Annotated in this window: 59 protein-coding genes (2 of these 59 running past the window's edge); 22 read left to right on the plus strand and 37 right to left on the minus strand. The window is 64.9% G+C overall.

The annotated features are described in order from the left end of the window. The 3 genes from MF610_RS06655 to purC all read left to right on the plus strand — a co-directional run. Window positions 1-858, plus strand: the 3' portion of a protein-coding gene (locus MF610_RS06655) for an alpha/beta hydrolase (protein WP_242194131.1). Its footprint begins 3 nt before the window's first position; only the last 858 of its 861 coding nucleotides appear in the window; its start codon lies beyond the left edge, outside the window; its stop codon occupies window positions 856-858. A gap of 66 nt (window positions 859-924) precedes the next feature. Beyond that, window positions 925-1,731, plus strand: coding sequence for a hypothetical protein (locus MF610_RS06660; RefSeq protein WP_242194133.1), 807 nt, complete (start codon window positions 925-927; stop codon window positions 1,729-1,731). A gap of 91 nt (window positions 1,732-1,822) precedes the next feature. Then, the gene (gene purC, locus MF610_RS06665) at window positions 1,823-2,602 is read left to right on the plus strand and encodes a phosphoribosylaminoimidazolesuccinocarboxamide synthase (protein WP_242194136.1); all 780 of its coding nucleotides are present in this window, start codon (window positions 1,823-1,825) and stop codon (window positions 2,600-2,602) included. A 309-nt stretch (window positions 2,603-2,911) separates the two neighbouring features. Here purC and MF610_RS06670 read toward each other — a convergent pair whose 3' ends face one another. Genes MF610_RS06670 through MF610_RS06685 form a run of 4 tightly spaced genes read right to left on the minus strand, consistent with a single transcriptional unit; the run spans window position 2,912 to window position 6,342 of the window. Continuing rightward, entirely contained in the window at window positions 2,912-4,714 is a 1,803-nt protein-coding gene (locus MF610_RS06670; RefSeq protein ID WP_242194138.1) for an acyl-CoA dehydrogenase C-terminal domain-containing protein, read from the minus strand. Between the two features lie 4 nt (window positions 4,715-4,718). Beyond that, window positions 4,719-5,162 (minus strand): MerR family transcriptional regulator, encoded by a 444-nt coding sequence (locus tag MF610_RS06675; RefSeq protein WP_242194141.1) that lies wholly within the window; start codon window positions 5,160-5,162, stop codon window positions 4,719-4,721. A gap of 32 nt (window positions 5,163-5,194) precedes the next feature. Next, window positions 5,195-5,659, minus strand: a complete 465-nt coding sequence (locus MF610_RS06680) for an EF-hand domain-containing protein (RefSeq protein WP_242194144.1) — start codon at window positions 5,657-5,659, stop codon at window positions 5,195-5,197. Window positions 5,660-5,703: 44 nt separating this feature from the next. Continuing rightward, window positions 5,704-6,342, minus strand: coding sequence for a squalene/phytoene synthase family protein (locus MF610_RS06685; RefSeq protein WP_242194146.1), 639 nt, complete (start codon window positions 6,340-6,342; stop codon window positions 5,704-5,706). 98 nt (window positions 6,343-6,440) lie between these two features. On the opposite strand from MF610_RS06685, the gene MF610_RS06690 reads away from it, so the two are divergent. The 3 genes from MF610_RS06690 to MF610_RS06700 are packed head-to-tail and all read left to right on the plus strand — an operon-like array spanning window position 6,441 to window position 9,651. Continuing rightward, window positions 6,441-8,405 (plus strand): pilus assembly protein, encoded by a 1,965-nt coding sequence (locus MF610_RS06690; RefSeq protein WP_242194148.1) that lies wholly within the window; start codon window positions 6,441-6,443, stop codon window positions 8,403-8,405. Then, on the plus strand, window positions 8,402-8,986 hold the full coding sequence (locus tag MF610_RS06695) for a TadE/TadG family type IV pilus assembly protein (RefSeq protein WP_242194150.1): 585 nt from the start codon (window positions 8,402-8,404) through the stop codon (window positions 8,984-8,986). Before MF610_RS06690 ends, MF610_RS06695 begins: the two co-directional genes overlap by 4 nt. Beyond that, window positions 8,977-9,651, plus strand: coding sequence for a TadE family protein (locus tag MF610_RS06700; RefSeq protein ID WP_242194152.1), 675 nt, complete (start codon window positions 8,977-8,979; stop codon window positions 9,649-9,651). The genes MF610_RS06695 and MF610_RS06700 overlap by 10 nt, the downstream gene beginning before the upstream one ends. Before the next feature lie 89 nt (window positions 9,652-9,740). Here MF610_RS06700 and MF610_RS06705 read toward each other — a convergent pair whose 3' ends face one another. From MF610_RS06705 to MF610_RS06715, 3 genes are all read right to left on the minus strand, one after another. Then, on the minus strand, window positions 9,741-11,180 hold the full coding sequence (locus MF610_RS06705; protein WP_242194154.1) for a pyruvate dehydrogenase complex E1 component subunit beta: 1,440 nt from the start codon (window positions 11,178-11,180) through the stop codon (window positions 9,741-9,743). Between the two features lies 1 nt (window position 11,181). Further along, window positions 11,182-12,231 (minus strand): pyruvate dehydrogenase (acetyl-transferring) E1 component subunit alpha, encoded by a 1,050-nt coding sequence (gene pdhA / locus MF610_RS06710; protein WP_242194156.1) that lies wholly within the window; start codon window positions 12,229-12,231, stop codon window positions 11,182-11,184. A 100-nt stretch (window positions 12,232-12,331) separates the two neighbouring features. Continuing rightward, window positions 12,332-12,688, minus strand: coding sequence for an FtsB family cell division protein (locus MF610_RS06715; protein ID WP_242194158.1), 357 nt, complete (start codon window positions 12,686-12,688; stop codon window positions 12,332-12,334). A gap of 63 nt (window positions 12,689-12,751) precedes the next feature. Between MF610_RS06715 and MF610_RS06720 the strand changes: the two genes are divergently transcribed. Beyond that, window positions 12,752-13,120 (plus strand): tRNA-binding protein, encoded by a 369-nt coding sequence (locus MF610_RS06720; RefSeq protein ID WP_242194160.1) that lies wholly within the window; start codon window positions 12,752-12,754, stop codon window positions 13,118-13,120. Between the two features lie 62 nt (window positions 13,121-13,182). Here the strand turns inward: MF610_RS06720 and MF610_RS06725 are convergent, their stop codons facing one another. Together MF610_RS06725 and eno are read right to left on the minus strand one after the other, a co-directional pair. Further along, complete coding sequence (locus tag MF610_RS06725) at window positions 13,183-14,004, minus strand: P-loop NTPase family protein (protein ID WP_242194162.1); 822 nt, start codon at window positions 14,002-14,004, stop codon at window positions 13,183-13,185. A 10-nt stretch (window positions 14,005-14,014) separates the two neighbouring features. After that, window positions 14,015-15,289 carry a phosphopyruvate hydratase gene (eno, locus tag MF610_RS06730; protein WP_242194164.1) on the minus strand — a complete coding sequence of 425 codons (1,275 nt, stop codon included), beginning with the start codon at window positions 15,287-15,289 and terminating at the stop codon, window positions 14,015-14,017. A gap of 144 nt (window positions 15,290-15,433) precedes the next feature. Between eno and MF610_RS06735 the strand changes: the two genes are divergently transcribed. From MF610_RS06735 to MF610_RS06755, 5 genes are all read left to right on the plus strand, one after another. Next, window positions 15,434-15,940, plus strand: a complete 507-nt coding sequence (locus MF610_RS06735; RefSeq protein WP_242194166.1) for a hypothetical protein — start codon at window positions 15,434-15,436, stop codon at window positions 15,938-15,940. 8 nt (window positions 15,941-15,948) lie between these two features. Then, complete coding sequence (locus MF610_RS06740; protein WP_242194168.1) at window positions 15,949-16,281, plus strand: phage holin family protein; 333 nt, start codon at window positions 15,949-15,951, stop codon at window positions 16,279-16,281. Continuing rightward, complete coding sequence (locus MF610_RS06745; RefSeq protein WP_242194170.1) at window positions 16,281-16,592, plus strand: hypothetical protein; 312 nt, start codon at window positions 16,281-16,283, stop codon at window positions 16,590-16,592. Before MF610_RS06740 ends, MF610_RS06745 begins: the two co-directional genes overlap by 1 nt. Beyond that, window positions 16,589-17,035, plus strand: a complete 447-nt coding sequence (locus MF610_RS06750) for a hypothetical protein (RefSeq protein WP_242194172.1) — start codon at window positions 16,589-16,591, stop codon at window positions 17,033-17,035. Before MF610_RS06745 ends, MF610_RS06750 begins: the two co-directional genes overlap by 4 nt. 91 nt (window positions 17,036-17,126) lie before the next feature. Beyond that, window positions 17,127-17,348, plus strand: a complete 222-nt coding sequence (locus tag MF610_RS06755) for a DUF4170 domain-containing protein (RefSeq protein ID WP_125660786.1) — start codon at window positions 17,127-17,129, stop codon at window positions 17,346-17,348. Between the two features lie 450 nt (window positions 17,349-17,798). On the opposite strand, the gene MF610_RS06760 is transcribed toward MF610_RS06755, so the two are convergent. The 5 genes from MF610_RS06760 to carA all read right to left on the minus strand — a co-directional run bounded on the left by MF610_RS06760 (window position 17,799) and on the right by carA (window position 23,768). Then, window positions 17,799-18,455, minus strand: a complete 657-nt coding sequence (locus tag MF610_RS06760; protein WP_242194173.1) for a rhomboid family intramembrane serine protease — start codon at window positions 18,453-18,455, stop codon at window positions 17,799-17,801. A gap of 6 nt (window positions 18,456-18,461) precedes the next feature. Continuing rightward, complete coding sequence (greA, locus tag MF610_RS06765; protein WP_056004117.1) at window positions 18,462-18,938, minus strand: transcription elongation factor GreA; 477 nt, start codon at window positions 18,936-18,938, stop codon at window positions 18,462-18,464. 84 nt (window positions 18,939-19,022) lie between these two features. Beyond that, window positions 19,023-22,355, minus strand: coding sequence for a carbamoyl-phosphate synthase large subunit (gene carB / locus MF610_RS06770; RefSeq protein WP_242194177.1), 3,333 nt, complete (start codon window positions 22,353-22,355; stop codon window positions 19,023-19,025). Between the two features lie 10 nt (window positions 22,356-22,365). Then, a complete protein-coding gene (locus tag MF610_RS06775; protein ID WP_242194180.1) occupies window positions 22,366-22,572 on the minus strand; it encodes a DUF4177 domain-containing protein in 207 nt (68 codons plus the stop codon). Then, entirely contained in the window at window positions 22,569-23,768 is a 1,200-nt protein-coding gene (gene carA / locus MF610_RS06780) for a glutamine-hydrolyzing carbamoyl-phosphate synthase small subunit (RefSeq protein WP_242194183.1), read from the minus strand. Before carA ends, MF610_RS06775 begins: the two co-directional genes overlap by 4 nt. 145 nt (window positions 23,769-23,913) lie before the next feature. Here carA and MF610_RS06785 point away from each other — a divergent pair, with 145 nt between their 5' ends. The 8 genes from MF610_RS06785 (at window position 23,914) to MF610_RS06820 (ending at window position 33,611) form a co-directional block, all read left to right on the plus strand. Beyond that, entirely contained in the window at window positions 23,914-24,366 is a 453-nt protein-coding gene (locus tag MF610_RS06785; RefSeq protein WP_242194186.1) for a GatB/YqeY domain-containing protein, read from the plus strand. A 63-nt stretch (window positions 24,367-24,429) separates the two neighbouring features. Continuing rightward, complete coding sequence (dnaG, locus tag MF610_RS06790) at window positions 24,430-26,235, plus strand: DNA primase (protein ID WP_242194188.1); 1,806 nt, start codon at window positions 24,430-24,432, stop codon at window positions 26,233-26,235. A gap of 164 nt (window positions 26,236-26,399) precedes the next feature. Continuing rightward, the gene (rpoD, locus tag MF610_RS06795) at window positions 26,400-28,442 is read left to right on the plus strand and encodes an RNA polymerase sigma factor RpoD (protein WP_242194189.1); all 2,043 of its coding nucleotides are present in this window, start codon (window positions 26,400-26,402) and stop codon (window positions 28,440-28,442) included. Window positions 28,443-28,634: 192 nt separating this feature from the next. After that, a complete protein-coding gene (locus tag MF610_RS06800) occupies window positions 28,635-29,285 on the plus strand; it encodes a DUF6975 family protein (RefSeq protein WP_339328518.1) in 651 nt (216 codons plus the stop codon). Between the two features lie 237 nt (window positions 29,286-29,522). Beyond that, complete coding sequence (locus tag MF610_RS06805) at window positions 29,523-30,365, plus strand: AAA family ATPase (protein ID WP_242195298.1); 843 nt, start codon at window positions 29,523-29,525, stop codon at window positions 30,363-30,365. A gap of 103 nt (window positions 30,366-30,468) precedes the next feature. After that, the gene (locus tag MF610_RS06810; protein ID WP_242194193.1) at window positions 30,469-31,011 is read left to right on the plus strand and encodes a CHAP domain-containing protein; all 543 of its coding nucleotides are present in this window, start codon (window positions 30,469-30,471) and stop codon (window positions 31,009-31,011) included. Window positions 31,012-31,051: 40 nt separating this feature from the next. Continuing rightward, a complete protein-coding gene (locus MF610_RS06815) occupies window positions 31,052-32,422 on the plus strand; it encodes a hypothetical protein (RefSeq protein ID WP_242194195.1) in 1,371 nt (456 codons plus the stop codon). A 10-nt stretch (window positions 32,423-32,432) separates the two neighbouring features. After that, window positions 32,433-33,611 carry a vWA domain-containing protein gene (locus MF610_RS06820; protein ID WP_242194198.1) on the plus strand — a complete coding sequence of 393 codons (1,179 nt, stop codon included), beginning with the start codon at window positions 32,433-32,435 and terminating at the stop codon, window positions 33,609-33,611. A gap of 1 nt (window position 33,612) precedes the next feature. Here MF610_RS06820 and MF610_RS06825 read toward each other — a convergent pair whose 3' ends face one another. Continuing rightward, window positions 33,613-33,903 (minus strand): Hpt domain-containing protein, encoded by a 291-nt coding sequence (locus tag MF610_RS06825; protein ID WP_242194200.1) that lies wholly within the window; start codon window positions 33,901-33,903, stop codon window positions 33,613-33,615. Window positions 33,904-33,982: 79 nt separating this feature from the next. Here MF610_RS06825 and MF610_RS06830 point away from each other — a divergent pair, with 79 nt between their 5' ends. Beyond that, the gene (locus MF610_RS06830) at window positions 33,983-36,265 is read left to right on the plus strand and encodes a coiled-coil domain-containing protein (RefSeq protein WP_242194202.1); all 2,283 of its coding nucleotides are present in this window, start codon (window positions 33,983-33,985) and stop codon (window positions 36,263-36,265) included. Between the two features lie 230 nt (window positions 36,266-36,495). On the opposite strand, the gene MF610_RS06835 is transcribed toward MF610_RS06830, so the two are convergent. The 21 genes from MF610_RS06835 to MF610_RS06935 all read right to left on the minus strand — a co-directional run bounded on the left by MF610_RS06835 (window position 36,496) and on the right by MF610_RS06935 (window position 56,019). Further along, window positions 36,496-36,756: a DUF1467 family protein gene (locus MF610_RS06835; protein ID WP_242194205.1), complete on the minus strand. Its 261-nt coding sequence runs from the start codon at window positions 36,754-36,756 to the stop codon at window positions 36,496-36,498. An 8-nt stretch (window positions 36,757-36,764) separates the two neighbouring features. After that, window positions 36,765-38,405 (minus strand): ribonuclease J, encoded by a 1,641-nt coding sequence (locus tag MF610_RS06840; protein ID WP_242194207.1) that lies wholly within the window; start codon window positions 38,403-38,405, stop codon window positions 36,765-36,767. 48 nt (window positions 38,406-38,453) lie between these two features. Further along, window positions 38,454-39,242, minus strand: a complete 789-nt coding sequence (locus MF610_RS06845) for a type III pantothenate kinase (protein ID WP_242194210.1) — start codon at window positions 39,240-39,242, stop codon at window positions 38,454-38,456. Between the two features lie 108 nt (window positions 39,243-39,350). After that, window positions 39,351-40,082, minus strand: coding sequence for a biotin--[acetyl-CoA-carboxylase] ligase (locus MF610_RS06850; RefSeq protein ID WP_242194211.1), 732 nt, complete (start codon window positions 40,080-40,082; stop codon window positions 39,351-39,353). Next, window positions 40,049-41,494 (minus strand): NADH-quinone oxidoreductase subunit NuoN, encoded by a 1,446-nt coding sequence (nuoN, locus tag MF610_RS06855; protein WP_242194214.1) that lies wholly within the window; start codon window positions 41,492-41,494, stop codon window positions 40,049-40,051. Before nuoN ends, MF610_RS06850 begins: the two co-directional genes overlap by 34 nt. Further along, window positions 41,494-43,059, minus strand: coding sequence for an NADH-quinone oxidoreductase subunit M (locus MF610_RS06860; RefSeq protein ID WP_242194216.1), 1,566 nt, complete (start codon window positions 43,057-43,059; stop codon window positions 41,494-41,496). Before MF610_RS06860 ends, nuoN begins: the two co-directional genes overlap by 1 nt. A gap of 37 nt (window positions 43,060-43,096) precedes the next feature. Beyond that, window positions 43,097-45,199 carry an NADH-quinone oxidoreductase subunit L gene (gene nuoL, locus MF610_RS06865; RefSeq protein ID WP_242194218.1) on the minus strand — a complete coding sequence of 701 codons (2,103 nt, stop codon included), beginning with the start codon at window positions 45,197-45,199 and terminating at the stop codon, window positions 43,097-43,099. Between the two features lie 34 nt (window positions 45,200-45,233). After that, a complete protein-coding gene (gene nuoK / locus MF610_RS06870; RefSeq protein WP_055755914.1) occupies window positions 45,234-45,539 on the minus strand; it encodes an NADH-quinone oxidoreductase subunit NuoK in 306 nt (101 codons plus the stop codon). Then, window positions 45,536-46,147 carry an NADH-quinone oxidoreductase subunit J gene (locus MF610_RS06875; protein ID WP_242194220.1) on the minus strand — a complete coding sequence of 204 codons (612 nt, stop codon included), beginning with the start codon at window positions 46,145-46,147 and terminating at the stop codon, window positions 45,536-45,538. The genes nuoK and MF610_RS06875 overlap by 4 nt, the downstream gene beginning before the upstream one ends. A gap of 109 nt (window positions 46,148-46,256) precedes the next feature. Next, a complete protein-coding gene (nuoI, locus tag MF610_RS06880; RefSeq protein ID WP_055783951.1) occupies window positions 46,257-46,742 on the minus strand; it encodes an NADH-quinone oxidoreductase subunit NuoI in 486 nt (161 codons plus the stop codon). Continuing rightward, window positions 46,739-47,794, minus strand: coding sequence for an NADH-quinone oxidoreductase subunit NuoH (gene nuoH / locus MF610_RS06885; RefSeq protein ID WP_242194222.1), 1,056 nt, complete (start codon window positions 47,792-47,794; stop codon window positions 46,739-46,741). The genes nuoI and nuoH overlap by 4 nt, the downstream gene beginning before the upstream one ends. Further along, window positions 47,791-49,806: an NADH-quinone oxidoreductase subunit NuoG gene (nuoG, locus tag MF610_RS06890; protein WP_242194224.1), complete on the minus strand. Its 2,016-nt coding sequence runs from the start codon at window positions 49,804-49,806 to the stop codon at window positions 47,791-47,793. The genes nuoH and nuoG overlap by 4 nt, the downstream gene beginning before the upstream one ends. Further along, window positions 49,806-50,516, minus strand: coding sequence for a hypothetical protein (locus MF610_RS06895; protein ID WP_242194226.1), 711 nt, complete (start codon window positions 50,514-50,516; stop codon window positions 49,806-49,808). The genes nuoG and MF610_RS06895 overlap by 1 nt, the downstream gene beginning before the upstream one ends. Beyond that, window positions 50,513-51,817, minus strand: a complete 1,305-nt coding sequence (gene nuoF / locus MF610_RS06900; RefSeq protein WP_242194228.1) for an NADH-quinone oxidoreductase subunit NuoF — start codon at window positions 51,815-51,817, stop codon at window positions 50,513-50,515. The genes MF610_RS06895 and nuoF overlap by 4 nt, the downstream gene beginning before the upstream one ends. A 2-nt stretch (window positions 51,818-51,819) precedes the next feature. Further along, window positions 51,820-51,990, minus strand: a complete 171-nt coding sequence (locus MF610_RS06905; RefSeq protein ID WP_242194231.1) for a hypothetical protein — start codon at window positions 51,988-51,990, stop codon at window positions 51,820-51,822. Beyond that, complete coding sequence (locus MF610_RS06910) at window positions 51,987-52,679, minus strand: complex I 24 kDa subunit family protein (RefSeq protein ID WP_242194234.1); 693 nt, start codon at window positions 52,677-52,679, stop codon at window positions 51,987-51,989. The genes MF610_RS06905 and MF610_RS06910 overlap by 4 nt, the downstream gene beginning before the upstream one ends. Next, a complete protein-coding gene (locus MF610_RS06915; protein WP_380870964.1) occupies window positions 52,679-52,984 on the minus strand; it encodes a nuclear transport factor 2 family protein in 306 nt (101 codons plus the stop codon). Before MF610_RS06915 ends, MF610_RS06910 begins: the two co-directional genes overlap by 1 nt. 23 nt (window positions 52,985-53,007) lie before the next feature. Then, the gene (locus tag MF610_RS06920; RefSeq protein ID WP_242194238.1) at window positions 53,008-54,231 is read right to left on the minus strand and encodes an NADH-quinone oxidoreductase subunit D; all 1,224 of its coding nucleotides are present in this window, start codon (window positions 54,229-54,231) and stop codon (window positions 53,008-53,010) included. Next, window positions 54,231-55,088, minus strand: coding sequence for an NADH-quinone oxidoreductase subunit C (locus MF610_RS06925; RefSeq protein ID WP_242194241.1), 858 nt, complete (start codon window positions 55,086-55,088; stop codon window positions 54,231-54,233). The genes MF610_RS06920 and MF610_RS06925 overlap by 1 nt, the downstream gene beginning before the upstream one ends. Further along, the gene (locus MF610_RS06930) at window positions 55,085-55,654 is read right to left on the minus strand and encodes a NuoB/complex I 20 kDa subunit family protein (RefSeq protein WP_242194243.1); all 570 of its coding nucleotides are present in this window, start codon (window positions 55,652-55,654) and stop codon (window positions 55,085-55,087) included. Before MF610_RS06930 ends, MF610_RS06925 begins: the two co-directional genes overlap by 4 nt. Then, window positions 55,645-56,019, minus strand: coding sequence for an NADH-quinone oxidoreductase subunit A (locus MF610_RS06935; RefSeq protein ID WP_242194246.1), 375 nt, complete (start codon window positions 56,017-56,019; stop codon window positions 55,645-55,647). Before MF610_RS06935 ends, MF610_RS06930 begins: the two co-directional genes overlap by 10 nt. Window positions 56,020-56,191: 172 nt before the next feature. Between MF610_RS06935 and MF610_RS06940 the strand changes: the two genes are divergently transcribed. Then, window positions 56,192-56,659: a YbjN domain-containing protein gene (locus MF610_RS06940; RefSeq protein WP_242194248.1), complete on the plus strand. Its 468-nt coding sequence runs from the start codon at window positions 56,192-56,194 to the stop codon at window positions 56,657-56,659. A gap of 39 nt (window positions 56,660-56,698) precedes the next feature. On the opposite strand, the gene MF610_RS06945 is transcribed toward MF610_RS06940, so the two are convergent. Next, a protein-coding gene (locus MF610_RS06945) for an inositol monophosphatase family protein (RefSeq protein WP_242194250.1) crosses the window boundary here: on the minus strand, window positions 56,699-56,860 show its end. It continues 654 nt past the right edge of the window; 162 of the gene's 816 nt are visible here — the last part of the coding sequence; its start codon lies off the right edge, out of view — the gene reads right to left on this strand; the stop codon is at window positions 56,699-56,701.

Genomic DNA, 56,860 nt, shown 5'->3' on the forward strand with positions numbered 1-56,860 from the left:
ATCGCTTCCGGCCTGCCGCGTTCGCCCTGGGTTCCCATGACATGGCCGGACCTGACCGACCGCCCCCGCCCCGAACCGGACCGGCAATTTCGCTATGGTTCGAACCAGTTGCAGGTGGTCGACCTGTGGCTTCCAGCCGGGACACCCCCCGGTCGTTGGCCGACGGTGCTGATGGTGCATGGCGGCTGCTGGCAGAGTTCCATCGCCGATCGCCGGCTGATGGACTGGGCCTGCGCCGACCTGCGCGACGCCGGGTTCGCGGTGTGGAACATCGACTATCGCGGCGTCGACCGTAGCGGCGGCGGCTATCCCGGTACGTTTCGCGACGCCGCCGCTGCTGCCGACCTGCTGCGCTCCCATGCCGACGACCATGGCCTCGACCCGTCGCGAATCGTCGCGCTCGGTCACTCCGCGGGCGGGCATCTGGCGCTCTGGCTGGCGGCGCGGCCACGCCTGCCCGCCACAAGCCCGCTGGCGACGCCCGATCCCCTGCCGATCGCGCACGTCGTCAGCCTCGGCGGCCTCCCCGACCTCGCCGCGGTCGAGGCGAGCCCGGACAATGGCTGTGGCACCGACGTCATCGCGCAGCTCGTCGGCGACCGGCCGGATCGCTTCGCCGACACCTCCGTACCGTGCCTGTTGCCGATCGGCGTGCCGGCCGACCTGCTCAGCGGCCGCGAGGACAGGATCGTGCCCGCCCGCATGGCGCCCGCCTATGCCGCCGCCGCCCGCACCGCCGGCGACCGGGTCGCGCTGCACGAGGTCGGCGATACGGGACATGTCGAACTGATCGCCCCCGGGACGCCGGCATGGAGCAAGGCGATCGGCCTTGTCCGGAGCGCCCTGTCGGGTCCTTGATCAGGCACCCTTGCCATCTGCCCCATTTACGCCACATTTCAGCCTCAATTAAGGCAGAGGTGCCGCATGCGTAACCGTGTTCCTGTTCTGGCGGTGCTGCTGCTTGCCGGCTGCAGCCAGTCGCCGTCCGATCAGAGCGGGGAGGCCGCGCCCGGCGTCGACGTCACCGCCGCTCCCGGCGTCGCATTTAGCTATCGTTACGGCTTCCAGCTACCTGCCGCGCGGATCGTGTCGGTGCAGGAGGCACATGCCGCCGCCTGCGAACGGCTGGGCATCGCGCGCTGCCGGATCACGGGCATGCGCTATACCCGCAGCGAGGATAACGATATTTCCGCGATGCTGGGCTTTTCGCTCGCGCCCGAACTCGCACGCACCTTCGGACGCGACGGCATCCGCGGCGTCGAGGCGGCGGAGGGCACGCTGCTCGATTCCGAAATCACCGGCGAGGATGCGGGTACGAAGATCGACCAGCTGGCTCAGGCGCGCGATGCCGCCGCCGCCGACCGTGCGGCGATCGACGCGCGCAGCGGCGCGACCAGCCGCGAGGCCCGCGCCGAGCTCGAACGGCAGCGCGCCTCCGCCACCGGATCGGAACGCGATGCCGCCGCGGCCATTGCCGAACAGCGCGCCGCCCTCGCCGCGACTCCGGTCGTGTTCGAATATCGCTCGGGGCAGGCGATCCGCGGCTTCGATCCTGCATCGCCCTTCACCCGCGCCGCCGACCTGTCGATCGCCTCGGCACGCTGGACGATCGGGACCGCGCTGGCGCTGCTCGGGCTTGCGCTGCCGCCCTTGCTGCTCGTCCTCTTGGGACTATGGTTCTGGCGTCGGGCGCGGCGGCTGTTGCCGGGACCGGTCGCCCCCGCCACCTGATTGCGCGGGGACGCCCCTTCGGCTATGCGGCGGCTTTCTCCACCGGCCCCGGGCGCATCCGCGGCTGGCCCGTTTCGTCGAAGGGAATCGCATGGCTCGCCGCCGCCAGATCTACGAAGGCAAGGCAAAGATCCTCTACGAGGGTCCGGAACCGGGTACGCTGATCCAGTATTTCAAGGACGATGCCACCGCCTTCAACGCCCAGAAAAAGGGTACGATCAACGGCAAGGGCGTGCTGAACAACCGGATTTCCGAGCATGTCTTCACGCTACTCGGCAATATCGGCGTGCCGACTCACTTCATCCGCCGCCTGAACATGCGCGAACAGCTGATCCGCCAGGTCGAGATCGTGCCGATCGAGGTCGTCGTGCGCAACGTCGCCGCCGGGTCGATCAGCAAGCGGCTGGGGATCGAAGAGGGGCAGCAGCTCCCACGCACGATCATCGAATATTATTACAAGGACGATGCGCTCGGTGATCCGATGGTGTCGGACGAACACATCCTGTGCTTCGGCTGGGCCGGGCAGGACGAACTGCACGAGATGGCCGACATGGCGATCCGCGTGAACGATTTCCTGTCGGGCATGTTCGCCGCGATCAACATCCGGCTGGTCGACTTCAAGCTCGAATTCGGCCGCATCTGGGATAACGATTTCAGCCGGATCATCCTGGCGGACGAAATCAGCCCGGACGGCTGTCGCCTGTGGGACATGACCACCAACGAAAAGCTCGACAAGGATCGCTTCCGCCGCGATCTGGGTGGCGAAGTCGAGGCGTATCAGGAAGTCGCCCGGCGGCTGGGCCTGCTGCCCGAGGGTGCGGACTCGGCGGTGCTCGACCTCGAAACGCATCGCAAGAAGCGCGAGAAGTAAGACACTTCGATCGCTTGCAGAACAACGTCAACCCCAGCGCAGGCTGGGGTCTCTCTCGTGGACACCGCAACGTCTGACCGAGAAAGACCCCAGCCGGCGCTGGGGTGACGCGTTTGGTGGAATGCCGGACCAACAGCCCCACGACCAAAACGGTCGTTGGCGACCACAACCTTCTCACATCGTCACCCCGGACTTGATCCGGGGTCCGGTTTCTTCTGCCGGTCGAAGTAGGAAGCGGGACCCCGGGTCAAGCCCGGGGTGACGGGTGAACTGGCGTAGCGCCCCTCGACGAAATGATGCCGAGTGCGCTCACCCCCGCGCGAACAACGCCGGGTCGAGCGCCATGACCGCATCCGCGCCACCCTCGATCTTGCGCCGCAGGGCACCCGTCTCCGGGATCACCCGCTCGGCATAGAAGCGCGCGGTCACCCGCTTGCCCTCGACGAACTTCGGATCGCCCTCGCCCGACGCCGCCAGCGCTTCCGCCGCGGTCAGCATGCGCAGCCACATCAGGCCGGTCGCGACGATGCCCATGATGTGCATGTACGAATGCGCGCCGGCGCCGACATGGTTCGGGTTCTGCATGCCATTGCCCATGAACCACATCGTCGCCGCCTGCAGGTCCTTGAGGCCCCGCTCCAGCCGCTCGGCGAAGTCGCGGGTCGCGTCGGCACCCTTGGCAACCGCGATTTCCTCCCCGACGATGCGGAAGAAATGCTGGATCGCCCGGCCGCCATTCTGCGCCAGTTTGCGCCCGACCAGGTCCATCGCCTGCACGCCATTGGTGCCTTCGTAGATCATCGCGATCCGGGCATCGCGGACATACTGCTCCATGCCCCATTCGGCGATATAGCCATGGCCACCATAGACCTGCTGCGCATTGGTCGCGACGTCATAGCCCTTGTCGGTGCCATAGCCCTTGATGACCGGCGTCAGCAGCCCGACCAGATCGTCGGCCAGTTCGCGCGCCGCCGCATCTTCGGACATGTGCGCCAGGTCGACCTGCAACGCCCCCCACAGGCACAGCGCGCGCAGCCCTTCGGTCAGCGCCTTGCCCTCCATCAGCATCCGGCGGACGTCGGGATGGACGAACAGCGTATCGGCCTTTTCGTCCGGCTGTGCCGGCCCGGTCAGCGCCCGCCCCTGCCGCCGGTCGCCGGCATAGATCACCGCATTCTGATATGCGGTCTCGGCCACGCCCAGCCCCTGCAGCCCGACGCCGAGGCGCGCGGCGTTCATCATGATGAACATCGCCGCCAGCCCCTTCATCTCGTCGCCGACCAGCCAACCCTTCGCTCCGTCATAGTTCATGACGCAGGTCGAATTGGCGTGGATGCCCATCTTGTGCTCGATCGAGCCGCAGGTCACCGGATTGCGCGCGCCCAGCGATCCGTCCTCGTTCACCAGGAACTTCGGCACGACGAACAGCGAAATCCCCTTCGAGCTTTCCGGCGCGCCCGGCGTCTTGGCAAGGACGAGGTGGATGATGTTGTCGGTCAGGTCATGCTCGCCCGACGAAATGAAAATCTTCGTGCCGGTAATCGCCCACGAACCGTCGTCGTTCGGCACCGCGCGCGTCTTGATCAGGCCCAGATCGGTGCCGCATTGCGGCTCGGTCAGGTTCATGGTGCCGCCCCATTCGCCCGACACCATCTTGGGCACGTACATCTGCTGCTGCTCGGGGCTGCCCTTCACCAACAGCGCGGCGATCGCGCCGTGGGTGAGGCCCGGATACATCGCGAACGCCATGTTGGCGGAGATCAGATATTCCTCGAACGCCGTCGCGACGACGTGCGGCATCGCCTGCCCGCCGAACGCTTCCGGCGCCGACAACGTGCCCCAGCCCGATTCGACGAACTGGCGATACGCCTCCTTGAACCCGTCCGGGGTCGTCACGCTGCCATCGGCGTGGCGGGTGCAGCCCTGCTGATCACCCGACGCGTTCAGTGGGAACAGCACCTCGGCGACGAAGCGGCCGCCCTCCTCCAGCACGGCTTCGACCGTGTCGGGCGTGGCGTTGGCAAAGCCGGGCAGCGCGGCATGGTCGCTGATATTCAGCACATGGTCGAGGATGAAACGGGTATCGCGAACCGGCGGGGTATAGCTGGGCATCGGGTCAATCCTTCTCCGGGGACGTGCCCTCTGATGGGGCGATAGGTTGGGGCAGTGCTTCGATCGTGGTCACGAAGTCGCCGAGTTCGGCGATCGCCGCGTCGATGTCGCGGCGCTGGTTTTCGAGGAAGGCGATACGGTCGCGGCACTTCTGCAGCGTCACCTGCCGCTGCACGACGCGCCCGTCACCGATATCGTACAGGTCGATCATCTCGCGGATGTCGGCGAGGCTGAACCCCACCCGCTTGCCGCGCAGAATCCACGCCAGCCGCACGCGGTCGCGCTGCGAATAGATGCGCGCGAGCCCCCGGCGTTCGGGCGAGATCAGCCCTTCATCCTCGTAGAAGCGCAACGCCCGCGCGGTGACGCCATAGTCGTTGCACAGGTCGGTGATCGAGAAACGATCGCCTTCGGTCGAATCGGCGCTGTCGGTCAGGGAAGCTACCATGACGACGATGCTAGTTTACGTTGACGTGAACGTCAACCTTCGTCGGCAGGTGCCGCGGCGGGCGGACATTCGACGCGCTTGCTCGGGCGACGCTTGACCGCGGTCGTCGCGAACTCCGCGGCGTCGAGCGCGCCGTCCCGGCCTTTGTCCGCGGTCGCGAACTTGCCACTGGTCCTCGCCGCCCATTCGTCGAAGCTCAGCCGACCGTCGCCATTGGTGTCGAGCTTCGCATAGGCCTTGCGCCGCGACGCCAGATATTCGTCGCGGGTGATGCGTCCGTCGCGGTCCTTGTCATACCGGTCGAACCGCTTCTGTTCGCGGGTGCGGGCGGTCGCCGCCGGGGGATCGCCCGGATCGGCTTCGGCCACCTGTTCCGGCGCGTTGACGGCGGCGGGCGGCGGGGGCAGCTTCTCGGTCGCGGCGTCGCTGCGGAACAGGAACAGCCCCGCCGCCACCAGCGCCAGCGCCGACCCCACGCCCGCCAAGAATCGCCACATCGCCCGTCCCCCATGCCGTCCGGGCCGACGTTACAGCCTATGGCTCAGCGCCCGGCAAGCCCGAACCACAACAGCCGCGCCGCCCGCTTCGGGCCACCGGCCGGTACATCGTGCAGGTCGAGCCGCGCCGATAACGCCATCAGCCCCAGCGGCTTCGCCATGCCCGCCAATGGTCCGGCCAGCGCCGCGCGCGCCAGCGCCACCGCCCTGTCCCGCGCCGCCGCGTCGTCCAGCCGTTGCGACAGATCGGCCAGCGCCCATCCGCGCCCCTGCCGCTCCGCCCGCACTGCATTGCCAGACAGCACCTGCGTTGCCAGCGCGAACAGCCGACCACCCCGCGCCGCCGCAAACCGTTCGAGCGCCGCGTCGGCCAGCGTCTCTTCCTCGATCAACACATCCCAGCCGTCGACCAGTTCGGCCATTTCCGCCCCGCCGACGCCCCGCGGCAACAGCGTTTCGGCCAGCGCGACCAGTTCGGGCATCGCCGGCGGCGGCTGGGTATCGAGCTTGATCAGCTGCTCGCGCCACCATGCCAGCCGTATCTGCCCCAGTGCCGGCTGGGTGGTCGATCGCACGACCTCCCCCAGCGCGGCATCGAGCGCCAGCAGCGCCGACAGCGCGGCACGCCGCCCGTCATCGGGAGCATAGGCCAGCGCCAGCGCGCGTTCCGAATCATTCTGCATCCGGCGGATGAGCCTGCCTCTTAAACATCCGTCAACCCTGTTGCGGCATGAAAGCGTGTGATTTGCGCGGGATACCTGCGCGGGCGGGGACGGCGGGAATGAACGGATCGACTGGCACAATGGCGGAACGACAGTCGGGGGGCATTCTCGGCCGCCTGGCCCGCGACCGCCGCGGCAATACGCTGGCGATGATGGCGATCGCGCTGATCCCGTTGGTCGGCATGGCCGGATCGGCAGTCGACACCGCGCGCGTCTATTATGTGAAGGTCCGCCTGCAACAGGCGTGCGACGCCGGCGTATTGGCGGGCCGCAAGACGATGGACGGCACCGATTTCAACACCAATGCCTATCAACAGGCGCAGGCGTTCTTCGGCAACAACTTCAAAACCGGCATGCTCGGCTCACAAACCCCGACGTTCACACCCGTGAAAACGACGGAAAATCAGGTCGCCGGCACTGCGTCGGTCGTCGTGCCGATGACGCTGACCAAGCTGATGGGCATGGCTCCCGTCACGTTGAGCGTGGCCTGCGAAGCCAAGCTGGAGATACCGAACCTCGACGTGATGTTCGTGCTCGATACGACCGGATCGATGACCGATACAAATCCGGGCGATACCCAGAACAAGATTACCGCACTTCGGGCGTCGGTCATCGATTTCTATAGGACGGTCGAAGCCGCGAAGAAGTCCGGAACGCAGGTACGCTACGGTTTCGTGCCCTATTCCAGCAACGTCAACGTCGGCATGCTGCTGAAACCCGAATGGATGGTCGACGAATGGAGATACCAGTCGCGGATCGCGGATGGCACAACCACGAATACCAGTACGACCACCGACAATGCCGATTATGTCTACACATATGGCGGCTGGGCCAAGCTCAGCGGTTCGTCAGGCTCGCGTACTTCCGCCGGATCGCCTGAAAATTGCATCGCTCCGGGTAACACGACCAAAACGGATCCTACCTACACGGATTGGACCAATCCGACCGGTGACGCGACCCGAACGCTCACGCAGGTCATCAATGGCAGCAACTATTCTGCCAAGGTCACCAACGGTGCCTGCGTCATCACCGAAACCTGGTACAATCAATATACCCAGCGTCGCACCGAAACGCGTACGGTGAACAAGAACAAGGGTAATTCCACAACTACGACCAGTACGAACTACTGGTGGAAATACGAACGGGTGCCGTTCAACGTCGCGCCGCTGAAGGGTAACGGCGCAACGATGGCCGGCGGCACCATCACGTTGCCGATCGCCAATAACTTTGCCAATCGCGATATAACATGGAACGCCGCCAACGCCTGTATCGAAGAACGGCAGACCGTCAAACAATCGAGTTATTCGACGATACCGTCCAACGCCTACGACCTCGACGTCGATATGGTTCCAACTTCCGATCCCGAGACCAGGTGGAAGCCGTGGCTTCCAAAGGTGATATATGCCCGCAACAGCATGACCAACTGGACGACGGCGACGGTGCGTACGAATAATCAGGGATTGACGAACGTCGGCGACCTGAACAGTGGTTATAATGCGCCATGCCCGTCGCCAGCGGTCAAGTTGACTGCCCAGACCGAAAGTCAGATCACTGCCTATGTGAACAGCCTGACCCCCGGGGGCTTCACCCATCACGATATCGGGTTCCTGTGGGGCACGCGGTTGTTGTCGCCGACCGGCCTGTTCGCATCCGAAAACGCCGTCGCGGCCAATGGCGGCGACATTTCACGCCACCTGATCTTCATGACGGACGGCACCACCGATACAAAGATCGTATCCTACGACGCCTATGGCCTGTCCGCGATCGATCAGCGCCGTACTAACGGAATGCCGACCGACGCCGATCAGAACACGATCGTTGCGAACCGCCTGTCCGCGCTCTGCACCGTCGCCAAGCGCAAGAACATCACCGTATGGGTCATCGCGTTCGGAACGACGCTCGACGCTATGCTTTCGAACTGCGCGAGCGATGGCCGCTCGTTCCAGGCGAACAACGCCGCGCAGCTCAACCAGACGTTCAGCAACATCGCCGCACAGATCGCCAAGCTGCGGGTTGCGCGATGATCGCCCGGCTGGCCACCGATCGGCGCGGGGTGACGGTGATCGAATTCACCCTCATCGCGCCGGTCATGCTTTTGCTGCTGATGGGGCTGTTCGACCTTTGCTATCGGTCCTACGCCCAATCCATTCTGAACGGCGCTGTGCAGTCCGCCGGACGGCGCGCGACGCTAGAGGGCAACGCATCGGGCACATCGACCGCGGCGATCGACAGCGCGGTCGTTGCGCAAGTTCGGGTGATCGCGCGCAACGTCCGTTGGGAAAGCAGCCGGAAATTCTATCAAACCTTCGGCAACATCCGCGCCGAGCCATTCGACGACAGCAACCATAATAACCAATATGATATCGGCGAATGCTATTCCGACGTTAACGGCAATCGCCACTGGGATGCCAATCCCGGCAGGGACGGTCAGGGCGGGGCGAACGACATCACGCTCTACACCATGTCGATGACCTATCCACGGCTGTTCCCGCTGCATGGGCTCATGGGCCTGTCCGCCGAACAGACCATCACTGCGCAAACCCTGCTCAAGAACCAGCCCTATGGCGCGCAGTCCGCGAACAGCCCGGAGACGATATGCAGCTGACCCTTGCTCGCGCCTTACGGCGGCTACGCGCCGACCGCCGCGGCGTCGCGATGCTCGAATTCGCGCTGACGCTGCCGATCGTCGTGCCGATTGGCATGTATGCGGTCGAACTCTGCAACTTCGGCGTTCGCCAGCTGCAGCTGAGCCAGGCCGCGCTGACCCTCGCCGACAACGCCTCGCGCGTCGGCGTCGATACCAACTTGGCAACGCAGCAATTGCGCGAAGTCGACATCAACGAGATCATCGAGGGGCTGCGGCTCCAGACCCGCGGGCTGCAGCTGACGACCAATGGCCGCGTTACGATTTCCAGCCTGGAGATGAAGGACGGCGAGCAATGGATTCACTGGCAACGCTGCGCCGGGCTGAAACGCGGCGCCGGCTATGATTCCACCTACGGCGTGGAGGGTGCCGGCGGGACTGCCGGAACGCCGTTCCGCGGCATGGGCGACGGCATGACGGTCAAATCACCGGCCAATTCGGGGGTGATCTTCGTCGAAATCAATTACGACTATACCCCGCTGATCAGCAGCTACTTCATCGGGACACGCAAGCTCAAACAGGTCGCGTCCTTCATCGTGCGCGACAATCGCGAATTCCACTCGGGCATCACCAATCTCGCGCCTGCCGCAGAAGAGCGCATGACCTGCGACCGCTACACCACCTGATCGCACTCCCTTGCAAACGCAGACGGGGCCGGCATCGCATCGCGCGTTGCCGGCCCCGTTCGTCTTGCGTCCTTGCCGAAGCGAAGCGCTTACTTGTACGTCACCTTCTTCACCGCCTCGACCACCTTGTCGCTGGTGATCAGTGCCAGCTTTTCGAGGTTCGCGGCATAGGGCAGCGGTACGTCTTCGTTGGTGACGCGCAACACCGGGGCGTCGAGGTCGTCGAAGCCCTGCTCCATCACCACCGCGGCGATTTCCGACGCGATCGAGCAGGTCGGCCAACCTTCCTCGACCACGACCAGCCGGTTGGTCTTCTTCAGCGACTTCAGCACCGTTTTGGTGTCGAGCGGGCGCAGCGTGCGCAGGTCGATCACTTCGGCATCGATGCCCTCCCCGCTAAGCTTCTCGGCGGCTTCGAGCGCGAGGCCGACGCCGATCGAATAGCTGACGATCGTCACGTCCTTGCCCGGCTTCATGATCCGCGCCTTGCCGATCGGCAGCACGAAATCGTCGAGCTTCGGCACGTCGAACGAGCGGCCATACATCAGTTCGTTTTCGAGGAAGACGACCGGATCGGTCGAGCGGATCGCCGCCTTCAGCAGCCCCTTCGCATCGGCCGCGTCATAGGGCGCGATCACGATCAGGCCGGGGACCGAAGCGTACCATGGACCATAGTTCTGCGAGTGCTGCGCACCGACACGGCTGGCCGCGCCGTTGGGACCACGGAACACGATCGGGCAGCGCATCTGGCCACCGGACATATAGTTGGTCTTGGCCGCCGAATTGATGATGTGGTCGATCGCCTGCATGGCGAAGTTGAACGTCATGAATTCGATGACCGGGCGCAGGCCACCCATCGCCGCGCCGGTGCCGATGCCGGCAAAGCCGTATTCGGTGATCGGCGTGTCGATGACGCGACGGTCGCCGAATTCGGCGAGCAGGCCCTGCGTGACCTTGTACGCGCCCTGATATTCGGCGACTTCCTCGCCCATCACGAACACGCGGTCGTCGGCGCGCATTTCCTCGGCCATCGCATCGCGCAGCGCGTCGCGGACCGTGGTCTTGACCATCTCGGTCCCTTCCGGGATTTCCGGGCTGGTTTCGCCTTCCTGGTCGGCTGCGTCGAACAGCTGGCGCGCGCCGGTTTCGGCGTGCTGCTGCGACGTACCTTCGGGCGTCGGCGGCGCCTTGTCGTCGTTCTTTTCGTCGGCCTTGGGGCTCGCGGCGGCGGCATCGCCGGCACGCGCTTCGGTCGGCTGCGCCGACTTCGCGGCGTCGACATCCTCGCCCTCGGCCGCCAGGATCGCGATGACCGCGCCGACCTTCACGTTATCGGTACCCTCGGCGACGACGATCTGCGCGATCGTGCCTTCGTCGACGGCTTCGAATTCCATCGTCGCCTTGTCGGTCTCGATCTCGGCCATGATGTCGCCCGACTTGACCGTGTCGCCTTCCTTGACGAGCCACTTGGCCAGCGTGCCTTCTTCCATCGTGGGCGACAACGCCGGCATCTTCAGTTCGATCGGCATCTTAGTAGGTCTCCACCAGCACGTCGGTGTACAGTTCCTTAGCGTCCGGTTCCGGCGCGCTTTCGGCGAAGTCGGCGGCGGCGTTCACCACCTTGCGGATTTCGGCCTCGATCGCCTTCAGCTCGTCTTCCTGCACGCCGGCGGCGTTCAGCTCGCGCTTCAGCCCCTCGATCGGGTCCGAATTGTCGCGCATCGCCTGCACTTCGTCGCGGCTGCGATACTTGGCCGGGTCGGACATCGAATGGCCACGATAGCGATAGGTCTTCATCTCGAGGATGATCGGACCCTTGCCCGCGCGGACCCATGCCAGCGCTTCCTCGGCGGCACCGCGGCACGCCAGCACGTCCATGCCGTCGACCTGGATGCCCGGAATGCGGAAGCTCTCGCCGCGCTTGTACAGCTGGTCCTCGGCCGAAGCGCGATTGACGCTGGTGCCCATGGCATACTGGTTGTTCTCGATCACGAAGATGATCGGGAGCTTCCACAGCTCGGCCATGTTGAACGATTCGTACACCTGGCCCTGGTTCGCGGCGCCATCGCCGAAATAGGCCATGCAGACGCCGCCATCGTTCGCGTATTTGTGCCCGAACGCGAGACCCGCGCCCAGCGACACCTGCGCCCCGACGATGCCGTGGCCGCCGTAGAACTTATGCTCGGTCGAGAACATGTGCATCGACCCGCCCTTGCCGCGGCTGATGCCAGCCTCGCGCCCGGTCAGCTCGGCCATGATGACCTTGGGATCGATGCCGTAGGCGAGCATGTGGCCATGGTCGCGATAGCCGGTGATCACCGAATCCTTGCCGGATTCAAGCGCCGACTGCAGGCCCACGGCGACCGCTTCCTGACCGATATACAAATGGCAGAAGCCACCGATCAGGCCGAGGCCGTACAACTGCCCCGCCTTCTCTTCGAAACGGCGGATCAGCAGCATTTCCCTGTAGAAGGAAAGCAGTTCCTCTTTCGACGCTTCGTACCGCTTTGGCTCCCCCGGCCGTTCGCGATTGGGAATGACGGGTTCGCTGGTGCGGCCTTGCGCCGGTGCTTTTGCCACGGTTCGGATGCCTCGTTCCTGAAAGGATGGGTTAGGAGCGCCGCCTATGGCGCGATTTATCCCCCCGCGCAACCGAAGGGGGACGCCTTACGTACCGGAATCAGTCGTCAAGCCGGATTCCGCAGCGCGATCGTGCCGCCGCCTCGCCGCCGATCGGTACGATGAATTCGTCCGGATGCGCGACGTTCAGCTTCCGCCGGACCAGTTCGTCGACCATGTCGGGGTCGGCGTGGCGCGGATCGAGCAGTTCGACCCGGTTGCGCAGATCGGCGCGCACCTTTTCCAGGCACGCATATTGCGCCTTCCGTACCGTCAGCTTGCGCTGATAGTCGCGATACGCCAGCACCCCGTTCGGCCCGAGCACGGCATGATAGGCGAAGAAGCCCATCACGAGGATGACCAGTGCAGGCCATCCGGCACGGGTCAGCATCTGGCGCAGGGGAGAGGAACGCGGCATGTCCGCGTATGTCGGGGATCGCCCGGTCCCACGCAAGCCGTCTCGATATCAGCGGGAGCCGATATGCACCTTCTACACGACCCGACGCAGCTGACCGCGCCGACCGACTTCGCCACCTTTTTGCAGGTCGACATCCGCGTCGGCACGATCGTGTCGGCCGAACCCTATCCGGAGGCCCGCAAGCCCGCGATCAAGCTGACGATCGATTTCGGCCCCGTCATCGGCGTCAAACGCTCCAGCGCACAGATCACCGAACATTATGACTGCGCCGTGCTGGTCGGGCGACAGGTGGCCGCGGTGGTCAACTTCCCGCCACGCCAAATCGGCAAGTTCGTGTCCGAAGTGCTGACGCTCGGCTTTCCGGATGAAGGCGGTGCCGTGGTGCTGTTCGCGCCGGATCAGCGAGTGCCGGATGGCGGGCGGTTGTTTTAGGCGGTGCCGCGGGAGGAACGAAGAACATTCCCGAAAACGATGGTGAAACGGGAATGTGCGGCTTAGTGCCTTAACCCGTTGGCGCGGTAGAAGGCCGCCAACGCCCCGGTCGTAGCGATCCGGGTCTTGGGCAGGCTGATGCCGTCGATCATGTCGCGGTAACGGGCGCGGTTGGCTCTGGTGGCGACGACGATGTGCCGGATCATATCCCATTTCACGCTATCGCGACCGCCCTCCAGGGCGCCGCGTCGATCGCGCTCGAACCAGCAGCGTCGAACATACCTATACAGGCTGGTTGTCGTTGGAACATCGAGAAGAATGAAACCGGTCGCTCGTTCCAGCCGTTGCGGGAGCAGCCGGGAATAGTTGCCTTCAATCACCCAGCGGTCGCCAGTAATCGCCTTGTCGTGAAGCGCCGTAAACTCCTCTGGCGGTCGTGGAACCCAGTCGGTGTGCGGAAGATGGTGTAGCTGGTCGAGGTGAACGACCTCCAACCCTTTCGCTCGCCCGATCGCCTCCGCCAATGTGGACTTACCGCTGTTCGACGGCCCCATGATACAGATGCGTGTTCCCAGATCGTCCAGCTTCATGGCAGCGACGTACCTCCTCGCTTCGAAAATACGATCGCGCCGTGTTTCTCGCAAACGAACGAATGACGGGAATCCGACCGCGCCGACCGCGCTGACGGTTGCCTGCGCGGTTCGCTTTTCCCAAAAATCTGTTCCCGATTGCCGTTTACCGAAATTACGATCCTGCAACGGGGAAACGGAAATCGTGCAAAGCCGGGCAAACTTGCGCGCTCCCCCTTTTTCCTCGCCCGCCCCCGCCTTCTGCAGTCGACAAAAAGGGCGCCGGTTCGCACCGACGCCCCCTTCGATAATCACTATGCGTCGATCAACGCAAAATTGAACGTCCCGCATAGCGCGCCGCGCCGGCCAGCTCTTCCTCGATACGGATCAGCTGGTTGTACTTGGCAAGCCGGTCCGAGCGCGCGAGCGACCCGGTCTTGATCTGGCCGCAGTTGGTGGCGACCGCGAGGTCGGCGATCGTCGAATCCTCGGTTTCGCCCGAACGGTGCGACATGACCGCGGTATAGCGGTTGCGCTGCGCGAGGTTCACCGCTTCCAGCGTTTCGGTCAGCGTGCCGATCTGGTTGACCTTCACCAGCAGCGAGTTGGCGAGGCCCTGTTCCAGCCCCATCGCCAGCCGCTTCGGGTTGGTCACGAACAGATCGTCGCCGACCAGCTGGACCTTGTCGCCGATCTTGTCGGTCAGCGCCTTCCAACCCTCGAAATCGTCCTCGCCCATGCCGTCCTCGATCGACAGGATCGGATAGCGCGCGGCGAGATCGGCGAGGTAGTCGGCCATTTCATGCGGGCTGAGCGACTTGCCCTCGCCGACCATCTCGTACCGGCCGCCCTTGAAGAACTCGGTCGCGGCGCAGTCGAGCGCCAGCATGACGTCGTCGCCCGGCTTGTACCCGGCGCGCTCGATGCTCTGCATGATGAAGTCGAGCGCGTCGATCGTGCTGGTGAGCGCCGGCGCGAAGCCGCCTTCGTCGCCGACCGAGGTCGACAGGCCCTTTTCCGACAGGCCCTTCTTCAGCGTGTGGAAGATTTCCGAACCGCACCGGACCGCATCGGCGATGCTGTCGGCGCCGACCGGCATCACCATGAATTCCTGGAAATCGATCGGGTTGTCGGCATGTTCGCCGCCGTTGATGATGTTCATCATCGGCACCGGCAGCAGATGCGCCGACACCCCGCCGACATAACGATACAGCGGCAGCCCGCGCGCATCCGCCGCCGCCTTGGCGACCGCAAGGCTGACGCCGAGGATCGCGTTCGCGCCCAGCCGCCCCTTGTTCTCGGTCCCGTCGAGCTGGATCATCGCTTCGTCGATGTCGCTCTGGTCCTCGGCATCCATGCCCAGCACCGCTTCGGCGATATCGCCGTTCACCGCCTCGACCGCGGCCAGCACGCCCTTGCCCAGATAGACGCCCTTGTCGCCGTCGCGCTTTTCGACCGCCTCGTGCGCGCCGGTCGACGCGCCCGACGGGACCGCGGCACGGCCAAAGCTGCCGTCCTCGAGCAACACATCGACCTCGACGGTCGGGTTGCCGCGGCTGTCGAGAATCTGGCGGCCATGCACCTGGATGATTGCGGTCACGTAACGACTCCTTCTATGGCCGTGGGAACGGCTCGGTCGCGGCCCCTCTATCCATTCGGCCCGCGCCTCGCAAATCCTTGCGCTCGGCACGGAACCCGGCCGGTGCCGCATGGTTTTCCTACCGAAACGAAGAAAGGATTCGTTATGACCGACTTCAATCGGCCCGGCACCTCGCCGACGACCAACGACACCAGTATCGTGCTCGACACCGATCTCGCGCCCGTAACCGGCACGACCACTGACAGTGCGAGCGACACCGCCGCCGGCACCAAGCAGACGCTGAAGGACGAAGCGTCGAAGCTGTCTGCCAAGGCGACCGAAAAGGCCCGCGGCCTGGTCGACGAAGGCAAGACGCGCGCGACCAGCGCGCTCGACGAGTTCTCGAAGCTGATGGACGATGCCGCCGGCACCGTCGACGAGAAGCTCGGCGAGCAGTACGGCCAGTACGCCCGTTCGGCGGCACAGGCGATCTCCGGCTTCTCGGACGGCCTGCGCGGCAAGGAGGTCGAGGACCTGCTGGCCGATGCGCGCGAATTCGTGCGCAAGAGCCCGGCGATCGCCATCGGCACCGCCGCCGCGCTCGGCTTCGTGCTGGCCCGCGTGGTCAAGGCCGGCGTCGACGCCGACACCACCCCGTCGACCAAGGGCTGACCCCGACCATGGGGGATGAGGGGCTGGGAACGGTCGTCACCCGCGTCGTCGACGATGCCAAGGCCTACGCACAGGCCGAGGTGACGTTGTGGAAGACGGTGGCCGGCACGCGTGGGTCACAGGCCGGCATCGCCGCCGGTCTCGCGGCCGGTGCGGTGGTGATCGCGCTGTCGGCGGTCGTCGCGCTGCTGGTCGGCGCGATCCTGTCGCTGCGGCCGGTAATGGGTCCGGGTTGGGCCACGTTGCTGGTCGTCGTCGTCGCACTCGTGCTGGCCGGGATCCTCGGCAAGATGGCGGCGAGCGGGTTCAAGCGGGTCTTCGCCCCGTTGGGAGACAAGTGATGATCCCGCCCACCCTCGCCGCCGCGCAAGCCGACGTGCTGGTCAAGCGCGCCCGGCTGAAGGCCAGTATCGCCGAGGCGAAGCACCGCCTGTCGCCCGCCACCATCGCGTCGGGCGTCGCCGACGACCTGCGCGACAAGGCGGAGGATGGCGTCGCCCTTGTCCGCGAGCGGCCCGGCGTCGCTGCCGGCATCGCGACCGGCCTCGTCGCCCTGCTTGCCCGCAAGCGGATCGCCCGGCTGTTCCACCGGGGCGCCCCGCCCCCACCGCCTCTGCCCCCGACCGCCCCGAACAAGGATGTAGCATCATGAGCGAACTCAAGACCGCCCCGACGGCGACCACCGGTACGATCGACACGATCAAGGACAAGGCGTCGACCGCCGCCCATGCCACCAGCGATGCGGCGCACGACGCTGCCAAGCGGGCCTCGGATGCCGCGCACGATGCCGCCAAGCGCGCCTCGGACACCATCGAAACCAGCCCGCTCGCGGTGCTGGCCGGTGGCCTCGCCCTCGGTGCCGTCGTCGGCGCGCTGCTGCCGCGCACCGCGCAGGAAACCCGGACGCTCGCGCCGCTCGGCAAGAAGCTGTCGGCCGCCGCAACCGCCGCTGCCGCCACCGCGCGCGACGTCGGCAAGGAACAGCTGACCGCCGCACTGCCCAGCAAGGACGGCGCCAAGGAGCAGCTGCGCACGGTGTTCAGCAACGTCGTGCAGGCCGCCACCGACAGCGGCAAGAGCGCGATCAAGGGCTGATCGACTGATATCACGCCAGTTTATGGGTTGAAGGGTACGCTCCGTCCGCTATGCGGCGGGGCGTATCTTTTTTTGCACTGCGGGAGCGATCATGAGCAAACTCCACCTCGTCTTCGGCGGCCGCGTCACCGATCCGCGCACGCTCGACTTCGCCGACCTGAAGGCGATCGACGTCGTCGGCGTGTTCGGCGACTATGCCAGCGCTGAAAAGGCATGGCGCGCCGCCGCGCAGCGGACCGTCGACGATGCCGAGATGAAATATGTCGTGGTCCACCTGCACCGCCTGCTCGAACCGGAACTGCCCGCGGCGTAAGGCGCGATAGACGCTTCCGTTCGGTTCGAGCCGCTTCGAGCTTGTCGAGAAGCGTCCGTCGAGAACCCGGAGACGCGGCACGGTTGTGCTTGCGACAGGAACAACCGCGCCAGCCGCCTCATCCGTCGCTGCAACGTGCGAGATTTCTCCGGTTCGGGCGCACTCTCCCCGAACGCACCCCCTCCGCGTCTCCGCGCCTCCGCGCGAATCACTATCTTCTTCGCGTCATCGCGCCTTCGCGTGAAGCAAGCCTTCTACTTGGGAGCCGCAACAGCGGGGCTGGTCTGCGGGACCGGCTTGATCGCCCCCGTTATAGACCAACACCGTCCATCGGTCCCATTTGAGGCGGCCCCTTCTCGACTTCGGTTCTCGACAAGCTCGAAGCAAACGGGGGGTAATGCGCAGGAAACGGGGAGAATGTGGGAGTAAGCGGGGTATCCGCCGAACACCTTACTCAGCCAACGGCCGCCCACCCCAGCGCCACCGCAACAGTGGCCGCAACAGCACCATCCCCGCAACGAACCCGCCGACATGCGCCGCGCCGGCAATCGGCATCCCGCTGCCCGCGCTCGACCACCCGATGAACAGGTTCAGCGCGGTCCAGAACACGCCCAGCCAGATCGCATGGACCACATGCGCGGGGATCGGCCCGATCGGCTTGGCCTTGGCGCCACCGAACAGCAGCGCATAGGCCCCGATCAGCGCAGAGATTGCGCCGCTCGCCCCGACCATCACCGATATCGACGACGGCCCGAGCGCCCATTGCGCCGCCGCGGCGGCATAGGCCCCCACTACCAGCAGCACGATCACCCCGCGCAGGCCCACCGCCCGCTGGGTCGGCGTGCCGACGATCAGCAACGACAACAGGTTGAACCCCAGATGCAGCCAGCCGTCGTGAATGAACGCAGCGCTCAGCGGCGTCAGCACCACCGGTACCAACGGCAGATTATCCGACACCGCCGAAGGATCGCCGCCGACCCGCAACGGCCAGAACCCGCCGACCGCCGCCGCCCAGTCGACCCGGCCCGTCAGGATCAGGAACGCGCTGACGACCGCGATCAATCCGCCGATCGCAAGGATCGCGGGGGACGGACGCCGCTCGAACATGGGGGTTTAGATGAACTCGATCTTCGAGATCTGATAATAACGGTCGCCCGACGGCACCGTCACTTCGACATCGTCGTCGATCTTGCGACCGATCAGCGCACGGCCCATCGGCGAATTGTACGAAATACGGCCGGACTTCGCATCCGCCTCGGTCTGGCCGACGATCTGGTAGGTCACCGCCTTGTCGTCCTCGTCGAGCAGCGTCACGGTCGCGCCGAACACGACCTTGTCGCCCGACAGGTCCTTCGGGTCGATGACCTGCGCACGCGACAGCTTGTCCTCGATATCGGCGATCGACGCCTCGATCTGGCCCTGTCGTTCCTTCGCCGCATGATATTCGGCGTTTTCCGACAGGTCGCCGTGCGCGCGCGCTTCCTCGATCGCATCGATGATCTGCGGTCGTTCGACCTTCAGCTGCTTGAGGTGTACCGTCAGGCGGTCATAGCCCTCCTGCAACATCGGCATCTTTTCGACCGTCGCCATCGCGCCGCGCGTCCCTTTTGTCAGTGCCCCCTCCGAACGGACGGACCACCGGCCCGTCCGCGCGCAACATTATGCTGATGGGGATCAGTTGTGCGATTGCGAATAATAAGACTGCAACGGCCGCACTTCAAGGGACCGGGCCGCCAGCGCCTGAATGGCCTGTGCGACTGCAACACTTGCCGGAGCCGTGGTAAAATACGGCACCTTCTGCGACTGCGCCGATGCGCGGATCGATTCCGAATCCTTCAGCGACTGCCACCCTTCGGTCGTGTTGAAGATCATCGCGATATCGCCGTCGAAAATCTTGTCGACGATATGCGGCCGACCCTGCGCCACCTTGTTCACGCGTTCGACGGGCACGCCGTTTTCGGCGAGGTAATCGGCGGTGCCACTGGTCGCGACGATGCGGAAGCCCATGTCGACCAGCAGCTGGACGCCCGGCAGGATCACCGGCTTGTCGCCATGCTTGACCGATACGAACACCGTGCCGCTCTTGGGCAGGACGATGCTGGCACCCATCTGCGCCTTGGCAAAGGCGGTGGCGAAATCGCTATCGATTCCCATGACTTCGCCGGTCGACTTCATTTCCGGCGACAGGACCGGATCGACTCCGGGGAAACGCCCCCATGGAAAGACCGCTTCCTTGACCGCGACATGGGTAATGTTGCGATCGATCACCGGCAGGCCGCTGAGCTTCTCGCCCGCCATCACCCGCGCCGCGATCTTGGCGACCGGCGTCCCGATCGCCTTGGCGACGAACGGCACCGTACGGCTGGCCCGTGGATTGACCTCGATCAGATAGACCTTGCCGTCCTTGACCGCGAACTGGATGTTCATCAGGCCCTTGACGTTCAACGCCTTGGCCAACGCCACCGTCTGCCGCTCGATCTCGGCGATCGTCTCGGCGGACAGCGAATGCGGCGGCATCGAACAGGCGCTGTCGCCCGAATGGACGCCTGCTTCCTCGATATGCTGCAACACACCCGCGACAACGACGTCATCGCCGTCCGCAATTGCATCGACATCGACCTCGATCGCGTCGCGCAGATACTGGTCGATCAGCACGGGCGAATCACCCGACACCTGCACCGCGGTCTGGATATAGTCGTCGAGCTGCTGGATCGAATCGACGATCTCCATCGCCCGTCCGCCCAGCACATAGCTCGGCCGCATCAGCACCGGATAGCCGATCCGCTCGGCGATCACCGCCGCCTCGTCCCGGCTGCGCGCGAGGCCATTGGCCGGCTGCAACAAGCCGAGCGAATTGACTAGATCGGCGAACCGCTCACGATCCTCGGCAAGGTCGATCGAATCGGGCGTGGTGCCCAGGATCGGGATACCGGCGGCCTCCAGTGCGCGGGCGAGGTTCAGCGGCGTCTGCCCGCCGAACTGCACGATCACCCCGACCAGCTCGCCCTTCGACGCCTCGACATGCAGGATTTCCAGCACGTCCTCGGCGGTCAGCGGTTCGAAATACAGCCGGTCCGACGTGTCGTAATCGGTGCTGACCGTCTCCGGGTTGCAGTTGACCATGATGGTCTCATACCCGGCGTCGCTCAGCGCGAAGCAGGCATGGCAGCAGCAATAATCGAACTCGATCCCCTGCCCGATCCGGTTCGGACCACCGCCCAGGATCACGATCTTCCTGCGCTCCGACGGCGCGCTCTCGTCCTCGGGCTCGCCAAAGGTCGGCGCCTCATAGGTCGAATACATATACGGCGTCTTCGCTTCGAACTCGGCGGCGCAGGTGTCGATCCGCTTGAACACCGGTCGCACGCCCAGCTTGTGCCGATGTTGGCGCACTTCGTCCTCGGTCACGCCACCGGTCATCATCTTGACGACCTCGTGGATCAGCCCCGATCCGCGCGCGATGCCGCGCTCCATGCCGCGCAGATTGGCCGATTGCAGCGCCAGCCACGCCAGCCGCTTGTCCGAAAAGCCCATCGCCTTCAGACGCCGCATACCCGCCGCGTCCTGCGGCAGGCCGTTGGTGCAAACTTCGGTTTCCGCCGCGACGATTTCCGCCATGCGTTCGAGGAACCACGGATCATATTTGGCGATGGCGTGCACTTCGGCGACGGTGAAGCCTTCGCGCAGCGCCTGCGCCGCGACCAGCAGCCGGTCGGGCGTCGCCACGGCCAGCGCCGCCTCGATCTCCGCGCGCGGCGCGCCAGCCAGCCGCTCGACGTTGTTGAACCCGGCCAGCCCGGTTTCCAGTCCCCGCAGCGCCTTTTGCAGCGATTCATGGATGTTGCGGCCGATCGCCATCACTTCGCCGACCGACTTCATCGCGGTCGACAGCACCGCTTGCGACCCCTTGAACTTTTCGAAGGCGAAGCGCGGAATCTTGGTGACGACGTAATCGATCGTCGGTTCGAACGACGCCGGCGTCGCGCCCGTAATATCGTTGTCGATCTCGTCTAGCGTGTAGCCGACCGCCAGCTTGGCGGCGACCTTCGCGATCGGGAAGCCGGTCGCCTTCGACGCCAGCGCCGACGACCGCGACACACGCGGGTTCATCTCGATGACGATCAGGCGACCGTCCTTCGGGTTGACCGCGAACTGTACGTTCGAACCCCCTGTTTCGACACCGATTTCCCGCAGGACCGCGATCGATGCATTGCGCATGATCTGGTATTCCTTGTCGGTCAGCGTCAGCGCCGGGGCGACGGTGATCGAGTCCCCGGTATGGACGCCCATCGGATCGATATTCTCGATCGAACACACGATGATGGCATTGTCCGCACGGTCGCGGACCACCTCCATCTCATATTCCTTCCAACCGAGCAGCGATTCCTCGATCAGCACCTCGGTAGTCGGCGAGGCGTCGAGCCCTTCGCGGACGATCTTGAGGAACTCGTCGCGGTTATAGGCGACGCCGCCACCGGTGCCGCCCAGCGTGAACGACGGGCGGATGATCGCCGGCAACCCGACATGCTCGAGGCCCGCCAGCGCCTCCGCTTCGGTATGCGCGATATGGCTGCGCGCGGATTCGAGGCCGATCTTGTCCATCGCGACCTTGAACTTCTGACGATCCTCGGCCTTGTCGATCGCCTCGGCATCGGCACCGATCATCGTCACGCCGAACTTCTCCAGCGTTCCGTCATTGGCCAGCGCCAGCGCGGTGTTCAGCGCGGTCTGCCCGCCCATCGTCGGCAGGACGGCGTCGGGGCGCTCCTTCTCGATGATCTTCGCGACGATCGCCGGGGTGATCGGCTCGACATAGGTCGCGTCGGCCAGGTCGGGATCGGTCATGATCGTGGCGGGGTTGGAGTTGACGAGGACGATGCGATAGCCCTCCTCCTTCAACGCCTTGATCGCCTGCACGCCCGAATAATCGAACTCGCAAGCCTGACCGATAACGATCGGCCCCGCGCCGATGACGAGGATGGACGAAATGTCGGTGCGTTTTGGCATGATGGTCCGCTCAGCCCTTCGGGCGCTTGAAAATGAGAGTTACGGGCGGGCTGGCGCCGAACGTCGCCTTGCCGCTGATCGAGGTGGCCAGTTCCCAGCCCTGCGATCCGAGATAGGTCAGCGCACCTTGCAGGGACTGACGATGACCTTCGCCAAATTGCTGACGCAGCTCGACAAAGCCATCCTCCAGCTCGGCTGCAAGATACTCCCACGTCATGCGGGCGCCTTCATCATGCCCACGAACCGCTCGAACAGATAGAAACTGTCCTGCGGCCCGGGCGACGCCTCGGGATGATACTGCACGCTGAACGCGCGGCCGCCGTCAACTTCCAGTCCCGCGTTCGATCCATCGAACAGCGACACATGCGTCTCGCGGACGTTCGCCGGCAGGCTGTCGCGCTCGACCGCAAAGCCATGGTTCATGCTGGTGATCTCGACCGCGCCATCGGACAACCGCTTGACCGGATGGTTCGCGCCACGATGCCCCTGATGCATCTTGCTGGTGGTCGCACCCAGCGCAAGGCCCAGCAACTGGTGGCCCAGGCAGATGCCGAACAGCGGCTTGCCGGTCTCCAGCAACTGCCGGATCACCGGCACCGCATACTCGCCGGTCGCGGCCGGATCACCCGGACCGTTCGACAGGAAGATGCCGTCGGGGTTGGCCGCCATGACCTCGTCATAGGTCGCGGTGGCCGGTAGCACGGTTACTTCAGCACCCGCATGAACAAGATTGCGGAAGATATTGCGTTTGCTGCCAAAATCGATCGCAACGACGTGCGGGCGCGATGGGCTTTGTGCGACACCTTCGCCACCTTCGGCGGTCAGGCTGTCGTCATACCCCTTGCCCAGATGCCACGCCCCGCCGGCCCAGCCATAATGCGTTTCGCACGACACCGACTTGGCAAGGTCCATGCCCTCCAGCCCCGGCCATGCCTGCGCCTGTGCCAGCAGCGCCGGGATGTCGAACTCACCCGTAGCCGAATGCGCGATCACCCCGTTCGGCGCCCCGCCCTGCCGGATGCGACGGGTCAGCGCCCGCGTATCGATCCCGGCCAGCCCGATCCGGTTGTGCCGCGCCATCCATGCGTCCAGATGCTCGTTCGACCGGAAGTTCGACGGTGCGGTCACGTCCTCACGGACGATCATGCCCAGCGCGTGCGGGTCGTTCGCCTCGACGTCATCGACGTTGGTGCCGACATTGCCGATGTGGGGGAAGGTGAAGGTGATGATCTGCCCGGCGAAGGACGGATCGGTCATGATTTCCTGATAGCCGGTCATCGCGGTGTGGAAGCACACCTCGCCCACCGCTGCGCCTTCCGCGCCAAAACCACGCCCCCACAGCACGTCGCCATTGGCGAGGACGAGGACACCCGTAGCTCCGTCGGGCATGGCGAAAGGCTTGGCGTCGGCCATGATAGGCGGGCACTCCTGGGTTGGTCTGATGATGTCGCTAAGCGGTGGCGGCTAATCCCAACCCCGCCCCCCGTCAATCCTGTGATCGCCGATCGATTGCGGCTAGGGGTGATCGCTTACCCGAATAAACGACATTGGAACCGCCATGATTCGCGACACCATCAAGGACGCGCTGGTCACCGCCATGAAGGGCGGGGACAAGGAAAGCACCGCCACGATCCGCCTGATCCAGTCGTCGATCAAGAACCGCGATATCGAGGCCCGCACCGGCAAGGCCCCCGACAGCGACGATGCGCTGGTGGTCGAGGTCTTGCAAAAAATGGTCAAGCAGCGCCGCGAATCGATCGAGATGTACGAAAAGGGCAACCGCCCCGAACTCGCCGCCGCCGAAGCGCGCGAGGTGACCGTCATCGAACGTTTCCTTCCCACACAGATGGACGAAGCGCAGACCGCCGCGGCGATCGAGGCGATCAAGACCGAGCTGAATGCGGCGGGCATGAAGGACATGGGCCGCGTGATGGCCGAACTGAAATCGCGCCACGGCAGCGAACTCGACATGAGCAAGGCTAGCGCCGCGGTGAAGGCCGCATTAAGCTGACCAGCCTATAGCGGTCACCCTTTAGACGTTGCTCGAACCGAGCGGTTTGGGCTATGTGCGCGTATGACTCTTTCGCCCCAATTTCTGGATGAACTTCGGGCGCGCACGACCTTGTCGGCGCTGGTCGGCAAGTCGGTGAAGCTCCAGCGCTCGGGTAACGAGCACAAGGCGTGCTGCCCGTTCCATACCGAGAAGACGCCGAGCTTCTGGGTCAATGACGACAAGGGTTTCTACCACTGCTTCGGCTGTGGCGCGCATGGCGATGCGATCCGCTGGATGACCGACCAGCGCGGCCTGCCCTTCATCGACGCGGTAAAGGAACTGGCCGCCGCCGCCGGCATGGAAATGCCCGCGCAGGACGCGCGCTCGGCCAAGCAGGCGGAGCGCGCCAAGGGCCTGCACGAACTGATGGCCGACGCGCAGAGCTGGTTCGTAGACCGGCTGAGCGACGAAGGCGGCATCGCCCGCGACGCGCTGGCCAAGCGCGGGATCAAGCCCGAAACGGCACGCGCGTTCGGCATGGGCTATGCCCCCGACGCACGCGGCCGGATGAAGGCGGCGCTGGCGTCGTACGGCGATCCGATGCTGGTCGAATCGGGCATGCTGATCTCTGTCGAGGGCAAGGAACCCTATGACCGGTTCCGCGGCCGCCTGATGATCCCGATCCGCGATGCGCGCGGGCGGACGATCGCGTTCGGCGGGCGTATTCTCGGCGACGGCGAGCCTAAATATCTCAACTCGCCCGAAACCCCGCTCTTCGACAAGGGGCGCACGCTCTACAATATCGACCGGGCACAGACCGCGGCGCGCAAGGCCAAGCGAGTGATCGCGGTCGAAGGCTATATGGACGTCATCGCTCTGGCACAGGCCGGGTTCGATGAGGTCGTGGCGCCGCTCGGCACTGCCCTTACCGAGCACCAGCTCGAACGGCTGTGGCGGATGGCGGACGTGCCGATCCTGTGCTTCGACGGCGATGCGGCGGGGATCAAGGCCGCGCGCCGCGCCGCCGAACGCGCGCTGCCACTGCTACAGCCGGGCAAGAGCATCGCGATTGTCACCATTCCCGACGGCATGGACCCCGACGATCTGGTCCGTGCCGAAGGACCGCAGGCGTTCGAGGATTTGCTTGCGCGGCGCGAATCATTGTCCGATTTCCTGTGGCGGCTCGAACTAGCCACGCTGCCCCCCGGCGCTGGCCCCGACGAGCGGGCAGCATTCGAACACGAACTGGCACGCCTTGCCGGCACGATCGGCCACGAAGGCATTCGCCGCGAGTATTTCCGGACGTTCAAAGACCAGTTCTTCGCCCTGTTCGGTGCGAAAGACCGCCGCCTGCGCATCGTCGCCAACGACATGGCGGCGGCGGTGGACATCAAAAAGGTCGATCTGGTTTTCGCGTTTCAGCGCGCGATATTGATGGGATTGATGCAGCACGTAGATGTGCTGAAACGGCACTGTGAACTCGTAGCCCAGGTACCGATCGTAAATGGGCTGTTGCGTCGTTGGCGCGATAATTTGATCGATCTTGCGATCTATCGCAACGATCTGACCGAAAGCCTGCTTGGCGATACGATCGCCAGCGACCGGCAACTGGCGGAATTGGCACGGCGCGACAAGCAGATCGACCTCGCCTTCAGTTTCTGGCTACGCGACACGGACCCGACCGTCGCCGAAACCGACCTGCTACACGTCATCCAGATTTTGGTCGACGAACAGGCCTGCCGCCGTGCGGAAAATGCTGCGGCCGAGCGGTGCCGACAGGACACGACCGAGCGCACCTTCGCCGAATATCAGCAGGCACGGTCCGACCATGCGGCAGTGCAGGCACGCATCCGCGACTGGATGGAGGAACTGGACGAGGCGGCTTGATCCCCGTCCGCCCGCTACCCATATCGCCGCCATAGAATTGCCCTGAATCTAGCTGTCGCCCCGATGATTGCACGCTCTTGGCTTGCAAAACCCGTGGGCTCGGACAAAGACGACGGGTAAAATGGCGCAAACACACGCGCTGCGTAAATTTCTGAGGGTTATTGATGGCCAAGGCGAATGGTGGCGGCGACGACACGATCGATACCGGCGACGCGCCGCTGATCGACCTGAACGAAGGGTCGATCAAGAAGCTGGTCGCCCGTGCGAAGAAGCGCGGCTACATCACCGTCGACCAGTTGAACGAGATGCTGCCGCAGGATCAGATGACCTCGGAGCAGATCGAAGACATAATGTCGGCGCTGAACGACATGGGCGTCAACGTCGTCGAAAACGAGGACGCGGGCGAGGACGGCGAAGGCGACGAGCGCGCGAAGCAGGACGAGGACAGCGACGACGAAGCGTCGACCGACCAGGACGATGCCGCCGCGGCGTTCGAGCCGGTCAAGAAGAAGGAAACGGTCGACCGCACCGACGATCCGGTGCGAATGTACCTGCGCGAGATGGGCGCGGTCGAACTGCTCAGCCGTGAGGGCGAGATCGCCATCGCCAAGCGGATCGAGGCCGGTCGCGACACGATGATCTTCGGCCTGTGCGAATCGCCGATCACGTTCAACGCGATTATCGGCTGGTCGACCGCGCTCAACGAAGGCACGATGCAGCTGCGCGAGATTCTCGATCTCGACGCGATGCTGTCGAAGGACCCGGCGCCCGAATCGCTGTCCGACGACGAGGACGGCGACGATAATGGCGAGATTTCCGCCAAGACCGCCGGCCCGGCGTTCAAGGAAGAGGAAGAGCCCGAGGAAGCGTCGGTCGACGAGGACGAGGAAGGCGGCGAACGCCGCACCCCGCGCCCGAGCGACGACGACGACGAGGACAACACCCTCAGCCTCGCGCAGATGGAAGAACAGCTGAAGCCGCAGGCTTTGGAGAAGTTCGCCAACATCACTGCCATCTTCAAGAAATTCTCGAAGATGCAGTCGCAGCGGCTTGACGCGATGGCGACCGGCGACGGGCTGAGCACGGCCGAGGAGCGCAAGTACCAGAAGCTGCGCGAAGAACTGACCGCCGAGGTCGAGAGCGTCCAGTTTCATCAGGCAAAGATCGAATATCTCGTCGATCAGCTCTATGCCTATAACCGCCGCCTGACCGCGCTGGGCGGGCAGATGCTGCGGCTGGCCGAGCGCCACAAGGTGCCGCGCAAGGCGTTTCTCGACAGCTATGTCGACCACGAACTGGACGAGCAGTGGCTGTCGTCGGTCGCGACGATCGACAAGAAATGGAAGGCCTTCGTCGAGAACGAAGGCGCCGCCGTCGACCGCATCCGCAGCGAGATCGCCGAGATCGCGCAGCAGACCGGCATGGCGCTCGGCGAATTCCGCCGCATCGTCAACATGGTGCAGAAGGGCGAGCGCGAGGCACGGATCGCCAAGAAGGAAATGGTCGAGGCGAACCTGCGCCTCGTGATATCGATCGCCAAGAAATACACCAATCGCGGGCTGCAATTCCTCGACCTTATTCAAGAGGGGAATATCGGGCTTATGAAGGCGGTCGACAAGTTCGAATATCGCCGGGGCTACAAGTTCAGCACTTATGCGACGTGGTGGATCCGGCAGGCGATCACCCGCTCGATCGCCGATCAGGCGCGGACGATCCGTATCCCGGTCCATATGATCGAGACGATCAACAAGCTGGTCCGCACCAGCCGCCAGTTCCTGCACGAACAGGGCCGCGAACCGACACCGGAGGAAATGGCCGAACGGCTGTCGATGCCGCTCGAAAAGGTTCGCAAGGTGATGAAGATCGCCAAGGAACCGATCTCCCTCGAAACGCCGATCGGTGACGAGGAGGATTCGCATCTGGGCGACTTCATCGAGGACAAGAACGCGATCATTCCGGTCGATGCCGCGATCCAGGCGAATTTGAAGGAAACGGTCGCCCGGGTTCTCGCATCGCTGACCCCGCGCGAGGAGCGCGTGCTGCGCATGCGCTTCGGTATCGGCATGAATACCGACCATACGCTCGAAGAAGTCGGCCAGCAGTTCAGCGTGACCCGCGAACGCATCCGCCAGATCGAGGCGAAGGCGCTGAGAAAGCTCAAGCATCCCAGCCGCAGCCGCAAGATGCGCTCCTTCCTCGACCAGTAATCGACCCCGCCCCGGCCCTTACCAAAGCGCCGGGGCGGTTCGTTTCGGGACAATATCGAACCGCGTAACTGCTTGGTCATCGCGGTTAAATTCGCGGCAACCGTGTTCCTACGCGCTTGGGTTATCTATTGCCGTCATACCGATGATCGAACGGGCGGCGCCCGTGCACGATCAGGGAGCCGGCGGTTGATAGTGGCGATTGCGAACAGGGACGGTTGCGATGCGGCGGAACGGCTTTCGCGGATCGTTCTGGCCGACGGCAGCGCCGGGCATGTCGCGCCGGTCCGGCTGGCACGCGCCGACGCCCTGTTGCGCGATGTCGCCGACGCGCTGCACCAGTTGTGCTCGCTCCACGGCCGCCATCCGGGCGTAGTCGACTATGCTGTCCGCGCCGATCAACACCCGGCCGCGGCCGAATGGTTCGAACAGGCAGCTGCGGCCTTTGCCGATGAGCGCGCCTATCTGATCCGTGTATCGGCCGCCGCCGGTCCCCCGCCCGGCACGCCAAGACAGGCGGCGGCCGAAGCGGCGCTGGCCGCCCAGCGCCACGCGATCGACCTGCTGGCGAGATCGGTGCGTCCCGGCTGTGCGCTCGGCGCAGCGATCGGCGTCACGCTCGACTGGCCGGTGATCCGCCGCCCGCTCGATGCCGCCGCGATCCGGCTCGGACTGGACACACTGCCGAACCATCTCCCCTCGCCGGCGCAGACGATGCGGCTGATCGATACGGTGACCGGCGACGGCCCGATCGAACGCGCCATGACCTTTGGCCTGCAGCAGTTGCTGGCGCAGCATCGCGGGTTGTGGGACCTGCTGGTCGCGCGCGCCGAAAGCCGCGGCTAGCGCGGTTTGCGACCAGGTTGGATCACCGGCACGGAGGTGATTTCGGTTCGGGGCAAGGCGAGAGGAGGGAGCGATCCTAGAGCATCGTGACAGACGAGCAACGCCGTCCCGGATCGAGAGCGCCCCGCCGCGGCAGTGGTCGCCCGCAGGGCGATGACGGTGGTTCAAGTTGGTCGGGAACCGCGCTAGCGCCCGCGCGCGTCCCCGCCTATCGTCCTGCCTATGACAGGACAGCCGATGCGCTTCGAAGGAACCGAGGGATATGTCGCGACCGACGACCTGAAGGTCGCGGTCAATGCGGCGGTGACGCTGCGCCGCCCGTTGCTGGTGAAGGGGGAGCCCGGCACCGGCAAGACGGTGCTGGCGCAGGAGATCGCGCGAGCCGTCGGTGCGCCGCTGATCGAATGGAACGTCAAGTCGACCACGCGCGCGCAACAGGGGCTATACGAATATGACGCCGTGGCGCGGCTGCGCGACGGGCAACTCGGCGATCCGCGCGTCCACGACATTGCCAACTATATTCGCCGCGGCAAATTGTGGGAGGCGTTCGTCAGCCCGGTGTTGCCCGTCCTGCTGATCGACGAGATCGACAAGGCCGATATCGAATTTCCCAACGATCTGCTCCACGAACTCGATCGCATGGCGTTCGACGTCTACGAAACGGGTGAACGGGTGGCTGCGCGCGAACGACCGATCGTGGTGATCACGTCGAACAACGAAAAGGAACTGCCCGACGCGTTCCTGCGCCGTTGCTTCTTCCACTATATCCGTTTCCCCGATCGCGCGACGATGCAGGCGATCCTCGACGTGCATTTTCCGGGGATACAAAAGCTGCTGGTGAACCGCGCGCTCGACCTGTTCTTCGCGGTACGCGACACGCCGGGGCTGAAGAAGAAGCCGTCGACCAGCGAACTGATCGACTGGCTGAAGCTGCTGCTGCACGACGCCATGCCGCTCGACGTGCTGGCGTCGCACGACCCGGCAAAGGCGATTCCGCCGCTGCACGGTGCGCTCCTGAAGAACGAGGCCGATGTCATGCTGTTCGAACGGCTCGCCTTCCTGCACCGCCGGCAGAGCTGACGCGCGACCAGCCGTTGCATCCGGGCGGCAGGATGTGGCGGAAACCGTTCGTTAACCGTAATCGCCAACCGATTGGCGAGGAACGCGTAGCACAATCGGGCGCATGTTCGGTTCGCTTATCCGGGGCCTGTTGCTCCTCGTCTTTGCCGGTGCCGCAAGCTTCCCGCTCGGGGCACGTTCGCTGCTCGATTATGTCGGGCAGTGCGTCCCCTTCGCGCGCGCCGCGTCCGGGGTCGAAATCTATGGCGACGCCTGGACCTGGTGGGATCAGGCCGACGGACGCTATCCGCGGGGACAAACGCCGCGGGTCGGTGCGGTGCTGACCTTCGAAAAGACATCGCGCCTGCCGCTCGGCCATGTCCTCGTCATCAGCCGTGTCGTCGAGCCGCGCGTGGCGATGGTGACGCACGCCAACTGGTCGCGGATCAACGGCGTCCGCGGCGGGGTCGAACAGGACGTGACGGTGTTCGACGTGTCGCGCAAGGGCGACTGGACGCGGGTCAAGGTCTGGTATCGCGACTCGCAGGGGCTGGGCAGCTCGGAATATCCGACCCACGGCTTCATCTACGGCCCCCGCCCGGCGGCGGAACTTAGCAGTGATGCGCCGGACTATGTCGGGTCGCTGATCGACGCCTACGCCCGCTAGACGCTTGGCCGCCGGCGATCCCCTCGGCTAGACCGGCGTGATGGGGACAGGGACACGCGATACGCCATGGGCGATCGTTGCGATCATCACACTGGTGGGATTGCTGCTGCGCTGCCTCGCCGCGCGGGGCGGGTTGTGGCTGGACGAGGCGTGGTCGGCGATCTTCGCGTACGACAGCGCCACCCCGGGGGGGGTGCTGTTCCGCATCAACCACGACAACAACCATCACCTCAACACGCTGTGGCTGCAATGGGTCGGCGCCGACGCGTCCCCGATGCTCCAGCGGACGCTATCGATCGTCAGCGGTACCGCGACGATCCCGGTTGCCGCAGCGATTGCAGCCCGGCGCAGGCCGACGGCGGCGATCGTTGCCGCACTGGCCTTTACCCTTTCCCCCTTCCTGCTGATCTACGGTACGGAGGCGCGGGGCTATGCGCCGATGCTGTTCGCGTTCGTCGTCGCGATCGCGTCGATTGATCGCTGGCTGACGGAGGAGACGGCGTCACCGGCGACCGCGCTGGCACTTGCGGCGCTGCTGGGCTGTCTCGCACAGGCGACGATGGTGTTCGGCCTCGTTGCGCTCGGCCTGTGGGTGCTGCTCGACCGGACGCGTGCGCTGGGGCCGGGGCGCGGCGTCGCGGCAACGTTGCGGGTGTTCGCACCGGCGGCGGCCGTCGTGCTGCTGCTCGTCGCGCTCGCATGGAGTGCGGCGGCGAACAGTCCCACCGGCTTTCAGTTCGGCAATCGTGAGCCGCACGACTGGGACAAATGGGGGCAGGCGCTCGACCAGCTCTGGGGCTGGAGCCTCGGCGTGCCGCTGCTCCTGCTACCAATCGCATTGCTGGCGCGGGTGGCGCGCGACCGGTTGTGGACGCTTGCGCTGCTGACCGCCCTGTTGTTGCCGCTGACCATCGGCCTGCTCGCGCTCCCTAATAGCGGCGGCGCGCGCTATTATGCGGTTGCCGTCCCGCCCGTGCTGCTCTGCGCAGCGATCGCGCTGCCCAACGCATGGGCCCGCGGACTAGGCTGGCGATCGCTCGCTGTCGTGATTGTCGTCGCCTTCAGCGCCTCGACCGCGCTGCGCGATGCCCAAGTAATCACCAACCTGCGCGGCGACCCCGGTCGCGTCGTCGCCACCCTCGCCCGCGTCGCACCACAGGGCGCGAGTGTCTCGGTCGATCATTCGCGCTCAACCGCGATACTGACCGCCGCCGCCCGTTCGCAGCATTACGCCCTGACGCTCGCCGACAACCCCTGCCCGCCGGCCTGCTTTCACTTCGTCGAGCGCGACGGCGACGCCCCCTTCCCCGCCCCGCTGATCCTGTGCGGTCGCCGCTATCGCGAGATCGCGCGGGGCGACCCGGCCGGGCTGTCGGGAACGCACTGGCGCCTGTACGCCGCGCTGCGCTAGACCGGCCGCCATGTTCCAGTCGTTCGTCGAAACCCTGCGCCGGGTCGGATTGCCGGTCAGCATCCGCGAACACCTGATGCTGGTCGAAGCGATCGATCGCGGCGTCATCGAACCGTCGCTCGACGCCTTCTATCACCTCGCCCGCGCGACCTTCGTGAAGGACGAGGCGATGGTCGACCGCTTCGATCGCGCATTTAGCGAAGTCTTCAGCGGTATCGCCCATGCGACCGGAGTCGATCCGCGACACCTGCCCGCCGACTGGCTGCGCGCCGTCGCCGAACGCTATCTCTCGCCCGAGGACATGGCGAAGATCGCCCCGATCGGCGACTGGGACCAGTTGATGGACCTGCTGCGCGAACGATTGACCGAACAGGACGAGGCGCATCACGGCGGGTCGAAATGGATCGGCACCGGCGGCACCAGCCCGTTCGGCCATGGCGGCTATAACCCGGAAGGCATTCGCATCGGTGGAGAGAGCCGCCACAAACGCGCGGTCAAGGTCTGGGAGGCGCGCGAGTTCCGCAACCTCGATAATGGCCGCGAACTCGGCACGCGCAACCTGAAGGTCGCGCTGCGCCGCCTGCGCCGGTTCGCGCGCGAAGGGCTGGCGGAGGAGATTGACCTCGACGCGACGATCGCCGGCACCGCGCGACGCGGCTGGCTCGACGTCGCGATGCGGCCCGAACGGCGTAATGCGGTGAAGCTGCTGCTGTTCCTCGACGTCGGCGGATCGATGGACCCGTTCATCGAACAGGTGGAGGAGTTGTTCTCCGCCGCGACTGCCGAGTTCCGCCAGCTCGAATTCTTCTACTTCCACAACTGCGTGTACGAAGGCGTCTGGCGCGACAACCGCCGCCGCTTCGCCGAACGGATCGCGACGACCGACCTGTTGCGTACCTATGGCGCCGACTACCGGCTGGTCATGGTCGGCGACGCGGCGATGAGCCCGTATGAATTGGTGCAGCCCGGCGGATCGGTCGAACATAACAACGCGGAGGCCGGCGCGGTGTGGCTGCAACGGATGACCGCACACTGGCGGTCGGCGGCATGGATCAACCCGGTCCCGCAACCGCATTGGGACTGGACCCACTCGACCCGGCTGGTCCGCGACCTGTTCGCCGACCGGATGTATCCGCTGACGCTAGCTGGATTGGACGATGCGATGCGCGAACTGTCGCGTCGGCGATAAGCTAGAAGCGGTCGACCGCGCGGTGCAGTTTGCGCAGCGTTACCTGGTCGCCGATCGGTGATGCTGCCGCCTCCGCCGCCAGTGCCATCAGTCGCACCGCGCCAAAGCTGGCCGCCAGCCCTTTGAGCCGGAAGGCAGCGGCGCTCCACTGCTCGCCCTCGGCCGCTTCCATGACCGCCAGCACCCGCCGGGCGCTGTCGACGAACGCTCCGCGCAACTCGGCGATCAGCTGCGGTTCGTCGCCTACCGCGGCCGCCAGCGTCGCATCGATCGCACCGGGATCATAAGCCATGCCACCCGGTTAGCGCGAACGGAGTTAACGCTTCGTTACGGCGCTGTCGCTGGCCATCCGATCGTGATAGACCCCGGCCATGAACGGGGGTTCGATCACCGGGCTGCATCAGCACCGCCACGAGGCCGACGACCAGATCGCGGCCGACAGCTATATGCATGACGAGCAGCATTGGCTGGCCGAGGCGGTCGTCGAACCCGAACCGATCCGCCGCAACTGGATCGCGCCGACGCTGGCCGGGATCGCCACTACGGCATGGATCGGCGGGATGCTGGCGTGGAGCGCGCCGTCGCTGCCCGCGCTCGGCCCGGTCGGCATGGCGTCGTTCATCGCCGCGCTGTGCGTGCCGCCGATGCTGTTCGGCATCGCGTGGCTGCTGCTGCGCCGGAACAGCCGGAGCGAGGCGCGTCGGTTCGCCGCGACTGCCCAGTCGATGCGTAGCGAGGCGTTGGCGCTCGAACAGGTGCTTGAATCGGTCCGCCGGACGTTGGCCGATTCGCGCGCGGAGGTCGTCGAGCAGAGCGCATCGCTGATGATGCTCGGCGACGCCGCGACCGATCGGTTACGCGGAATCTCGACCGATATGCGGCGTCAGATTGATGCCATCGGGGAAACCACCGCGACGCTAGACCGGATGAGCGCGACCACCGAACGACGGCTGTCGACGGTGCTGGCCACCCTGCCCCGCGCGCATGCCGAAACGGCGGAGATGGCGGCGCTGCTCGACACCACCGGCCTGACCGCCAGCGAACGCGTCGCCGCGCTCGACGCCCAGCTCGCCGTCGTCGCGCAACGCTCGCGCGAGGCGGACGAACTGGCCGGCGGTGCGGCACAGCGACTGGCCGCGCACATGCACCGGATGGAGGCGACCAGCGAGAGCGCGGGCGTCCGCCTCGAAAGCGTGATCGGCACCATGTCGGGCGCGATCGACGCCGTGCTGGAGCGTGCCGCCGCCGCGATCGACGAATCGCGCAAGGCGATCACGGCACAGGGCGACGCGACGATCGCGATGATCGAAGCCAATGGCTCGGCGATCGAACGCGCCGGTCGCGAAGGTGCCGAACTGCTCGCCGCCCGCGTCGCACAGATCGATACCGCGATCCGCACCCTCGCCAGCCAGCTGGACGATCGCCGCCGCGACAGTGAGGCGCTGTTAACCCTGCTCAACGACGGCTTGTCGGGCGTCGACGACCGGTTCGACCGGCTGCGCACCACCGGGGTCGAACGCGCGCAGGCGGTGGCCGGATCGGTCGGCGCGCTGACGCAGGTCGCCGATGCGCTGGCCGAAGCGCTCGCCAACGGCGACGACACCGCCCGCCGCGTCATCGCGACCGCCGAGGAAGTGCTGACCGCGCTCGACTCGGCCGCACGCGAAATGGACGAAACCCTGCCCGGTGCGCTCGACCGCTTGGACGCCCGCATCGCCGACAGCCGCGCGGTCGTCGCCGGATCGAAGCCTGAACTGCTGGCGCTCGTCACCGCCGCCGAAAGCACGCATGACGCGATCGAGGCGATTGCCGGCGTGGTCGAAATGCAGCGCGATACGCTGTCGACCGTGCAGCAATCGCTGCTCGACACGCTCGACCGCGGCGCCGAACGGATCGAAGGGGTCCGCACCGTCGTCGACGATACCATCGCGACGACCGTCCGCTTCGCCGAAGATGCCGCACCGCGCCTGTCCGAAGCGATGCTGCGCATCCGCGACACCGCCGAAGCCGCCAGTCAGCAGGCGCGCGATACCCTGTCGAAGGTCTTGCCCGACGCCGCGCGCGACCTTGAGACGCAGGGCGCACGAGCGCTGGCGAATGCCGTCGATCAGGCGGTGACCGCGCAAGTCGCCGAACTGTCGACCATCGCCAACCACGCCGTGGCCTCGGCCATCGAGGCGTCGGAGCGGCTGTCGCGGCAGATGCTCGACATCGCCGACACCAGCAAGCAGCTTGACGACCGCATCGCCGCCGCGCGCGCCGAGCGCGAGGCCGCCGACAGCGACCAATTCTCGCGCCGCGTCTCGCTGTTGATCGAGGCGATGAATTCGGCGGCGATCGACATTGCCCGCTCGCTGTCGACCGACGTGTCCGACACCGCATGGGCCGCGTATCTGAAGGGCGACCGCGGCGTCTTCACCCGCCGCGCCGTGCGGCTGATCGACAGCGCGCAGGCACGCGAGATCGCGATCCTCTACGACGAGGACGAAGGATTCCGCGATCAGGTCAACCGCTATATCCACGATTTCGAAGCGATGCTGCGCCAGATACTGGGCCTGCGCGACGGATCGCCGATGGGTGTAACGCTGTTGTCGTCGGACATGGGCAAGCTGTACGTCGTGCTGGCGCAGGCGATCGAGCGGTTGCGAAGCTGACGAGCGCGATTTTACAGCGCTTCTGCTTCTCCTAACCCGAACCAACCCAACCCGCTCGGTTCGAGCAGCTTCGAGCGAAGTCGAGAAGCGCCCGTCGAAAACACCGAAGTTGGGGCGGCCCCTTCTGGACTACGGTTCTCGACAAGCTCGAACCTGCGCTCTAAGCAAACGAATAGTTGGCTAGGTCTGGAAAACTCAGGCGGTACGCGAAGGCAGCCTAGCCCAAACCCTCAGCGATAAAAATCCAGCATATCCGCCGTCACCCATCCGAACACGAAGTTCAGGTAGAACAGCGTGAACAGCACCGTAGCGACGATGGTCGTGCGCCACGCCATCCGCCTGAAACTGAACCCGGACGGCGCGCTGTCAGCCTGTCCGGGCACCCGGGGTTCGCCCGCTTCCTGCGTCGTGCGAACCCCGAACGGCAATACCAGGAACATCGCGAACACCCAGAACAGCAGGTAGATCGCTAGTGCCGATTGCCACGCCATAACGGTCGTCAGGCCGGGATGATGAGGACGTCGACGACCGGCTTCTTGCCGGTCCAGCGCGTCGCGACACGCCGCACGGCAAGCCGGATCGCCTCGGGCAGCTTGCCGCGTTCACGCCCCTTGGACGTCACCGCTTCGGCCGCAGCGTCGACCGCTTCTTCAAGGAACGGCTCGCGATCCTCTTCCACGGGCACGCCCTGCACCCGGATCTGCGGTTCGCCGATCAACTGCCCGCGCCGGTCGATCGCGACCGCCACCGACATATGGCCATAGGCGGCCAGCTTGCGTCGTTCGTTGATCGTCGTGCCGTCCGCCGGCAGGATCACATCACCGTCGAGCGCAAGGCGACCGACGACAGCATTGCCGACCTTGACCGGGTTGCCCGGCGCCAGGCGCACGATGTCGCCATTAGTCTGGACCAGCGTCTGCTTGATCCCCTGCGACAGCGCGAAGCGGGCATGCTCCATCAGGTGGCGCATCTCGCCATGCACCGGCATCAGCACCTTGGGCCGCAGCCAGCCATAAAGCTTGGCCAGTTCCGGCCGTCCCGGGTGACCGGACACGTGAACATGCGCCTGCCGATCAGTGACCATCTCGATCCCCGCCGCCGCCAGCTGGTTCTGAATACGACCAATCGCGACTTCGTTGCCGGGAATCTGCTTCGACGAGAAGATCACACGGTCGCCTGATTCGAGGCTCAACTGATGTTCGCGATTGGCGATGCGGGCCAGCGCGGCACGGGCCTCCCCCTGCCCGCCGGTCGCGATGATCAGCACCTGATCGCGCGGCAGGCGCATCGCGGTGTCGAAATCCACCGTCTGCGGAAATTCCTTGAGATAGCCGGTCGCCTTGGCGACCTTCAGGATGCGGTCGAGCGAGCGGCCCGCGACGCACACCTTGCGGTTGGTGTCGCGTGCGACCTCGCCCAGCGTGTGCAGCCGCGCCGCGTTCGATGCGAAGCTGGTGACCATCACCCGCCGCCCCTCGGCCGACGCAATCTGCTCGAACAGCCCCTTGCGGACATCGGCTTCGGACCCCGACGCCTCGGTGTTGAAGACGTTGGTCGAATCGCACACGAGCGCGAGGATGCCCTCGTCACCGATCGCGGTCAGTTCCGCCGGCGTTGCCGGGGTCGCGACCATCGGCTGCGGGTCGAGCTTCCAGTCGCCCGAATGGAACACCTTGCCGTGCGGCGTCGAGATGACGAGCGAGGTCGATTCTGGGATCGAGTGCGCCATCGGCACGAACTTCACGCCGAACGGCCCGACGGTGATGTCGCCGCCCAGCTGCACGATCTTCAGCTTCACGCGGTCGGCAATGCCTTCCTCGTCCAGCTTGCCGCGGATCAGCCCGGCGGTGAACGGCGTCGCATAGATCGGCACGCCCAGATCGGCAGCCAGATAGGGCAGCGCGCCGATATGGTCTTCATGCCCGTGCGTGATCACGATGCCCAGCAGCTGGTCGCCGCGTTCCTCGATGAATTGCACGTCGGGCAACATCACGTCGATGCCGGGATAGGCCGGGTCGGCAAAGGTCACGCCGCAATCGACCATCAGCCATTTGCCGGCGGTGCCGTACAGGTTGACGTTCATGCCGATCTCGCCCGATCCGCCGAGCGCGACGAAGAGCAGTTCTTTCTTTGGTGTCACTCAATCTCTTTCAATGCCCGCGCCCATTCGCGGGTTCGGTTTGCTTCGTTACGTTGCTGTAGTGATATGGGTGCGGCGCCACAGCATCGCCAGTCCCGTGATGGTCAGGTCCTGTTCGATCGAATCGAACACCTGCGTGTGTTTCTCGAAAAGGATCGCGAGCCCGCCAGTGGCGATCACATGGACGGGGCGGCCGATCTCCGCCTTCATCCGCGCGACCAGCCCCTCGATCATCGCGATATAGCCCCAATAAATGCCGATATGCATCTGGTCCGCCGTGTTGCGGCCGATGACGCTGGTCGACGCCGGTGCCTCGATCGCTATCCGCGGCAGTTTGGCCGCCGCCGTCACCAGCGCATCAAGCGACAGATTGATGCCCGGCGCGATGATACCGCCCTTATACGCCCCGGTATAGTCGACCACATCGAACGTCGCCGCCGTGCCGAAATCGACGACGATCAGGTCACCGGCGTGCGCCGCATGCGCGGCGATCGCGTTCAGCGCACGATCGGCGCCCACCGTATGCGGTTCCTCGACATCGAGCGCGATGCCGAACCCGGCCGTACCGCGCCCCGCCACCAGCGCGTCGACGCCGAAATATTTGATCGCCAGCACCTCGAGATTGTGGAGAGCGCGCGGCACGACCGTCCCGATCATCACCGCGGTCACGACCGAACGATCGCGCCCGTCAAGCGCGAGCAGCTGGCTCAGCCACACCGCATATTCGTCGGCCGTGCGGCGCGGATCGGTCGCGATGCGCCAGCGCGCGACGATCGCCTCGCCATCGACCAGCGCGAACACGATATTGGTATTGCCGGCATCGATCGCTAGCAGCATCGACCTTCCTTGCCGTGCCCGAACGGCACGTCTCGTGTCTCGCTAGAGGCTATGGGCAGCAACGACAAGCGTCCCCTGTAGCCTCTGCCGGTCCGCCGGGTCACGTGGTCAGGCAAAGACGTCACCGGCATGGACCAGCAACACCTGCCCCTCGCGCACCTTCAACCGCAATGCACCGTCAGGGCCGAGCCCATCGAACGCCCCTTCGCGCTCGCTGCCATCGGGCAGACGAACCCGCAGGGCGGTCCCGAGGGGATGCGCCAGCGCTTCCCATGCCGTCCGGATCGCTACCAGATCGTGATGCCGCCACACCCGCAGCCATGCCGCAAAGCGCGTATGCAGCGCTTCGAGCATTGCCGCCGGCACCACCTCCACCCCTTGCGCCCGCAAACTGGTGGTCGGCCGGTCGGCAAGATCGGGATGCGAGGCCAGATTGACGCCGAACCCGATTACCACGGCATTGTCGCTACCACGTTCCAGCAGGATACCCGACAGCTTGGCGCCGTCGATCAGCAGGTCATTCGGCCATTTGATCGCGACGCGGCCGGGCACGAAACCCGCAACCGCCTCCGCCAGAGCGACCGCCGCGATCAGGGTCAGCGTCGGTGCGGCGGGATCGCCCGGCTGTAACCGGACGATCGTGCTCGCGAACAGGTTGCCCGTGCCGTCCGACCAGCTGCGGCCCAGCCTGCCCCGACCGGCAACCTGCCGCTCGGTGCGCAGCCACAGCCCCTCCTCGGCGCCGGCTTCGGCAGCGGCGAGCAGGTCGGCATTGGTCGACCCGGTCTCGCCAACGACGCGAACCGTCAGAACAGCGCCCGTGCGGCGGTCAGCGACCATGCCGACAGCGGCGCGATCAGGAACAGGCTGACCGGTGAGATCACGATCGCCGCGGCCAGCGTCAGGCCGCCTTCGACCAATGCCGGTTCACGGCCGAACGGCGCGGCGGGCTCGTCGAAGTACATCGTCTTGACGACGCGCAGGTAATAATAGGCACCGATCGTCGACGCCGCGATGCCGATCACCGCCAGCGGCAACAGCCCCGCCTGCACCGCCGCCTCGAACACCGCGTACTTGGCCCAGAAGCCGAGCAACGGCGGGATGCCGGCGAGCGAGAACATGAAGATCGCCAGCGCCAGCGCCAGCGCCGGGCGGCTGCGCGACAGACCCGACAGGCTCGCGACGTCCTCGACCGGCTGCCCGTCTTCGCCGCGCATCTGCAGCACGATCAGGAACGATCCCAGCGTCATGACGATATAGACGGCGAGGTAGAACAGCACGCCCGCGACACCCTGCGCCGACCCGGCGGCAAGGCCCACCAGCGCGAAGCCTACATTGTTGATCGACGAATAGGCGAGCAGCCGCTTGATGTTGCGCTGCCCGATCGCCCCGACCGCGCCGAGCACGATCGACGCCAGTGCTGCGAAGATCACGATCTGGCGCCATTCGAGGACCGCCGGACCCATCGCCTCGACCGCGACGCGCAGCGCCATCGCCATGGCCGCGACCTTGGGTGCCGATGCGAAGAACGCCGTCACCGGTGTCGGCGCGCCTTCGTACACGTCGGGCGTCCACATGTGGAACGGCACCGCCGCCAACTTGAAGGCGAGGCCGGCGAACACGAACACCAGCCCGAACAGCAGACCCATGTTGCGCGGACCGGCATAAGCGATAGCGATGTCGTTGAACAAGGTGGTCCCGGCAAAGCCATACACCAGGCTGATGCCATAGAGCAGGATGCCCGAGGCCAGTGCGCCCAGCACGAAATACTTCAGACCCGCTTCGGCCGAACGCGTATCGCGCCGCATGAAGCTGGCGAGGACATATGCGGCAAGGCTCTGCAGCTCGAGGCCCACATAGAGCAGCAGCAGGTCGGATGCCGACACCATCATGCCCATGCCGCATGCCGACAACAGGATCAGCACCGGATATTCGGGCTTGAGGTCGTCACCGCTGGTGCGTTCGAAGAAGCGCGGCGCGATGATGATCGCTACGGCCGAGGCGAGATAGATCAGCACCTTGGCAAAAGCCGCGAACGCATCGGCGCGGTACATGCCGTCGAAGGCGGTTCCGCCCGACGATCCGTTACCGACCAGCGCTACCGCGGCGCCTGCCAGCACGAACACTGCCGCGATGCTGACCCCGCGCGTCGCCGCCTGCTTGCCCCATGCCGATACCAGCATCAGGACGATCGCCCCTACCGCGAGCACCAGCTCGGGCAGGGTCATCGAAAGTTGTTCGGCGTAGCTCATCAGTGCGATTCCCCGTGCGCCGCTGCTGCGCCCGTCCCATGTTCCGCGGCTTTCGCCGCTGCCGCCGCCGGATTACCCGGGGTCGGCCGTGAATCCGATACCGGTGCCGCCCGCTCGATCCGCGCGACCAGCAACGCGACGTCGCCGCGCATCGGCGCGAGGAAGCTCTCCGGATAGACACCCATCCACAGCACCACCGCCGCGATCGGTGCCAACAGCGCAAGTTCACGCCCCGACACGTCGGGCATCGCCTTGACATCGTCATGGACGAGGTCGCCCAGCGCGATTCGGCGATAGAGGTACAGCGAATAGGCGGCGCCGAGGATGATGCCGGTCGTGCAGATCAGCGCCGCCCAGGTCGACACCCGATACGTGCCCGCAAGGCTCAGGAACTCACCCACAAAACCCGACGTGCCCGGCAGGCCGATCGACGCCATGGTGAACAGCAGGAAGAACACGGCATAGCGCGGCATATTGATCGCCAGACCGCCATAGCGCGCAATCTCACGCGTATGCAGCCGGTCGTAGATGATGCCGACGCACAGGAAGAGCGCACCCGACACCAGCCCGTGGCTGAGCATCACGATCATCGCACCTTCGATGCCCTGCTGGTTGAAGGCGAACAGGCCGATCGTGACGATCGCCATGTGCGCGACCGACGAATAGGCTATCAGCTTCTTCATGTCCGACTGCACCAGCGCGACGAGCGAGGTATAGACGACCGCCACCGCCGACAGGGTGAGGATCAGCCACGTCAGCTGGCCCGAAGCCTCCGGAAACATCGGGATCGAGAAGCGCAGGAAGCCGTAGCCGCCGAGCTTCAGCAGCACGCCCGCCAGGATGACCGACCCGGCGGTCGGCGCCTGCACGTGCGCGTCGGGCAACCAGGTGTGGACCGGCCACATCGGCATCTTCACCGCGAACGAAGCGAAGAACGCCAGCCACAGCCACGTCTGGACATGCGCCGGGAAATCATACGCCATCAGCGTCGGAATGTCCGACGTGCCCGCCGTCTGGATCATGTAGATCATCGCGATCAGCATGAGCAGCGAGCCGAGCAGCGTGTAGAGAAAGAATTTGTACGACGCGTAGATGCGGTTCGCCCCGCCCCAGATGCCGATGATCAGGTACATCGGGATCAGGCCGGCTTCGAAGAATACGTAGAACAGCAACAGGTCCTGCGCCGCGAAGGTACCGATCATCAGCACTTCGACGCTGAGGAACAGCGCCATATATTCGGGTACGCGGTTGGTCACCGACTTCCACGACGCGCCGATGCAGATCGGCATCAGGAAGACGCTGAGCATGATCAGCATCAGCGCGAAGCCGTCGATACCCAGTGCATAGCGGAACACGCCGAAGTCACCGAGCGCGGGCGCCTCGACGAACTGCCACTGCGCACCGCCCACCTCGAAATTAGCCCAGAGCAGCACGCCCAGCGCGAGGTTGACTAGCGTGGCGGCGAGGGCCGTCCAGCGCGCACCATTCGCCGATACGAACAGGCACAGCACCGCTGCGGCCGCCGGCACCAGCAGCATCACCGACAGGATCGGGAAGCCGTTCACGAGTTATTCCCCCGAACCATTTGCTTGAAACCGCGCATCACGACGCGATCGCCCAGGTAACCGCCGCCGTCAGGCCGATCAGCATGACGAAGGCATAGGTGTAGAGATAGCCGGTCTGCATCTTGACCGCGAGGCGGCTGGAAAAGCCGACTAGCGCCGCCGACCCGTCGGGGCCGAAGCGGTTGATCGTCTGTTCATCCCCACGCTTCCAGAAAAAGCGGCCGAGCGCGAACGCCGGACGGACGAAGAGCAGGTGATACAGCTCGTCGAAATACCACTTCTTGAGCAGGAAGCGGTGCAAGACGCGGAAGGTTTCCGCAATGCCCGCCGCCGTGCCCGGCCGTGCGATATAGACGTAGAAGGCGCTCGCCAGACCGATCAGCATCACGATCGTCGCGGCCAGCTTCACCAGCAACGGCACCTCGTGCATCGCGTGCATCAGATGTTCGTTGAAGAACAGGCTGCCCTTCCAGAACGTTGCACCCGCTTCCGGTTCGATGAACCAGTGGTGGAAGACATAACCGGCCGCAACCGCGCCGATCGTCAGGACGACCAGCGGGATCAGCATCGGCAGTGGGCTTTCGTGCGGATGATAGCCCGCCGTCCCTTCGACCACGTCGCTGGCATGCGCATCGTGCGTCGACGGGGCATGGCCCGCATCTTCGGCTGCCGGATGCGCGTCGTGGTGCGCGTGACCGTCGTGCGCATGCTCGTCATGGCCGTGAAGACCATGGGCGTCGTGCACCGCATGCTGGATATGCTCCGACCCGGCCCAGCGCGGCGTGCCGAAGAAGGTCAGGAACATCAACCGCCACGAATAGAAGCTGGTCAGCAGCGCGGCAAAGGTGCCGACATAGAAGGCGCCATAACCGTTCGGACCCGATGCCCAGGCGGCTTCGAGGATCGCATCCTTCGAATGATAGCCGGCAAAGCCGCCGACGCCATAGATGCCGACCCCGGTGATCGCCAGCGTACCGGCCATCATCGCCCAGAAGGTCAGCGGGATATGCTTCCGCAGGCCGCCATAGAAGCGCATGTCCTGCTCATGGTGCATCGCATGGATGACCGAACCGGCACCGAGGAACAGCAGCGCCTTAAAGAAGGCGTGGGTGAACAGGTGGAACATCGCCGCGCCGTAAGCGCCGACCCCCGCCGCAAAGAACATATATCCGAGCTGCGAACAAGTCGAATAGGCGATGACGCGTTTGATGTCAGTTTGCACGAGGCCGATCGTCGCGGCAAACAGGCAGGTCGCGGCGCCGACGCCGGTCACCACCGCCAGCGCGGTCGGCGAGGTTTCAAACATCGGCGACAGGCGACACACCATGAACACGCCGGCGGTGACCATCGTCGCGGCGTGGATCAGCGCCGACACCGGGGTCGGGCCTTCCATCGCGTCGGGCAACCAGGTGTGGAGACCGAGCTGCGCCGATTTGCCCATCGCACCGACGAACAACAGCAGGCACAATACGGTCATCGTGTCGGCGCGGAACCACAGGAAGCCGATCGTCGAACCGGCCATCGACGGCGCGGCTTCGAGGATCGCCGGGATCGAGATCGTTCCGAACACCAGATAGGTACCGAAGATGCCGAGCATGAAGCCAAGGTCGCCGACGCGGTTGACGACGAACGCCTTGATCGCGGCGGCATTGGCCGAGGGCTTCTTGAACCAGAAACCGATCAGCAGGTACGACGCCAGACCGACGCCTTCCCAACCGAAGAACATCTGCACCAGATTGTTCGCGGTCACGAGCATCAGCATCGCGAAGGTGAACAGCGACAGATAGCTGAAGAAGCGCGGCTGGTCGGGGTCCTCGCTCATATAGCCCCAGCTATAGAGGTGGACGAGCGCCGAGACGCTGGTGATGACGACCAGCATGACCGCGGTCAGTGCGTCGACGCGCAGTTCCCACGCGATGTCCATGCCGCCCGACACGATCCACGTCGACACCGGCGCGACATTGGCCTGTGCCGTGCCACTCAGGAACGGGATGAAGATCGACCAAGACAACCCGGCAGCGACCAGCAGGCCGGCGGTCGTGATGACCTTCGGCACCGCGATGCCGAACGCGCGGTTCGACAGCCCTGCGACGATCGACGCCAGCAGCGGCAGGAACACGACGATATGGATGGGGCTCACGAAACCACCCCCGAAACCCGAAAAGCCACCGGCATCATCCCTTCATCCGGTTGACGTCGTCGACCGCGATGGAACCGCGACCACGGAAATAGATGACCATGATGGCCAACCCGATCGCGCTCTCACCGGCAGCGACCGCCAGTACGAACATCGCGAAGATCTGACCGACCAGGTCGCCCAGCTGCGCCGAGAAGGCGACGAAGTTGATGTTCACCGCCAGCAGGATGAGCTCGATCGACATCAGGATGACGATCAGGTTCTTCCGGTTGAGGAAGATGCCCAGCACGCCCAGCGTGAACAGGATCGCCGCGACGACCAGATAATGGGTAAGACCGATCACAGCTCGACCCCCTGCCCGATGGGCTGATTGACGTTACGGATCGCATCCTTGGCGCGGCGGTTGATCTGGCGGTTGATGTTCTGCGCCTTGGCATCCGCGCGCTTGCGCTGGGTCAGCACGATCGCACCGATCATCGCGACCAGCAGGACGAGGCCGACGCCTTCGAAGACGTAGAGATAGCGCGAATAGAGCAGCCGCCCGATCGCCTCGATGTTCGGCACCGTGACGTCGGTCGGCGCGATCCGCTTGGCCAGATCGATCCGGGCGGCGGTCCACGCATAAGCACCGACGATCAACTCGACCGCCAGCAGCACCGCCAGCGCAAGGCCCGCCGGCAGATAGCGGACGAACCCGGCGCGCAGTTCGGTGAAGTCGATGTCGAGCATCATGACCACGAACAGGAACAGCACCGCGACCGCGCCGACATAGACAATGACGAGCAGCATCGCGATGAACTCGGCACCGGCCAACACCATCAGGCCGGCGGCGTTGAAGAAGGCGAGGATCAGCCACAGCACCGAATGGACCGGATTGCGCGACGTGATCGTCAGCGCGGCCGATGCCACCACGATCGTGGCGAACAGATAGAAGGCGAGTGTCTGGATCACGAGCGCTGCTCTTCCCCCTGCCCGCCCCGCTGGGTGCGGGACGATACGCTAATCGATTGGCCGGCGAAGCGGGGCGCTTGGCCCCCACCGGTACGGAACATGCGCGCCATTACCGGTAGGGCGCGTCGCTCGCAAGGTTCGCGGCGATGGCGCGTTCCCAGCGGTCACCGTTCGCGAGCAGCTTGTCCTTGTGATAGATCAGCTCTTCGCGCGTCTCGGTCGCAAACTCGAAGTTCGGCCCTTCGACGATGGCATCGACCGGGCATGCTTCCTGGCACAGCCCGCAATAGATGCACTTGGTCATGTCGATGTCGTAGCGCGTGGTGCGGCGACTGCCGTCCTCGCGCGGTTCGGCCTCGATCGTGATTGCCAGCGCCGGACACACCGCCTCGCACAGCTTGCACGCGATGCAGCGTTCTTCCCCATTGGGATAACGGCGCAGCGCATGTTCGCCGCGGAAGCGCGGGCTCAGCGGGTTCTTCTCATACGGGTAGTTGATCGTCGCCTTGGCCTTGAAGAAGTACCGCAGCGTCAGCGCATGGGCCTTCACGAACTCCCACAGGGTGAACGATCGGATGGTCTGGGCGATACTCATGCAGGCACTCCCACGCGCTGGAGCATGAGCCAGCCCGAGATGAGGAAAACGAAGGTCAGCGACAGCGGCAGGAAAATCTTCCAGCCCAGCCGCATCAGCTGGTCATAGCGGTACCGGGGCACTGTCGCCTTGATCCAGCTGAATACGAAGAAGAAGAAGAACGTCTTGGCGAGGAACCAGATGATCCCCGGCACGAAGTACAGCGGCGCCCAGTCGACCGGCGGCAGCCAGCCACCCCAGAACAGCAACGCATTGAGCGCGCACATCAGGATGACGTTGGCATATTCGCCCAGCCAGAACAGCGCAAAGGCCATCGACGAATATTCGGTCTGATAGCCCGCGACCAGTTCCGATTCCGCCTCGGTCAGATCGAACGGCGCGCGTGCGGTTTCGGCGAGCGACGAGATCAGGAACACCACCGCCATCGGGAACAGCAGCGGATTGAAACCGAAACCATTGATGAAGCCGAAGATATGCGCGCGCTGTTCCAGCACGATCGTCGTCAGGTTGAACGACCCCGCCCACAGCACGACCGAAATCAGCACGAACCCGATCGCGACTTCGTAGCTGACCATCTGCGCGGCCGCACGCAGCGCCGAATAGAAGGGATATTTCGAGTTGGACGCCCAGCCCGAGATGATCACGCCATACACGCCCAGCGACGACGCCGCGAGAATGTAGAGCAGGCCGACATTGATATCCGCGACCACCACACCGACGTCGAACGGGATCACCGCCCAGACGATCAGCGCGACGGTGAAGGTGATGATTGGCGCGAGCAGGAACAGGCCGCGATTGGCCGAGGACGGCACGATCGTTTCCTGCAGGAACACCTTCAGACCGTCGGCGAACGATTGCAGCAGGCCCAGCGGACCGACGACGTTCGGCCCGCGGCGCAGCGCCATCGCCGCCCAGATCTTGCGATCGGCATAGATGATCATCGCGACCGCCAGCATCAGCGGCAGCGCGATGACCAGAATGCCGATCAGCGTCGCGACGGTCCACGCCACGCCGTACGGCAGACCGACGGTAGTTTCGAAGAACGAGGTCACTCGGCGGCCTCCGCGAAATCCTGGCCATGGACAAGTTCGGCCGAACAGCGCTGCATCGTCGGGCTGGCCCGGCAGATCGCGTTGGTCAGGTAGAAGTCGGCGACCGGATAGGTCACCTTGCCCTCGCCCTTAGCGTCGAGCGCGGGCGGGTTCCAGTCGTAACGTACCAGCCCCTCCTGCCCCAGCGCCGGCACCGCCGCCGTCATCGCACGGCGGACGCCGGCGAAATCGTCGAACGGCAACGTGACACCCAACACTTCGCCGAGCGCACGGAAGATCGTCCAATCCTCGCGCGCGTCGCCAGGCGGGAATACCGCGCGGTCGCCGCGCTGCACGCGCCCTTCGAGGTTGACGTAGGTCCCGGCCTTTTCTGCGTAGCTGGCGCCCGGCAGAACGATGTCCGCCACCGCCGCGCCCTTGTCGCCGTGATGGCCGACATACACCTTGGTCGCGCCCGCGAACTGGCTGAAATCGACCTCGTCCGCGCCAAGGAAGAACACCAGCTTCGGGTTCGCCGCAACGATATCGGCAATGCCGCCCGCCTGCGCATAGCCCAGCATCAGCGCACCCATCCGGGCGGCGGCGGTGTGAACCACGTTGAAGCCGTTCCACGACGAACCGTCTTCCAGCGTGCGAATCAGATTGCCGTCCTGCGCCAGCTTCAGCGCCGCGCCATGGCCAACCTTCAACGCGCCGGGGCCGACGATCACCGCGGGACGCTTGGCCGCGTCGAGCGCTTCGGCGGCACGATCGGGCAAACCGTTCAGCAGGCCCAGATCGTCGCCCAGCCATTCGACCTTGTAGGTCAGGTCGGTTTCCGGCCCGATGGCGAAGACCCGCGCGCCCTTCTTGATCGCTTTGCGGACGCGGGTGTTGATCAGTGGCGCTTCGTGGCGCAGGTCGCTGCCGACCAGCAGGATCGCATCGGCGTCCTCGATCCCGGCGATGGTCGTGTTGAACGCGACCGTGCCGAGGCTGGTGACGTCATAGGCCATGCCCGTCTGCCGCCCTTCGAGCAGTGACGAACCGAGCGCATTCACCAGCGCCTTGGCCGCGAACATCGTCTCGCAATCGAGCAGGTCCCCGGCGATCGCCGCGACCGACGAACCCGCGCTTACCGCCGCAATCGCTGCGAACGCTTCGTCCCATTCCGCCGCGACCAGCTTGCCGTCTTTGCGGACGAACGGCTTGTCGAGGCGACGACGGACCAGACCGTCGACAGCGTGGCGCGTCTTGTCGTGCGCCCATTCCTCGTTCACGTCTTCGTTGATGCGCGGCACGCAGCGCAGCACCTGCCGGCCCCGGCTGTCGAGCCGGATGTTGGTGCCGACGGCGTCCATCACGTCGATGGCGAGCGTCTTCTTAAGCTCCCACGGACGCGCTTCGAACGCATAGGGCTTCGACGTCAGCGCACCGACCGGGCACAGGTCGACGACGTTGCCCGACAATTCGCTGGTCACCGCCTGTTCGAGGTACGACGTGATCTGCATATTCTCGCCGCGATAGATCGCGCCGATTTCCTCCACGCCCGCGACTTCTTCCGCGAAACGGATGCAGCGCGTGCACTGGATGCAGCGGGTCATGACCGTCTTGACGATCGGGCCCATGTACTTTTCAGTGACCGCGCGCTTGTTCTCGTCATAGCGCGACTGGCCGCGACCATAGGCGACCGACTGGTCCTGCAGGTCGCACTCGCCCCCCTGATCGCAGATCGGGCAGTCGAGCGGGTGGTTGATCAGCAGGAATTCCATCACGCCTTCGCGCGCGGCCTTCACCATCGCGCTGTCGGTGCGGATTTCCTGATTGTCGGCGGCGGGCAGCGCGCACGACGCCTGCGGCTTGGGCGGCCCCGGCTTCACCTCGACCAGACACATCCGGCAATTGCCGGCGATCGACAGCCGCTCGTGATAGCAGAAGCGCGGGATTTCCTTGCCCGCGGCTTCGCATGCCTGGAGGACGGTGGCACCCTGCGGCACCTCGACCTCGATCCCATCGACTTTCACCTTCGGCATTACCTGGTTTCCTGCGACACGGGAGACGCGACAGGGACGGTTCCGCGATAGAGAACTTCGCCCAAGGCACCTTCCAAAATGGGCTTACCCAACTTGATATTCTGTCCGCTCGGCAAGCATTTCCCCAAATGCGGTGCCAGCGCGGCAAATGCGGCATCCTGTTCCTTGCTCGCCGTCGGTCCCAGCACGACCGCCTTGGCCGCGCTCGGGTCACGCCCGACAACGCAGCTCGCAAAGGACAACAGCCCTGCCTGTAGCGCAAATTCGGTGTTGGCAGGATCAACTGGCGCGCGAACGTCGAACGTGACCGTCGGCAGAGACCAGGCCGAACCACGCCGTTCGGCCTGGTCGCGCCGCCGATAGAGTTCGACGAAGATCGCGCCGCGCATCATTATCGGCTTCATGCGCATTTGGCCGGACATCAGACATTCGTCGTCGGCGACCTTGGAAAACTGCGTATCGCTCAGCTTGTCGGCAGGCTGTGCGAGGATCCCTGACATCTGCTGCGCCTTGCGATCGACCGTACAACGCGCAAAGTCCGCCAGCGCCTTTCGTGCGCGTACCTGGTCGGAAAGCCCGGGCGCGTCCGAAATACGCGCACGACGCGGTACCGCAATCGACGATCCGGTGTCCATTTCCACCTGTCGCTGGGCCAGCGCGGGAGACGCCACCGGTACCACCAGAGCCGCCATGATCAGCGCAAGCTTCATTCGGCCGCTTCCTGCAACGACAGCGAACTATCGCCACGCTTTTCATTGATCCGCCGCTCGAGTTCGGGCCGGAAGTTCTTGATGAGGCCTTGAATCGGCCATGCCGCCGCGTCGCCCAGCGCGCAGATGGTATGGCCTTCGACCTGCTTCGTCACCTGCTGCAGCGTGTCGATTTCCGACAGGTCGGCATCGCCGGTGCGCAGCCGTTCCATCACCCGCCACATCCAGCCGGTGCCTTCGCGGCACGGCGTGCACTGGCCGCAGCTCTCATGCTTGTAGAAATAGCTGAGACGGCTGATCGCGCGGACGACGTCGGTCGACTTGTCCATCACGATGACGGCGGCCGTGCCGAGACCTGATCCGACCGCCTTCAGCCCGTCGAAATCCATCGGCGCATCGATGATATGCTCGGCCTTCACCAGCGGCACCGACGATCCGCCGGGGATGACGCACAGTAAATTGTCCCAGCCACCGCGAATGCCACCGCAATGCTTTTCGATCAGCTCGCGGAACGGGATGCTCATCGCTTCCTCGACCACGCAGGGACGGTTCACATGGCCGCTAATCTGGAAGAGCTTGGTGCCCTTGTTGTTCTCGTTGCCGAAGCTTGCGAACCATTCCGGACTGCGCCGCAGGATCGTCGGCACGACCGCGATCGATTCGACGTTGTTGACCGTCGTCGGGCAGCCATAGAGGCCGGCACCGGCCGGGAATGGCGGCTTCAGGCGGGGCTGACCCTTCTTACCCTCAAGGCTTTCGAGCATCGCGGTCTCTTCGCCGCAGATATAGGCGCCGGCACCACGGTGCGCGAACACGTCGAAGTCATAGCCCGACCCGCAGGCATTCCTGCCCAGCAGCCCCTTGGCATAGGCTTCGGCAATCGCTGCGAACAGGGTTTCCGCCTCGCGGATATATTCGCCACGGATATAGATGTACGCCGCCCGCGCGCGCATCGCGAAGCCCGCGATCAGCGCGCCTTCGATCAGCTTGTGCGGATCGTGGCGGATGATCTCGCGGTCCTTGCACGAACCGGGTTCGGATTCGTCGGCGTTGATGACCAGGAAGTTCGGCCGGTCGGGCTTCGGCGCCTTCGGCATGAACGACCATTTGGTGCCGGTCGGGAACCCTGCCCCACCGCGCCCGCGCAGGCCCGACGCCTTGATCCGGTCGATGATCGTGTCGGGACCCAGCTGCAACAGCGCCCTGGTATTGTCCCAGTCGCCGCGCATCACGGCGGCGTCGAGGTTCCACGGCTGGAACCCGTACACGTTGGTGAAGATGCGATCCTTGTCGGCCAGCATCCTTAGCGTCCCTTCCCGATCGCCTTTTCGGCGATGAAATACACGGCAACCATCGCCGCTATGCCGATGGCTACGCCAACCAGCTTAAGCGCGCCGACGAACAGTTCCAGCGCGATCCACAACACCACAATGCCGACCAGCACCGCGATCAACAGGCTGCCAAGCGCCCTCATGCGACCGAACCTTGGGCGTTGCCCCATTCGGGCCGATAGTCGTGGTTCTCGGTCATCATCGCCGCCAGATTGGTCGGTTCGCCGACCGGCTCGACTGTGTGACGACCCGGCTCCTGCGTGCCGGGCTTCGGCGTCTCGCCCTTGCCCAGCGCCTCGAGGATCACGGTCATGCGATCATAGTCCAGATCTTCGTAATTATCGTCGTTGATCTGGACCATCGGTGCCGAGGCGCAATTGCCCATGCACTCGACCTCGGTCAGCGTGAACAGGCCGTCAGGTGTCGTCTTGCCCTTCATCAGGCCACGGTTCTTGCACGCCGCGAACACGTCGTCCGACCCGCGCAGCATGCACGGCGTCGTACCGCAGACCTGCACATGATAGCGGCCCACCGGGGCGAGGTTGAACATCGTGTAGAAGGTCGCGACCTCGTACACCCGCATATAGGCCATGCCCAGTTCGCGCGCGATGAACTCGATCACCGGCACCGGCAACCAGCCCTGCGTCTGCGTTTCCGCACCGACCTGACGCTGCGCCAGGTCGAGGAACGGGATGGTGCACGACTGCTGCCGGCCTTCGGGATAGCGCGCGACGATCTCGCGCGCCTTGTCGGCGTTCGCGGCGTTCCAGGTGAAATTGCCCCAGCGTGCGCGAACCTCGGCTTCGTCGGGGATGTTGGGGGCGTCGGCCATCAGCGAATAAACTCCACGCGGCCGACCTTGTCGCCGCTGAACGAATAGACGGTCATCACTTCGAACGGCTCGGCATCGGCCGAGCGGCGGACGCGTTCGTGCAGTACGACGCGCTCGCCCAGTTCGAACGATTGCAGGACTTCGGCATGGTTCTGCGGAAATTCGGCGAAGACCGCCGCCATGCCGCTCTCCACGCCAGCACGCCCGTCGCGCACCACGTCGCCGCGATACTGCGCCTCGCAGCCATCGTCGGCGAAGAATGCAGCATACCCCGCCGCATCGCGCGCATTGTAACGCTCCATCATCGCCGTCACGGTATCGAGCCGGCTCAACGGTCGCACTCCCCGAACACGATATCCATCGCCCCCAGAATGGCGGTGATGTCGGCGAGCATGTGCCCCTTCGCCATGAAGTCCATCGCCTGAAGATGGCTGAATGCCGTCGGGCGGATCTTCACCCGGTACGGCTTGTTGCTGCCGTCCGACACCATGTAGATGCCGAATTCGCCCTTGGGGCTTTCGGTCGCGACATAGACTTCGCCGGCGGGCACGTGGAAGCCTTCGGTGTACAGCTTGAAGTGATGGATCAGCGCTTCCATCGACTGCTTCATCTCGGCCCGCTTCGGCGGCACGACCTTGCGGTCCGACGACGCGATCGGGCCTTCAGGCATTTGCGCCAGGCACTGCTTCATGATGCGGGCCGACTGCCAGACTTCCTCGACGCGGACCATGAACCGGTCGTAGCAGTCGCCGCGCGTGCCGACCGGCACGTCGAACTCGACCCGGTCATAGGCGTCATAGGGCTGCGCCTTGCGGATATCCCACGGAATGCCCGCGCCGCGGATCATCGGACCCGAGAAGCCCCAGCGCACTGCGTCCTCGCGGCTGACAATCGCGATGTCGACGTTGCGCTGCTTGAAGATGCGGTTCTCCGCAACCAGGCTGATCGCGTCGCCGAACAGGCGCGGCAGGCGCGTGTCGAGCCATTCCGCGATATCGGTCAGCAGCTTCAGCGGCACGTCCTGATGGACGCCGCCGGGACGCAGGTAATTATGGTGCATCCGCGCACCCGACATGCGCTCGAAAAAGCCTAGGCAGTCTTCGCGGATCTCGAACATCCACAGGTTCGGCGTCATCGCACCGACGTCCATCACGTGCGAGCCGAGGTTCAGCATGTGATTGCAGATGCGGGTCAGCTCCGCAAAGAACACGCGCAGATATTGCGCGCGCAGCGGCACTTCGATGTCGAGCAGCTTTTCAACCGCCAGCACATAGCTGTGCTCCATGCACAGCGGCGAGCAATAGTCGAGGCGGTCCATGTACGGGAGCGCCTGCTGATAGGTCTTGTACTCGATCAGCTTTTCGGTGCCGCGATGGAGCAGGCCGACATGCGGGTCGATCCGCTCGATGATCTCGCCGTCCAGTTCGGTGACGAGCCGCAACACACCGTGCGCCGCGGGATGCTGCGGGCCGAAGTTGATCGTATAGTTCTGGATCTCGACATCGCCGGGCGTCGGGTTGGCGGCGTCGAGCTGGTGGTCGTAATCGGCCATTACTTGTCCTCCACCGACGGCTTGCCCGCGTCGGGCGACGGCACGTCGGGATCGACCGGCTTCGATTCGGGCTGGTTGCCCGGATGCGGCTTGCCCGCGCCAGACTGCGCGGTGCTCTCAGTCGTCTTGGGCTTGTCGACCTGCGGCTCGGCAGCCTTCACATTGTCGTCGGCGCGCTTGACCTGATCGGCGGTGACGGGCGTCGGCGCGCCCGGCGCCGTTCCGACGGCAGGCTTGGGTGCGGCGGCCTTCTCATCGCCTGGCAGGACGTACTCGGCGCCTTCCCACGGGCTCATGAAGTCGAACGTGCGGAAATCCTGCGCCAGCTTCACCGGCTCATAAACCACGCGCTTGGCCTCTTCCGAATAGCGCATCTCGACATAGCCGGTCAGCGGGAAGTCCTTGCGCAGCGGATGGCCGCGGAAACCATAGTCGGTCAGGATACGGCGCAGATCGGCATTGCCGGTGAACAGCACGCCGTACATATCGTACACTTCGCGCTCGAGCCAGCCGGCATTGTACCAGATGCCCGTTACCGACGGCACCGGCGCGTCTTCATCGGTCGTCACGCGCACGCGGATGCGGTGGTTCCGGGTCATCGACAGCAGGTGATAGACGACGTCGAAGCGCTCGGGGCGCTCCGGATAGTCGACGCCGGCGATCTCGGCCAGCATCTCGTACTTCAGGCCCGGCGTGTCGCGCAGCGTTTCCATCGCGATGACTAGCCGGTCGCGATCGACGGTGAGCGAAATCTCGCTCACCAGATCCTGCGCGTGAAGCAACATGTCGCCGAGCGCGGCGGTCGCCGCGTCGATCACGCCGTCATTGGGCGCGTGACGGGGTGCAGGGGCCCTCACCGTTCGATGCTCCCCGAACGACGGATCTTCCGCTGCAACTGCATCACGCCATAGAGCAGAGCTTCGGCGGTCGGCGGGCAACCGGGGACATAGATATCGACCGGCACCACGCGGTCGCAACCGCGCACGACGCTGTAGCTATAATGGTAATAGCCGCCGCCATTGGCGCAGCTGCCCATCGAGATGACGTATTTCGGTTCCGACATCTGGTCGTAGACGCGGCGCAGCGCCGGGGCCATCTTGTTGCACAGCGTGCCGGCGACAATCATCACGTCCGACTGACGTGGGCTCGCGCGCGGGGCGGCGCCGAAGCGCTCCATGTCATAGCGCGGCATGTTGACGTGAATCATCTCGACCGCGCAGCAGGCGAGGCCGAACGTCATCCACCACAGCGAACCGGTCCGCGCCCATTGGAACAGATCTTCCGTCGTGGTGACCAGAAAGCCCTTGTCGGTAAGTTCGCCGTTCAGGTCGTTGAAGAAACCCTGATCAGGCGCCTGCACCGGCACGCCGGCGGCGTTACCCGCGCCGAAGCCGTGCGGCGGCGTCGTGAGTTCTACTCCCATTCGAGAGCTCCCATCTTCCAAGCATATACGAGGCCCAGCGCCAGTTCGCCGATGAAGATCATCATCGACACCCACGCGGTCCAGCCGAGGTCGAACACCGAGACTGCCCAAGGATATAGGAACGCGGCCTCGAGATCGAAGATGATGAACAGGATCGCCACAAGATAGAAGCGCACGTCATATTGGCTGCGCGAATCCTCGAACGCGGGAAAGCCGCATTCGTACTCGGTCAGCTTTTCCGGCGTCGGCTTATGAGCACCGGTGAAACGCGATGCCACCATCGGCAGCACGACGAAGGCCGTCGACAGTACCAGAGCAACGCCCAGGAACATCAGGATCGGCAGATATTGCGACAGGTCGACCAAGGTGGGTCTCTCGCGGTTGCGGTATGAATGGAGCCGGCTTTAGGCCGATGGCGTTGGGGCATCAAGGGCGGAACAGGATGAGAATCACTCGCAATTCCTTCACCTTCCGCGCTACATGCCGCAACGGTCGGACCGTGGGGCAACGGTACGGTGGAAGACGAGGGGGAAACCAATGCGGAACTGGGCCAAACTTGCCGTCCTGCCGGGCATTGCCGTGATGGCCATGCCGGCGGCTGCACAGACCGTCGACGCGACCAAACCGGAAACGGTGGTCACGGCGCTACGCGAGGCAGGGTATCGGGCGGTGCTGGAGAAAGACAATGGCGGCGACCCGCTGATCAAGAGCGGTGCGGCAGGCGTCGACTTCTCGGTCTATTTCTACAACTGCACCGCCAACAAGGCATGCCAGACGGTGCAATTCTATGCCGGGTTCGTGAAGAAGGGCGTGACGCTCGACACGATCAACAAGTGGAACAGCACCCACCGCTTCGCGCGCGGCTATCTCGACGACGAGAAGGACCCGCGAATCGAGATGGACGTCGACCTAGACCATGGCGGCATATCGAGCGCGCTGTTCAAGGCGAACCTGGCGACATGGGAATCGCTGCTGGGCGAATATCAGAAGGCGATCGACTTCTGAGCGTAACGGGTGGCGGCGCACGACCGCCGCCCAGCCGGATCAGCGCAGCGCGCCCGCGACCAGCTTGTGCAGGCGGGTCTGCATCTGTTCGTTGCTCGCCAGCACCTCGCCCTTTTCATAGGCGCGGTCAGCACCGCGATAGTCGGTGACGAAGCCGCCCGCCTCCTTGACCAGCAATATGCCGGCGGCGATGTCCCATTT

The organism is Sphingomonas hankookensis (genome assembly GCF_022664465.1).
GTDB lineage: Bacteria > Pseudomonadota > Alphaproteobacteria > Sphingomonadales > Sphingomonadaceae > Sphingomonas > Sphingomonas hankookensis.

Coding starts and splice junctions, on each gene's coding strand:
- MF610_RS06660 (WP_242194133.1), top strand. CDS start 925: ATGCGTAACCGTGTTCCTGTTCTGGCGGTGCTGCTGCTTGCCGGCTGC.
- purC (WP_242194136.1), top strand. CDS start 1,823: ATGGCTCGCCGCCGCCAGATCTACGAAGGCAAGGCAAAGATCCTCTAC.
- MF610_RS06670 (WP_242194138.1), bottom strand. CDS start 4,714: ATGCCCAGCTATACCCCGCCGGTTCGCGATACCCGTTTCATCCTCGAC.
- MF610_RS06675 (WP_242194141.1), bottom strand. CDS start 5,162: ATGGTAGCTTCCCTGACCGACAGCGCCGATTCGACCGAAGGCGATCGT.
- MF610_RS06680 (WP_242194144.1), bottom strand. CDS start 5,659: ATGTGGCGATTCTTGGCGGGCGTGGGGTCGGCGCTGGCGCTGGTGGCG.
- MF610_RS06685 (WP_242194146.1), bottom strand. CDS start 6,342: ATGCAGAATGATTCGGAACGCGCGCTGGCGCTGGCCTATGCTCCCGAT.
- MF610_RS06690 (WP_242194148.1), top strand. CDS start 6,441: ATGAACGGATCGACTGGCACAATGGCGGAACGACAGTCGGGGGGCATT.
- MF610_RS06695 (WP_242194150.1), top strand. CDS start 8,402: ATGATCGCCCGGCTGGCCACCGATCGGCGCGGGGTGACGGTGATCGAA.
- MF610_RS06700 (WP_242194152.1), top strand. CDS start 8,977: ATGCAGCTGACCCTTGCTCGCGCCTTACGGCGGCTACGCGCCGACCGC.
- MF610_RS06705 (WP_242194154.1), bottom strand. CDS start 11,180: ATGCCGATCGAACTGAAGATGCCGGCGTTGTCGCCCACGATGGAAGAA.
- MF610_RS06715 (WP_242194158.1), bottom strand. CDS start 12,688: ATGCCGCGTTCCTCTCCCCTGCGCCAGATGCTGACCCGTGCCGGATGG.
- MF610_RS06720 (WP_242194160.1), top strand. CDS start 12,752: ATGCACCTTCTACACGACCCGACGCAGCTGACCGCGCCGACCGACTTC.
- MF610_RS06735 (WP_242194166.1), top strand. CDS start 15,434: ATGACCGACTTCAATCGGCCCGGCACCTCGCCGACGACCAACGACACC.
- MF610_RS06740 (WP_242194168.1), top strand. CDS start 15,949: ATGGGGGATGAGGGGCTGGGAACGGTCGTCACCCGCGTCGTCGACGAT.
- MF610_RS06745 (WP_242194170.1), top strand. CDS start 16,281: ATGATCCCGCCCACCCTCGCCGCCGCGCAAGCCGACGTGCTGGTCAAG.
- MF610_RS06750 (WP_242194172.1), top strand. CDS start 16,589: ATGAGCGAACTCAAGACCGCCCCGACGGCGACCACCGGTACGATCGAC.
- MF610_RS06755 (WP_125660786.1), top strand. CDS start 17,127: ATGAGCAAACTCCACCTCGTCTTCGGCGGCCGCGTCACCGATCCGCGC.
- MF610_RS06760 (WP_242194173.1), bottom strand. CDS start 18,455: ATGTTCGAGCGGCGTCCGTCCCCCGCGATCCTTGCGATCGGCGGATTG.
- greA (WP_056004117.1), bottom strand. CDS start 18,938: ATGGCGACGGTCGAAAAGATGCCGATGTTGCAGGAGGGCTATGACCGC.
- carB (WP_242194177.1), bottom strand. CDS start 22,355: ATGCCAAAACGCACCGACATTTCGTCCATCCTCGTCATCGGCGCGGGG.
- MF610_RS06775 (WP_242194180.1), bottom strand. CDS start 22,572: ATGACGTGGGAGTATCTTGCAGCCGAGCTGGAGGATGGCTTTGTCGAG.
- carA (WP_242194183.1), bottom strand. CDS start 23,768: ATGGCCGACGCCAAGCCTTTCGCCATGCCCGACGGAGCTACGGGTGTC.
- MF610_RS06785 (WP_242194186.1), top strand. CDS start 23,914: ATGATTCGCGACACCATCAAGGACGCGCTGGTCACCGCCATGAAGGGC.
- dnaG (WP_242194188.1), top strand. CDS start 24,430: ATGACTCTTTCGCCCCAATTTCTGGATGAACTTCGGGCGCGCACGACC.
- rpoD (WP_242194189.1), top strand. CDS start 26,400: ATGGCCAAGGCGAATGGTGGCGGCGACGACACGATCGATACCGGCGAC.
- MF610_RS06805 (WP_242195298.1), top strand. CDS start 29,523: ATGCGCTTCGAAGGAACCGAGGGATATGTCGCGACCGACGACCTGAAG.
- MF610_RS06810 (WP_242194193.1), top strand. CDS start 30,469: ATGTTCGGTTCGCTTATCCGGGGCCTGTTGCTCCTCGTCTTTGCCGGT.
- MF610_RS06815 (WP_242194195.1), top strand. CDS start 31,052: ATGGGGACAGGGACACGCGATACGCCATGGGCGATCGTTGCGATCATC.
- MF610_RS06820 (WP_242194198.1), top strand. CDS start 32,433: ATGTTCCAGTCGTTCGTCGAAACCCTGCGCCGGGTCGGATTGCCGGTC.
- MF610_RS06825 (WP_242194200.1), bottom strand. CDS start 33,903: ATGGCTTATGATCCCGGTGCGATCGATGCGACGCTGGCGGCCGCGGTA.
- MF610_RS06830 (WP_242194202.1), top strand. CDS start 33,983: ATGAACGGGGGTTCGATCACCGGGCTGCATCAGCACCGCCACGAGGCC.
- MF610_RS06835 (WP_242194205.1), bottom strand. CDS start 36,756: ATGGCGTGGCAATCGGCACTAGCGATCTACCTGCTGTTCTGGGTGTTC.
- MF610_RS06845 (WP_242194210.1), bottom strand. CDS start 39,242: ATGCTGCTAGCGATCGATGCCGGCAATACCAATATCGTGTTCGCGCTG.
- MF610_RS06850 (WP_242194211.1), bottom strand. CDS start 40,082: ATGGTCGCTGACCGCCGCACGGGCGCTGTTCTGACGGTTCGCGTCGTT.
- nuoN (WP_242194214.1), bottom strand. CDS start 41,494: ATGAGCTACGCCGAACAACTTTCGATGACCCTGCCCGAGCTGGTGCTC.
- nuoI (WP_055783951.1), bottom strand. CDS start 46,742: ATGAGTATCGCCCAGACCATCCGATCGTTCACCCTGTGGGAGTTCGTG.
- nuoG (WP_242194224.1), bottom strand. CDS start 49,806: ATGCCGAAGGTGAAAGTCGATGGGATCGAGGTCGAGGTGCCGCAGGGT.
- MF610_RS06895 (WP_242194226.1), bottom strand. CDS start 50,516: ATGAAGCTTGCGCTGATCATGGCGGCTCTGGTGGTACCGGTGGCGTCT.
- nuoF (WP_242194228.1), bottom strand. CDS start 51,817: ATGCTGGCCGACAAGGATCGCATCTTCACCAACGTGTACGGGTTCCAG.
- MF610_RS06905 (WP_242194231.1), bottom strand. CDS start 51,990: ATGAGGGCGCTTGGCAGCCTGTTGATCGCGGTGCTGGTCGGCATTGTG.
- MF610_RS06910 (WP_242194234.1), bottom strand. CDS start 52,679: ATGGCCGACGCCCCCAACATCCCCGACGAAGCCGAGGTTCGCGCACGC.
- MF610_RS06915 (WP_380870964.1), bottom strand. CDS start 52,984: ATGATGGAGCGTTACAATGCGCGCGATGCGGCGGGGTATGCTGCATTC.
- MF610_RS06920 (WP_242194238.1), bottom strand. CDS start 54,231: ATGGCCGATTACGACCACCAGCTCGACGCCGCCAACCCGACGCCCGGC.
- MF610_RS06930 (WP_242194243.1), bottom strand. CDS start 55,654: ATGGGAGTAGAACTCACGACGCCGCCGCACGGCTTCGGCGCGGGTAAC.
- MF610_RS06940 (WP_242194248.1), top strand. CDS start 56,192: ATGCGGAACTGGGCCAAACTTGCCGTCCTGCCGGGCATTGCCGTGATG.